The organism is Photobacterium kagoshimensis (genome assembly GCF_050337045.1).
Lineage (GTDB): Bacteria > Pseudomonadota > Gammaproteobacteria > Enterobacterales > Vibrionaceae > Photobacterium > Photobacterium kagoshimensis.
Genome location: NZ_JAKJSO010000012.1, coordinates 57,672 through 114,748, shown reverse-complemented (window position 1 = coordinate 114,748; position 57,077 = coordinate 57,672). Strand labels below are relative to the sequence as shown.

56 protein-coding genes (2 of these 56 cut by a window edge) are annotated in these 57,077 nt (G+C 47.0%); 28 read left to right on the top strand and 28 right to left on the bottom strand.

What is annotated here, in order from left to right; genetic code table 11:
- The 7 genes from nusG to rpoC form a co-directional block, all read left to right on the top strand.
- Positions 1-385: the 3' portion of a transcription termination/antitermination protein NusG gene (nusG, locus tag L4C35_RS09900; RefSeq protein ID WP_048899793.1), read on the top strand. The gene continues 161 nt to the left of window position 1, outside the view; the window shows 385 of its 546 coding nt (coding positions 162-546); its start codon lies off the left edge, out of view; the stop codon is at positions 383-385.
- A gap of 127 nt (positions 386-512) precedes the next feature.
- Positions 513-941, top strand: coding sequence for a 50S ribosomal protein L11 (gene rplK, locus L4C35_RS09895; RefSeq protein ID WP_062690100.1), 429 nt, complete (start codon positions 513-515; stop codon positions 939-941).
- Between the two features lie 4 nt (positions 942-945).
- Positions 946-1,650 (top strand): 50S ribosomal protein L1, encoded by a 705-nt coding sequence (gene rplA / locus L4C35_RS09890; RefSeq protein ID WP_428462713.1) that lies wholly within the window; start codon positions 946-948, stop codon positions 1,648-1,650.
- A gap of 253 nt (positions 1,651-1,903) precedes the next feature.
- Entirely contained in the window at positions 1,904-2,398 is a 495-nt protein-coding gene (gene rplJ / locus L4C35_RS09885; RefSeq protein ID WP_048899796.1) for a 50S ribosomal protein L10, read from the top strand.
- 60 nt (positions 2,399-2,458) lie between these two features.
- The gene (rplL, locus tag L4C35_RS09880; protein ID WP_428462712.1) at positions 2,459-2,824 is read left to right on the top strand and encodes a 50S ribosomal protein L7/L12; all 366 of its coding nucleotides are present in this window, start codon (positions 2,459-2,461) and stop codon (positions 2,822-2,824) included.
- 224 nt (positions 2,825-3,048) lie between these two features.
- Positions 3,049-7,074 carry a DNA-directed RNA polymerase subunit beta gene (gene rpoB, locus L4C35_RS09875; RefSeq protein WP_428462711.1) on the top strand — a complete coding sequence of 1,342 codons (4,026 nt, stop codon included), beginning with the start codon at positions 3,049-3,051 and terminating at the stop codon, positions 7,072-7,074.
- 96 nt (positions 7,075-7,170) lie between these two features.
- Positions 7,171-11,385, top strand: coding sequence for a DNA-directed RNA polymerase subunit beta' (gene rpoC, locus L4C35_RS09870; protein WP_428462710.1), 4,215 nt, complete (start codon positions 7,171-7,173; stop codon positions 11,383-11,385).
- A gap of 214 nt (positions 11,386-11,599) precedes the next feature.
- On the opposite strand, the gene rsd is transcribed toward rpoC, so the two are convergent.
- Entirely contained in the window at positions 11,600-12,082 is a 483-nt protein-coding gene (gene rsd / locus L4C35_RS09865) for a sigma D regulator (RefSeq protein ID WP_428462709.1), read from the bottom strand.
- A 150-nt stretch (positions 12,083-12,232) separates the two neighbouring features.
- Between rsd and nudC the strand changes: the two genes are divergently transcribed.
- Positions 12,233-12,994 carry an NAD(+) diphosphatase gene (gene nudC, locus L4C35_RS09860; RefSeq protein WP_428462708.1) on the top strand — a complete coding sequence of 254 codons (762 nt, stop codon included), beginning with the start codon at positions 12,233-12,235 and terminating at the stop codon, positions 12,992-12,994.
- Positions 12,995-13,249: 255 nt separating this feature from the next.
- Positions 13,250-14,317 carry a uroporphyrinogen decarboxylase gene (gene hemE / locus L4C35_RS09855; RefSeq protein ID WP_428462707.1) on the top strand — a complete coding sequence of 356 codons (1,068 nt, stop codon included), beginning with the start codon at positions 13,250-13,252 and terminating at the stop codon, positions 14,315-14,317.
- A 113-nt stretch (positions 14,318-14,430) separates the two neighbouring features.
- Here hemE and L4C35_RS09850 read toward each other — a convergent pair whose 3' ends face one another.
- Together L4C35_RS09850 and L4C35_RS09845 are read right to left on the bottom strand one after the other, a co-directional pair.
- Entirely contained in the window at positions 14,431-15,015 is a 585-nt protein-coding gene (locus L4C35_RS09850; protein ID WP_428462706.1) for a uracil-DNA glycosylase family protein, read from the bottom strand.
- A 6-nt stretch (positions 15,016-15,021) separates the two neighbouring features.
- A complete protein-coding gene (locus tag L4C35_RS09845; RefSeq protein WP_428462705.1) occupies positions 15,022-15,933 on the bottom strand; it encodes a D-2-hydroxyacid dehydrogenase in 912 nt (303 codons plus the stop codon).
- A 130-nt stretch (positions 15,934-16,063) separates the two neighbouring features.
- Between L4C35_RS09845 and L4C35_RS09840 the strand changes: the two genes are divergently transcribed.
- Together L4C35_RS09840 and brnQ are read left to right on the top strand one after the other, a co-directional pair.
- On the top strand, positions 16,064-16,651 hold the full coding sequence (locus L4C35_RS09840; protein WP_428462893.1) for a YjaG family protein: 588 nt from the start codon (positions 16,064-16,066) through the stop codon (positions 16,649-16,651).
- Between the two features lie 577 nt (positions 16,652-17,228).
- Entirely contained in the window at positions 17,229-18,545 is a 1,317-nt protein-coding gene (brnQ, locus tag L4C35_RS09835; protein WP_428462704.1) for a branched-chain amino acid transport system II carrier protein, read from the top strand.
- A gap of 85 nt (positions 18,546-18,630) precedes the next feature.
- On the opposite strand, the gene L4C35_RS09830 is transcribed toward brnQ, so the two are convergent.
- Positions 18,631-19,686, bottom strand: coding sequence for a CNNM domain-containing protein (locus L4C35_RS09830; RefSeq protein ID WP_428462703.1), 1,056 nt, complete (start codon positions 19,684-19,686; stop codon positions 18,631-18,633).
- A gap of 225 nt (positions 19,687-19,911) precedes the next feature.
- Here L4C35_RS09830 and hupA point away from each other — a divergent pair, with 225 nt between their 5' ends.
- Complete coding sequence (gene hupA, locus L4C35_RS09825; protein WP_062690119.1) at positions 19,912-20,184, top strand: nucleoid-associated protein HU-alpha; 273 nt, start codon at positions 19,912-19,914, stop codon at positions 20,182-20,184.
- A gap of 44 nt (positions 20,185-20,228) precedes the next feature.
- The gene (locus L4C35_RS09820) at positions 20,229-20,927 is read left to right on the top strand and encodes a DUF1481 domain-containing protein (RefSeq protein ID WP_428462702.1); all 699 of its coding nucleotides are present in this window, start codon (positions 20,229-20,231) and stop codon (positions 20,925-20,927) included.
- Between the two features lie 93 nt (positions 20,928-21,020).
- Here the strand turns inward: L4C35_RS09820 and purD are convergent, their stop codons facing one another.
- Positions 21,021-22,307, bottom strand: a complete 1,287-nt coding sequence (purD, locus tag L4C35_RS09815) for a phosphoribosylamine--glycine ligase (RefSeq protein WP_428462701.1) — start codon at positions 22,305-22,307, stop codon at positions 21,021-21,023.
- 211 nt (positions 22,308-22,518) lie between these two features.
- Positions 22,519-24,111, bottom strand: coding sequence for a bifunctional phosphoribosylaminoimidazolecarboxamide formyltransferase/IMP cyclohydrolase (purH, locus tag L4C35_RS09810; RefSeq protein WP_428462700.1), 1,593 nt, complete (start codon positions 24,109-24,111; stop codon positions 22,519-22,521).
- A 223-nt stretch (positions 24,112-24,334) separates the two neighbouring features.
- On the opposite strand from purH, the gene zntR reads away from it, so the two are divergent.
- Entirely contained in the window at positions 24,335-24,799 is a 465-nt protein-coding gene (gene zntR, locus L4C35_RS09805; protein WP_428462699.1) for a Zn(2+)-responsive transcriptional regulator, read from the top strand.
- Between the two features lie 5 nt (positions 24,800-24,804).
- Here zntR and L4C35_RS09800 read toward each other — a convergent pair whose 3' ends face one another.
- Positions 24,805-25,014, bottom strand: a complete 210-nt coding sequence (locus tag L4C35_RS09800; RefSeq protein ID WP_428462698.1) for a hypothetical protein — start codon at positions 25,012-25,014, stop codon at positions 24,805-24,807.
- Positions 25,015-25,175: 161 nt separating this feature from the next.
- On the opposite strand from L4C35_RS09800, the gene ppnP reads away from it, so the two are divergent.
- The gene (ppnP, locus tag L4C35_RS09795) at positions 25,176-25,457 is read left to right on the top strand and encodes a pyrimidine/purine nucleoside phosphorylase (RefSeq protein WP_428462697.1); all 282 of its coding nucleotides are present in this window, start codon (positions 25,176-25,178) and stop codon (positions 25,455-25,457) included.
- A 70-nt stretch (positions 25,458-25,527) separates the two neighbouring features.
- Positions 25,528-25,836, top strand: a complete 309-nt coding sequence (locus tag L4C35_RS09790; RefSeq protein WP_428462696.1) for an antibiotic biosynthesis monooxygenase family protein — start codon at positions 25,528-25,530, stop codon at positions 25,834-25,836.
- Between the two features lie 72 nt (positions 25,837-25,908).
- Here the strand turns inward: L4C35_RS09790 and fis are convergent, their stop codons facing one another.
- The 11 genes from fis to L4C35_RS09735 all read right to left on the bottom strand — a co-directional run bounded on the left by fis (position 25,909) and on the right by L4C35_RS09735 (position 37,876).
- Positions 25,909-26,205 (bottom strand): DNA-binding transcriptional regulator Fis, encoded by a 297-nt coding sequence (gene fis / locus L4C35_RS09785; RefSeq protein ID WP_005372656.1) that lies wholly within the window; start codon positions 26,203-26,205, stop codon positions 25,909-25,911.
- 23 nt (positions 26,206-26,228) lie between these two features.
- The gene (dusB, locus tag L4C35_RS09780) at positions 26,229-27,194 is read right to left on the bottom strand and encodes a tRNA dihydrouridine synthase DusB (protein WP_261857547.1); all 966 of its coding nucleotides are present in this window, start codon (positions 27,192-27,194) and stop codon (positions 26,229-26,231) included.
- Positions 27,195-27,369: 175 nt separating this feature from the next.
- On the bottom strand, positions 27,370-28,254 hold the full coding sequence (gene prmA, locus L4C35_RS09775) for a 50S ribosomal protein L11 methyltransferase (protein WP_428462695.1): 885 nt from the start codon (positions 28,252-28,254) through the stop codon (positions 27,370-27,372).
- 194 nt (positions 28,255-28,448) lie between these two features.
- The gene (gene panF, locus L4C35_RS09770; RefSeq protein ID WP_428462694.1) at positions 28,449-29,909 is read right to left on the bottom strand and encodes a sodium/pantothenate symporter; all 1,461 of its coding nucleotides are present in this window, start codon (positions 29,907-29,909) and stop codon (positions 28,449-28,451) included.
- Positions 29,902-30,183, bottom strand: a complete 282-nt coding sequence (locus L4C35_RS09765; protein WP_428462693.1) for a YhdT family protein — start codon at positions 30,181-30,183, stop codon at positions 29,902-29,904. Before L4C35_RS09765 ends, panF begins: the two co-directional genes overlap by 8 nt.
- Positions 30,184-30,372: 189 nt before the next feature.
- Complete coding sequence (accC, locus tag L4C35_RS09760) at positions 30,373-31,716, bottom strand: acetyl-CoA carboxylase biotin carboxylase subunit (protein WP_428462692.1); 1,344 nt, start codon at positions 31,714-31,716, stop codon at positions 30,373-30,375.
- A 13-nt stretch (positions 31,717-31,729) separates the two neighbouring features.
- Positions 31,730-32,188, bottom strand: a complete 459-nt coding sequence (gene accB / locus L4C35_RS09755; protein ID WP_428462691.1) for an acetyl-CoA carboxylase biotin carboxyl carrier protein — start codon at positions 32,186-32,188, stop codon at positions 31,730-31,732.
- Positions 32,189-32,208: 20 nt separating this feature from the next.
- Positions 32,209-32,664 (bottom strand): type II 3-dehydroquinate dehydratase, encoded by a 456-nt coding sequence (gene aroQ / locus L4C35_RS09750; RefSeq protein WP_428462690.1) that lies wholly within the window; start codon positions 32,662-32,664, stop codon positions 32,209-32,211.
- Between the two features lie 520 nt (positions 32,665-33,184).
- Complete coding sequence (acs, locus tag L4C35_RS09745) at positions 33,185-35,134, bottom strand: acetate--CoA ligase (RefSeq protein WP_428462689.1); 1,950 nt, start codon at positions 35,132-35,134, stop codon at positions 33,185-33,187.
- Positions 35,135-35,392: 258 nt separating this feature from the next.
- Positions 35,393-36,016 carry a 3'-5' exonuclease gene (locus L4C35_RS09740; RefSeq protein WP_428462688.1) on the bottom strand — a complete coding sequence of 208 codons (624 nt, stop codon included), beginning with the start codon at positions 36,014-36,016 and terminating at the stop codon, positions 35,393-35,395.
- A 36-nt stretch (positions 36,017-36,052) separates the two neighbouring features.
- Positions 36,053-37,876 carry a putative nucleotidyltransferase substrate binding domain-containing protein gene (locus L4C35_RS09735; protein ID WP_428462687.1) on the bottom strand — a complete coding sequence of 608 codons (1,824 nt, stop codon included), beginning with the start codon at positions 37,874-37,876 and terminating at the stop codon, positions 36,053-36,055.
- Positions 37,877-38,121: 245 nt separating this feature from the next.
- Here L4C35_RS09735 and L4C35_RS09730 point away from each other — a divergent pair, with 245 nt between their 5' ends.
- Entirely contained in the window at positions 38,122-39,282 is a 1,161-nt protein-coding gene (locus tag L4C35_RS09730) for a 3-phenylpropionate MFS transporter (protein WP_428462686.1), read from the top strand.
- Between the two features lie 91 nt (positions 39,283-39,373).
- Here the strand turns inward: L4C35_RS09730 and flhA are convergent, their stop codons facing one another.
- Genes flhA through L4C35_RS09695 form a run of 7 tightly spaced genes read right to left on the bottom strand, consistent with a single transcriptional unit; the run spans position 39,374 to position 45,695 of the window.
- The gene (gene flhA, locus L4C35_RS09725) at positions 39,374-41,473 is read right to left on the bottom strand and encodes a flagellar biosynthesis protein FlhA (RefSeq protein ID WP_428462685.1); all 2,100 of its coding nucleotides are present in this window, start codon (positions 41,471-41,473) and stop codon (positions 39,374-39,376) included.
- A gap of 15 nt (positions 41,474-41,488) precedes the next feature.
- The gene (gene flhB / locus L4C35_RS09720; protein WP_428462684.1) at positions 41,489-42,616 is read right to left on the bottom strand and encodes a flagellar biosynthesis protein FlhB; all 1,128 of its coding nucleotides are present in this window, start codon (positions 42,614-42,616) and stop codon (positions 41,489-41,491) included.
- Positions 42,613-43,389: a flagellar biosynthetic protein FliR gene (gene fliR / locus L4C35_RS09715; RefSeq protein WP_428462683.1), complete on the bottom strand. Its 777-nt coding sequence runs from the start codon at positions 43,387-43,389 to the stop codon at positions 42,613-42,615. The genes flhB and fliR overlap by 4 nt, the downstream gene beginning before the upstream one ends.
- A 6-nt stretch (positions 43,390-43,395) precedes the next feature.
- Positions 43,396-43,665: a flagellar biosynthetic protein FliQ gene (locus tag L4C35_RS09710; protein ID WP_048899827.1), complete on the bottom strand. Its 270-nt coding sequence runs from the start codon at positions 43,663-43,665 to the stop codon at positions 43,396-43,398.
- 41 nt (positions 43,666-43,706) lie between these two features.
- Complete coding sequence (fliP, locus tag L4C35_RS09705; protein ID WP_428462682.1) at positions 43,707-44,435, bottom strand: flagellar type III secretion system pore protein FliP; 729 nt, start codon at positions 44,433-44,435, stop codon at positions 43,707-43,709.
- Complete coding sequence (fliN, locus tag L4C35_RS09700) at positions 44,435-44,794, bottom strand: flagellar motor switch protein FliN (protein WP_428462681.1); 360 nt, start codon at positions 44,792-44,794, stop codon at positions 44,435-44,437. The genes fliP and fliN overlap by 1 nt, the downstream gene beginning before the upstream one ends.
- Positions 44,787-45,695 carry a flagellar motor switch protein FliM gene (locus tag L4C35_RS09695; RefSeq protein WP_428462680.1) on the bottom strand — a complete coding sequence of 303 codons (909 nt, stop codon included), beginning with the start codon at positions 45,693-45,695 and terminating at the stop codon, positions 44,787-44,789. Before L4C35_RS09695 ends, fliN begins: the two co-directional genes overlap by 8 nt.
- 638 nt (positions 45,696-46,333) lie before the next feature.
- Between L4C35_RS09695 and L4C35_RS09690 the strand changes: the two genes are divergently transcribed.
- The 8 genes from L4C35_RS09690 to L4C35_RS09655 are packed head-to-tail and all read left to right on the top strand — an operon-like array spanning position 46,334 to position 54,236.
- Complete coding sequence (locus L4C35_RS09690) at positions 46,334-47,206, top strand: MotY family protein (RefSeq protein ID WP_428462679.1); 873 nt, start codon at positions 46,334-46,336, stop codon at positions 47,204-47,206.
- Positions 47,203-48,687, top strand: coding sequence for a sigma 54-interacting transcriptional regulator (locus tag L4C35_RS09685; RefSeq protein ID WP_428462678.1), 1,485 nt, complete (start codon positions 47,203-47,205; stop codon positions 48,685-48,687). Before L4C35_RS09690 ends, L4C35_RS09685 begins: the two co-directional genes overlap by 4 nt.
- A 20-nt stretch (positions 48,688-48,707) precedes the next feature.
- The gene (gene fliE, locus L4C35_RS09680) at positions 48,708-49,052 is read left to right on the top strand and encodes a flagellar hook-basal body complex protein FliE (protein ID WP_428462677.1); all 345 of its coding nucleotides are present in this window, start codon (positions 48,708-48,710) and stop codon (positions 49,050-49,052) included.
- Between the two features lie 25 nt (positions 49,053-49,077).
- A complete protein-coding gene (gene fliF, locus L4C35_RS09675; protein ID WP_428462676.1) occupies positions 49,078-50,757 on the top strand; it encodes a flagellar basal-body MS-ring/collar protein FliF in 1,680 nt (559 codons plus the stop codon).
- A complete protein-coding gene (locus tag L4C35_RS09670) occupies positions 50,744-51,751 on the top strand; it encodes a FliG C-terminal domain-containing protein (RefSeq protein ID WP_428462675.1) in 1,008 nt (335 codons plus the stop codon). Before fliF ends, L4C35_RS09670 begins: the two co-directional genes overlap by 14 nt.
- Before the next feature lie 8 nt (positions 51,752-51,759).
- Complete coding sequence (fliH, locus tag L4C35_RS09665) at positions 51,760-52,467, top strand: flagellar assembly protein FliH (RefSeq protein WP_428462674.1); 708 nt, start codon at positions 51,760-51,762, stop codon at positions 52,465-52,467.
- On the top strand, positions 52,460-53,791 hold the full coding sequence (fliI, locus tag L4C35_RS09660; protein ID WP_428462673.1) for a flagellar protein export ATPase FliI: 1,332 nt from the start codon (positions 52,460-52,462) through the stop codon (positions 53,789-53,791). The genes fliH and fliI overlap by 8 nt, the downstream gene beginning before the upstream one ends.
- Before the next feature lie 10 nt (positions 53,792-53,801).
- Positions 53,802-54,236: a flagellar FliJ family protein gene (locus L4C35_RS09655; protein WP_428462672.1), complete on the top strand. Its 435-nt coding sequence runs from the start codon at positions 53,802-53,804 to the stop codon at positions 54,234-54,236.
- Positions 54,237-54,262: 26 nt separating this feature from the next.
- Here L4C35_RS09655 and L4C35_RS09650 read toward each other — a convergent pair whose 3' ends face one another.
- The 3 genes from L4C35_RS09650 to flgA all read right to left on the bottom strand — a co-directional run bounded on the left by L4C35_RS09650 (position 54,263) and on the right by flgA (position 55,849).
- Positions 54,263-54,697, bottom strand: a complete 435-nt coding sequence (locus L4C35_RS09650; protein WP_428462671.1) for a flagellar protein FlgN — start codon at positions 54,695-54,697, stop codon at positions 54,263-54,265.
- Positions 54,697-54,972, bottom strand: a complete 276-nt coding sequence (gene flgM, locus L4C35_RS09645; RefSeq protein WP_428462670.1) for a flagellar biosynthesis anti-sigma factor FlgM — start codon at positions 54,970-54,972, stop codon at positions 54,697-54,699. Before flgM ends, L4C35_RS09650 begins: the two co-directional genes overlap by 1 nt.
- A 106-nt stretch (positions 54,973-55,078) precedes the next feature.
- Positions 55,079-55,849: a flagellar basal body P-ring formation chaperone FlgA gene (gene flgA / locus L4C35_RS09640; protein ID WP_428462669.1), complete on the bottom strand. Its 771-nt coding sequence runs from the start codon at positions 55,847-55,849 to the stop codon at positions 55,079-55,081.
- 73 nt (positions 55,850-55,922) lie between these two features.
- Here flgA and flgB point away from each other — a divergent pair, with 73 nt between their 5' ends.
- The 3 genes in view from flgB to L4C35_RS09625 are tightly spaced (at most 11 nt apart) and all read left to right on the top strand, a layout consistent with a single transcriptional unit that may run on beyond the window.
- Entirely contained in the window at positions 55,923-56,297 is a 375-nt protein-coding gene (gene flgB / locus L4C35_RS09635) for a flagellar basal body rod protein FlgB (RefSeq protein ID WP_428462668.1), read from the top strand.
- A 5-nt stretch (positions 56,298-56,302) separates the two neighbouring features.
- Positions 56,303-56,722 carry a flagellar basal body rod protein FlgC gene (gene flgC, locus L4C35_RS09630; protein ID WP_428462667.1) on the top strand — a complete coding sequence of 140 codons (420 nt, stop codon included), beginning with the start codon at positions 56,303-56,305 and terminating at the stop codon, positions 56,720-56,722.
- Between the two features lie 11 nt (positions 56,723-56,733).
- Positions 56,734-57,077, top strand: the 5' portion of a protein-coding gene (locus L4C35_RS09625; protein WP_428462666.1) for a flagellar hook assembly protein FlgD. 343 nt of this gene lie beyond the right edge of the window; only the first 344 of its 687 coding nucleotides appear in the window; it begins with the start codon at positions 56,734-56,736; its stop codon lies beyond the right edge, outside the window.

The following is a 57,077-nucleotide window of genomic DNA, read 5'->3' as shown; positions in this document are numbered from 1 at the left end:
AGGCCAACGCCGTAAAAGCGAGCGCAAGTTCTTCCCGGGCTATGTACTTGTACAAATGGTGATGAATGATGAAAGCTGGCACTTGGTGCGTAGTATTCCTCGTGTAATGGGCTTCATCGGCGGAACGTCTGACCGTCCAGCTCCTATCTCTGATAAAGAGGCAGCAGCAATTCTTAATCGCCTTGAGAAGGCGAGTGAGTCACCAATTCACAAAACGGTCTTTGAACCAGGTGAAGTGGTACGTGTTACTGATGGTCCATTTGCAGACTTCAACGGTACCGTTGAAGAAGTGGATTACGATAAGAGCCGTATTAAGGTTTCTGTATCGATCTTCGGTCGCGCAACGCCAGTTGAACTAGAATTCGGTCAAGTGGAAAAAAGCTGATCAAAAAACAATCAGCGCGATATTGTCAGGGGCGTGAAATTACATTATAATTTCGCGCCCTTTCGTTAGACGGGGAGTCTATTTATTTAAGAAATAGACGTTTGAACCCAAATTTAGGTATATAGCAATGGCTAAAAAAGTAGAAGCGTACATCAAGCTGCAAGTTGCAGCTGGTGCAGCAAACCCAAGTCCACCGGTTGGTCCAGCTCTTGGTCAACACGGTGTTAACATCATGGAATTCTGTAAAGCGTTCAACGCTAAGACTGACTCTCTAGAGAAAGGTCTACCGACTCCAGTTGTTATCACAGTATACAATGACCGTTCTTTCACGTTCATCACTAAGACTCCACCGGCAGCAGTTCTTCTTAAGAAAGCTGCAGGCGTTAAGTCTGGTTCTGGCCGTCCGAACACTGAGAAAGTTGGTACTGTTACTGACGCTCAGATCCAAGAGATCGCAGAAACTAAAGCTGCGGACATGACTGGTGCTGACATCGAAGCTATGAAGCGTTCGATTGCTGGTACTGCTCGTTCAATGGGTCTAGTGGTAGAGGGTTAAGACAATGGCAAAACTTACTAAACGTATGCGCGTAATCCGCGAGAAAGTTGATATCACACGTGAGTATGACATCAACGAAGCTGTTGCTCTTCTTAAAGAACTAGCTACTGCTAAATTTACTGAATCTGTAGACGTTGCTGTTAACCTAGGCATCGATGCACGTAAATCAGACCAAAACGTACGTGGCGCAACTGTGCTACCACACGGTACTGGTCGTGAGATCCGTGTTGCTGTATTCACTCAAGGTGCAAACGCTGAAGCTGCGAAAGAAGCTGGCGCTGACCTAGTGGGTATGGAAGAGCTTGCTGATCAAGTTAAGAAAGGCGTAATGGACTTTGACGTTGTTATCGCATCTCCAGATGCAATGCGCGTTGTTGGTCAATTAGGTACTATCCTTGGTCCACGCGGTCTAATGCCAAACCCTAAAGTTGGTACTGTAACTCCTAACGTTGCTCAAGCAGTTAAAAATGCTAAAGCTGGTCAGGTTCGTTACCGTAACGACAAAAACGGCATCATCCACACTACTATCGGTAAAGTGGACTTCGATGCTGCACAACTAAAAGAGAACCTAGAAGCTCTTCTAGTTGCACTGAAGAAAGCTAAGCCTTCTTCAGCTAAAGGTACTTTCCTTAAGAAAGTAAGCATCTCTACCACTATGGGTGCAGGTGTAGCGCTAGACCAGAACACTCTGGACACTAACGCACAATAATTTGCAGAAACGCCAAATTGATGTATAATTTGGCGTTCACAAATTCATGGCTGAGGTTAATTAGTTAATAATTAGCCTTCGTCAAAGACCGTAGGCGTTCTTTTTGAACTTAATGTTTACCTACGTAGACGGTGCCAGAACATGATTGATGTAAATCTATCTTGGATCTGCGCCGTAAAGACTCTCCTGTCATTCTGACAGTGAGTGGTGTAATGACTGGGGTAACCCAGCAAAAAATCCAGGAGCTATTCCAATGGCATTAAATCTTCAAGACAAAAAAGCAATTGTTGCTGAAGTCAACGAAGCTGCCAATGGTGCCCTGTCTGCAGTTGTTGCTGACTCTCGTGGCGTTGCGGTTGGTGCGATGACTTCTCTACGTAAACAAGCTCGTGAAAACGGCGTTTACCTGAAAGTTGTTCGTAACACACTAGCACGTCGTGCAGTTGAAGGTACTGATTTTGAATGTCTTAAAGACGTTTTTGTTGGTCCATCACTAATCGGCTTCTCTAACGAGCACCCAGGTGCTGCAGCGCGTCTTTTTAAAGACTTCGCTAAAGAGAATAAAGATTTCGAGATCAAAGCAGCCGCATTCGAAGGCGCTGTTGCTGACGCAGAAATTCTTGCGACACTACCAACTTACGACGAAGCTATTGCACGCCTAATGATGTGCATGAAAGAAGCTTCAGCTGGCAAGCTGGTACGTACTATCGCAGCTGTACGCGATCAGAAAGAAGAAGCAGCGGCTTAATTGTCCCTGTTTTATCTGAACGCTATATTAAATTAATTGTTGATTTCAAAGAGAATTGTTATGTCTATCACTAACGAGCAAATCCTAGACGCAGTTGCAGAAATGTCTGTAATGCAAGTTGTTGAGCTTATCGAAGCTATGGAAGAAAAATTCGGTGTTACTGCTGCAGCTGCAGTTGTAGCAGGCGGCGCAGCAGCTGAAGCTGCTGAAGAGCAAACTGAGTTTGACGTAATCCTAACAGCTGCTGGTTCACAGAAAGTACAAGTTATCAAAGCTGTACGTGGCGCAACTGGCCTAGGTCTTAAAGAAGCTAAAGCTGTAGTAGACGGCGCGCCAGCACCACTTAAAGAAGGTGTTGACAAAGCTGAAGCTGAAGCTCTTAAAGCTCAACTAGAAGAAGCTGGTGCTTCTGTTGAAATCAAATAATAAATATTTGATTTCTTAGCCTTTTTAGGCTAATGGCTGGTGGCAAAATGCCACCGGCCTTTTTGCGCTGTAGGGTAATGGTAATTTTCACATTGTTTTGTAACCATTATTCACGCAAAAAACAGCTCTATATTCTTTGGGGTTGTTCCTACAATAAACAATGTTACTAGTCACTGTCCCATAGTTGGACAGTTTGGATCACTTATCAGCGATCTGAGGAACCTATGGTTTACTCTTATACCGAGAAAAAGCGTATCCGTAAGGATTTTGGTAAGCGTCCGCAAGTGTTGGACATACCATACTTGCTGTCGATCCAGCTTGAGTCTTTTAAAAAATTCATCGAGCAGGATCCTGAAGGGCATTACGGTCTAGAAGCTGCCTTTCGTTCTGTCTTTCCAATTCAGAGCTACAATGGCAATTCCGAGCTGCAATACGTTAGCTATCGTCTCGGTGAGCCGGTCTTCGATGTTAAAGAATGTCAGATTCGTGGCGTAACATACTCTGCTCCACTACGTGTGAAGCTTCGCCTTGTTATGTACGATAAAGACGCGCCTGCTGGCACCGTAAAAGACATCAAAGAACAAGAAGTTTACATGGGCGAAATTCCGCTCATGACAGATAACGGTACATTCGTTATTAACGGTACCGAGAGGGTTATCGTATCCCAGCTGCACCGTAGCCCGGGTGTCTTCTTCGACAGCGATAAGGGTAAGACCCACTCCTCAGGTAAAGTGCTATATAACGCACGCGTAATCCCATACCGTGGTTCATGGTTGGATTTCGAATTTGATCCTAAGGATAACGTATTCGTACGTATCGACCGTCGTCGTAAGCTTCCAGCTTCAATCATTCTTCGTGCACTAGGTAAAACTACTGAAGAAATCCTTGACCTATTCTTCGAAAAAGTAAACTTCGAAGTTCAAGGCACTGCTTTAGTAATGGAACTAGTCCCTGATCGTCTACGTGGCGAAACTGCAAGCTTTGATATCGAAGCGAACGGTAAGGTGTACGTTGAAACTGGTCGTCGTATCACTGCCCGTCATATTCGCCAATTAGGCAAAGACGGCGTAGATCATATCGAAGTACCTGTTGAATACATTGTAGGCAAAATTTCTTCTCGCGATTACGTGAATGAAGAAACGGGTGAGTTGATTGTTTCAGCTAACCAAGAATTGAGCCTAGAATCACTAGCGCTGCTATCTCAGGCTGGTCACAAGTCTATCCAGACGTTATTTACTAACGATCTAGACTTTGGTCCGTACATGTCTGAAACGCTACGCGTTGACAGCACCACAGATCGTCTAAGTGCGCTTGTAGAAATCTACCGCATGATGCGCCCTGGTGAGCCGCCAACACGTGAAGCAGCTGAGCAACTGTTTGAAAGTCTGTTCTTCTCTGAAGATCGTTACGACCTATCTGCTGTAGGCCGTATGAAGTTCAACAGCTCAATGCTACGTGACGAAACAACAGGTTCAGGCACACTAGACGAGCACGACATCATTGATGTTATGCGTAAATTGATCGACATCCGTAACGGTCGTGGTGAAGTTGATGATATCGACCACCTTGGTAACCGTCGTATTCGTTCAGTTGGCGAAATGGCTGAAAACCAATTCCGCGTTGGTCTAGTACGTGTTGAGCGTGCAGTTAAAGAGCGTCTAAGCCTAGGCGATCTTGATGCAATCATGCCTCAAGACCTAATTAACGCTAAGCCAATTTCTGCGGCAGTAAAAGAGTTCTTTGGCTCTTCGCAACTGTCTCAGTTTATGGACCAGAACAACCCGTTGTCAGAAGTTACTCACAAACGTCGTATCTCGGCGCTTGGTCCAGGTGGTCTGACTCGTGAACGTGCTGGCTTTGAGGTTCGAGATGTACACGCGACTCACTACGGTCGTCTATGTCCAATCGAAACCCCTGAAGGTCCAAACATCGGTCTTATCAACTCACTTTCAGCGTTTGCTCAATGTAACCCTTACGGTTTCCTTGAAACGCCTTACCGTAAAGTAGTTGATGGTAAAGTTTCCGAAGAAATTGAATACCTGTCTGCAATCGAAGAAGGCCAATACGTTATCGCACAGGCGAATGCCGCGCTTAACGAAGATGGTTCTTTTGCTGACGAACTGATCACTGCACGTCAGAAAGGTGATTCAGGTCTGCACCCACGTGACCATGTTCAATACATGGACGTTGCAACCAACCAGGTTGTATCTGTGGCGGCATCCCTAATCCCGTTCCTTGAACACGATGATGCTAACCGTGCCCTTATGGGTGCGAACATGCAACGTCAGGCAGTTCCAACACTACGCGCTGATAAGCCGTTAGTTGGTACTGGTATCGAGCGTAACGTAGCGGTTGACTCAGGTGTAACAGCTGTTGCTAAACGTGGCGGTATGGTTCAGTCAGTAGATGCTTCTCGTATCGTTGTTAAAGTTAACGAAAGCGAGCTAGTACCTGGCGAAGCTGGTATCGACATTTACAACCTGACGAAGTACACCCGTTCTAACCAGAACACATGTATTAACCAGCGTCCAACTGTACTACCTGGCGAGCCAGTAGCACGTGGTGATGTTCTTGCTGATGGTCCTTCAACAGACCTTGGTGAGCTAGCGCTTGGTCAAAACATGCGTATCGCATTCATGCCTTGGAACGGTTACAACTTCGAGGATTCCATCTTAGTATCTGAGCGTGTTGTACAGGAAGATCGCCTGACAACTATCCACATTCAAGAACTATCTTGTGTGGCTCGTGATACTAAACTTGGCTCAGAAGAAATCACTGCCGATATCCCTAACGTGGGTGAAGCAGCGCTATCTAAGCTGGATGAATCAGGTATCGTTTACATCGGTGCGGAAGTTAAAGGCGGCGACATTCTGGTAGGTAAAGTGACACCTAAAGGTGAAACTCAACTGACTCCAGAAGAGAAGCTACTTCGTGCAATCTTCGGTGAGAAAGCGTCTGATGTTAAAGACTCTTCTCTACGTGTACCTAACTCAGTGTCTGGTACCATCATCGACGTTCAAGTCTTTACTCGCGATGGCGTAGAAAAAGACAAGCGTGCGCTTGAAATCGAAGAAATGCAGCTGAAAGAAGCGAAGAAAGACATCACAGAAGAATTCCAGATCCTTGAGGGTGGTCTTCTTGCTCGTGTTCGTACACTGCTTCTTTCTGCGGGTTACAGCGAAGATAAAATGTCTTCAATGAACCGTGAAACGCTGTTTGCACAAACGCTTGACGATGAAAACCTGCAAAACCAACTAGAGCAGTTGGCTGAGCAGTACGATGAGCTTAAAGCTGAATTCGATAAGAAGTTTGAAACCAAGCGTCGTAAGATCACACAGGGCGATGACCTAGCACCAGGCGTACTTAAGATTGTTAAAGTATACCTAGCTGTTAAACGTCGTATCCAACCTGGTGATAAGATGGCGGGTCGTCACGGTAACAAAGGTGTAATCTCTAAGATTAACCCTGTTGAAGATATGCCGTACGATGAAAAAGGTCAGACTGTCGACATCGTTCTGAACCCACTGGGTGTACCATCTCGTATGAACATCGGTCAGATCCTGGAGACTCACTTGGGTCTTGCAGCGAAAGGTATCGGTGACAAACTTAACGAGATGCTGAAGCAGCAACAAGAACTTCACAAGTTCCGTAACTTCCTGCAGAAAGTTTACGATCTAGGCGAAACTCGTCAGAACGTAGATATCGCAGAGTTATCTGACGATGAAGTACGTACGCTGGTTCAGAACCTACGTAAAGGTCTACCAATTGCAACGCCAGTATTTGATGGTGCTCCTGAGAAATCTATCAAAGAACTGTTGAAGCTTGGTGATCTACCAGAGTCTGGTCAGTTGAAACTGTTTGACGGTCGCACCGGTGATGCGTTTGAGCGTCCTGTAACTGTTGGTTACATGTACATGCTTAAACTAAACCACTTGGTTGATGACAAGATGCATGCCCGTTCTACCGGTTCTTACAGCCTTGTTACTCAGCAGCCGCTGGGTGGTAAAGCTCAGTTCGGTGGTCAGCGTTTCGGTGAGATGGAAGTATGGGCGCTAGAAGCATATGGCGCAGCTTACACTCTACAGGAAATGCTAACTGTTAAGTCGGATGACGTTAACGGCCGTACGAAGATGTACAAAAACATCGTCGATGGCGACCATCGTATGGAACCTGGTATGCCGGAATCGTTCAACGTATTGTTGAAAGAAATCCGCTCGTTGGGTATCAACATCGAGCTGGAAGACGAATAAGCAGGCATAAGCCATACTTATTAGTTACTCCGGTATATATATGAAGGCGCCAGCAGACTGGCGCCTTTATGGGTCAACTCCTCACAGGAGCCGAATGTGAAAGACTTACTTAAGTTTCTGAAAGCACAACACAAGACCGAAGAATTTGATGCAATCAAAATCGGTCTTGCTTCACCTGACATGATCCGTTCATGGTCTTTTGGTGAAGTTAAAAAGCCAGAAACCATCAACTACCGTACCTTTAAGCCTGAGCGTGACGGTCTTTTCTGTGCACGTATCTTTGGCCCGGTAAAAGACTACGAATGTCTTTGTGGTAAATACAAACGCCTAAAACACCGCGGTGTTATTTGTGAAAAATGTGGCGTTGAAGTAACTCAGACCAAAGTACGTCGTGAGCGTATGGGTCACATTGAGCTAGCTTCACCTGTAGCCCACATCTGGTTCTTAAAGTCACTTCCATCTCGTATCGGTCTGTTAATGGACATCCCGCTACGTGATATCGAACGTGTTCTTTACTTCGAATCATATGTTGTTATCGAACCAGGCATGACCAATCTTGAGCGTAGCCAACTGCTTTCAGAAGAGCAGTACTTGGATGCACTTGAAGAGTGGGGCGATGAGTTCGACGCTAAGATGGGTGCAGAAGCGGTTAAAGCACTTTTAGGCAACATGGACCTAAATGCTGAAATCGAAAACATGCGCGAAGAGCTAGAAGAAACTAACTCTGAAACTAAGCGTAAGAAACTGACCAAGCGTCTTAAGCTTGTTGAAGCATTCCTACAGTCAGGTAACAACCCAGAGTGGATGATCCTGTCTGTATTGCCAGTACTACCGCCGGATCTTCGTCCGTTGGTACCGCTAGATGGTGGCCGTTTCGCTACTTCAGATCTGAATGATCTGTACCGTCGCGTAATCAACCGTAACAACCGTCTGAAGCGTCTACTGGATCTAGCAGCACCTGATATTATCGTACGTAACGAAAAACGTATGCTTCAGGAGTCTGTAGATGCATTGCTTGATAACGGTCGTCGTGGCCGCGCTATCACAGGTTCAAACAAACGTCCTCTGAAATCTCTTGCTGATATGATCAAGGGTAAACAAGGTCGTTTCCGTCAGAACTTGCTTGGTAAGCGTGTAGACTACTCAGGTCGTTCTGTTATCACAGTAGGTCCATACCTACGCCTGCATCAGTGTGGTCTTCCTAAGAAGATGGCACTTGAGCTATTCAAACCGTTTATCTACGGCAAACTAGAAACTCGTGGCCTAGCGACGACGATCAAAGCTGCTAAGAAAATGGTTGAGCGCGAAGAAGCTGTTGTTTGGGATATCCTAGACGAAGTGATCCGCGAACACCCAGTAATGCTTAACCGTGCGCCAACACTGCACCGTCTAGGTATTCAGGCATTTGAACCAGTACTAATCGAAGGTAAAGCGATTCAGCTTCACCCACTAGTGTGTGCGGCATACAACGCCGACTTCGATGGTGACCAGATGGCGGTACACGTACCTCTAACTCTGGAAGCACAGCTTGAAGCACGTGCACTGATGATGTCTACCAACAACATCCTATCGCCAGCGTCTGGTGATCCGATCATCGTACCTTCTCAGGACGTTGTATTGGGTCTTTACTACATGACGCGTGACAAGATCAACGCGAAGGGTGAAGGCATGTACCTTGAAGGCTCGTCTGAAGCTGAAAAGGCATACCGCACTGGTAACGCAGAACTACACGCTCGCGTGAAAGTTCGCATCACAGAACACCGTTACGACGAGCAAGGCAACCTAGTCGCTGATACTAAGCTTGTTGATACAACGGTTGGTCGTGCAATCCTATGGCAAATTGTTCCTAAAGGTCTTTCTTTCGATCTTGTGAACACTGAAGCACTGGGTAAGAAACAAATTTCTAAGCTGCTTAACACTTGTTACCGTGAATTGGGCATGAAAGACACTGTAGTCTTCGCTGACCAAATCATGTACACAGGTTTTGCATACGCTGCACTATCTGGTGTGTCTGTAGGTATCGACGATATGGTTGTACCTGAAGCGAAATACACCAAGATCGCAGAAGCAGAAGCAGAAGTTGCTGAAATCCAAGAGCAGTTCCAATCTGGTCTTGTAACAGCTGGCGAACGTTACAACAAAGTTATCGATATCTGGGCAACAGCGAATGAGCAAGTTGCTAAAGCGATGATGGATAACTTGTCTTTCGATACTGTTATTAACCGTGACGGTGAAGAAGAACAACAGAAATCGTTCAACAGCGTTTACATGATGGCCGATTCTGGTGCTCGTGGTTCTGCAGCGCAGATTCGTCAGCTTGCTGGTATGCGTGGTCTGATGGCTAAGCCGGATGGCTCAATCATCGAAACGCCGATCACTGCGAACTTCCGTGAAGGTCTGAACGTACTACAGTACTTCATCTCTACGCACGGTGCTCGTAAGGGTCTTGCCGATACAGCACTTAAGACAGCGAACTCCGGTTACCTAACACGTCGTCTAGTAGACGTAGCACAAGACGTAGTAATTACTGCGGATGATTGTGGTACACATGCTGGTATCACTATGATGCCACTTGTTGAAGGCGGTGATGTTAAAGAACAACTAGGTGATCGTGTTCTTGGTCGTGTTGTTGCTGAAGACGTTATCAAACCTGGTACAGATGAAGTTCTTGCTCCACGTAACACGCTTCTTGATGAGAAGTGGTGTGAAATTCTGGAAGAGAACTCAGTTGACCAAGTTAAAGTTCGCTCTGTTGTAACATGTGAAAACGACTTCGGTTGTTGTAAGAACTGTTACGGCCGTGATCTAGCGCGTGGTCACTTGGTGAACACTGGTGAAGCAGTAGGTGTTGTTGCTGCACAATCAATCGGTGAACCAGGTACACAGCTAACGATGCGTACGTTCCACATCGGTGGTGCGGCATCTGCAGCAGCAGCTGAAAACAGCATCCAAGTTAAGAACAAAGGTTCTGTTAAACTACAGAATGCTAAGTTCGTAACGAACAACGAAGGTAAGCTAGTTATTACTTCTCGTGCGTCTCAAATGAGCATCATTGATGAGTTTGGTCGTACTAAAGAGAACTACAAACTACCTTACGGTTCACACCTGTCGAAAGGCGACGGTGAAGAAGTTCTAGCGGGCGACGTAGTTGCTAACTGGGACCCACACACAATGCCAATCATCACTGAAGTGGCAGGTCGTATCCAATTCGTTGATATGATTGATGGTGTGACGATCTCTCGTCAAACTGATGACCTAACGGGTCTGTCTATGATTACCCTACTAGACGCAGCTGAGCGTACTGGTGCAGGTAAAGACATGCGTCCAACGGTTAAATTGGTTGATGAGCAAGGTAACGATGTAATGATCGCCGGCACTGAAATGCCAGCACAGTACTTCCTACCTGGTAAAGCGATCGTACAACTAGAAGACGGTGCTGAAGTTGGCATCGGTGATACGCTAGCGCGTATTCCACAAGCATCTAGTGGTACTAAAGATATCACCGGTGGTCTACCACGAGTTGCTGACCTATTCGAAGCACGTAAGCCGAAAGAGCCTGCAATTCTTGCAGAAATCACGGGTACAGTTTCGTTTGGTAAAGAAACGAAGGGTAAACGTCGCCTAATCATCACGCCTGCTGAAGGCAACGCATACGAAGAAATGATCCCTAAATGGCGTCAGTTGAACGTATTCGAAGGTGAGAAGGTTGAGTGTGGTGATGTTATCGCTGATGGTCCAGAAACTCCGCACGATATTCTACGTCTACGTGGTGTACACGCAGTAGCAGAATACATTGTGAACGAAGTTCAGGAAGTTTACCGTCTACAAGGCGTTAAGATTAACGATAAGCACATCGAGACTATCGTTCGTCAAATGCTGCGTAAGGTAACTATCGTAGTGGCAGGTGACTCTGAGTTCCTACCAGGCGAGCAAGTTGAATTCTCTCGCGTAACAATCGCAAACCGTCAGCTAGAAGCTGAAGGCAAGCTGATTGCGACATACTCTCGTGACCTTCTAGGTATCACGAAAGCATCGCTAGCGACTGAGTCATTCATCTCTGCTGCATCGTTCCAAGAAACGACGCGCGTACTTACTGAAGCTGCGGTTTCTGGTAAGCGTGATGAGCTTCGTGGTCTGAAAGAAAACGTAATCGTTGGTCGTCTGATTCCAGCGGGTACAGGTTTCGCTTACCACCAACGCCGTCAAAACGAGCGTAATGCTGAACTTGAGCCAGTAGCGCCTCAAGTAGATCAAGAGCAAGCGACTCAAGATCTTGCAGCACTGCTTAATGCGGGTCTAAACGACGATTAATCATCGTAGTCATACTTGATTGATATTAAAAAGGCATCCTTCGGGATGCCTTTTTGTTTTCTGCTGTTTATGAATGAGATATAAGGCGCTAGCTGGTGGATAGCTGTGTCGAGGGCGACACTTGCTTTCATCAAGATGTGGCAGATAATGTGATATTACAGACACAACGAGAAGCAGCTTAGCTGCCTCATCGTTACCTGTCGTGCGTTGGCTTTTATGCGCCCGGAGGGCAAGCCAAACTTTCGCTGATTAACTCAATCAGCTTATCTTCAAGCGCAAAACGTTGCTCAATAAGCTCACCTACTGCGGATAAGTGCAGATCAAAATTATCCATTGCTGTGGCTTCATCAGCATCGCAATATCGGTCAGCGAAATTTAATAGAGGATCGGTCGTTTGGGTAATTCTGACATATAGCTGGGAAATATCTTCAGTTGGTGAATAGCCTGTATCGTTCCAGCGAGCCATGACCATGTCATAGATTTTAAAGTGGCCAGCAGAGATATAATCGACGAGTTGTTGCGAGAAGAGTTGTAGTTGAGAGGCTTCAGGTAGTTGATTTTTACTGCTTTCAAAGGGTGGTAGCCCCGCAAGTTTACAGTAATCAATCAGCAACTGTTGACGTGACATTAACCAGTGGTCAATGACGTCGCTGGTGCCGCCCCATTGTTGTTGTACTTGCTCAAATTTACTCAACATGATCATGCCCTCATGATCTAGCAGTATCCTAACAAGATACTATACCTATGAAACTCTTAATAAAGAGAACCTTGTATGCGGATTCATATTCCGTTATCAAGTTTAGATTGCCAGTAAAAACGGTACCCTGCAAGGATGGATGTAACATTGATGTTAAATAAACAAGAAATAGCGTATTGGTGTGTAGTGCAAGATCGTAAGCTTTACCTTCCACAGGGCAATCTTCCACTGCTCAGCAAATCAGAACTAGTGTTTAGTACTGATGCTGCAAGAAAAATTGGTGAGTATGACAATCACGCTGTCTATTGGCTAGAAGCTCCCGAAGAGGTTGATTGCGCAGATTTTCACAGCCAACGTGAATTATTGAATGTACCGCCAGCCTTATTTGATTTAGCTGGCCGTGCAACGCAGCTGTCTCACATGCTACATAATCAGCAGTATTGTTCGTCATGCGGTGGTCAGTGCCAGCTTGGTCAGCGTGAAATCGCCATGGTGTGCCAGCAATGCGATAGCCACCATTATCCGAGAGTATCGCCATGTGTGATTGTTGCAGTACGTCGTGGTGATGAGTTGTTGTTAGCACAGCACCCGCGCCATAAGACAGGTATGTACACCGTAATTGCTGGTTTTGTTGAAGCGGGAGAAACGTTAGAGCAATGTGTCGCCCGTGAAGTGTTAGAAGAAACGGGGATCACTGTCAGTAATATCCGTTATGTCGGCAGTCAGCCTTGGGCATTTCCATCTAATTTAATGATGGGCTTTTTAGCAGATTATCAAAGTGGTGAATTAAAACCAGATTATACCGAGTTGAGTGATGCGGTGTGGGCGACTAAAGATACACTGCCTGACGTTGCTCCTAAGGGAACAATCGCTCGTTACCTTATCGAATTATCACTTGAGCAAATGAAATAACCCTAAAGGAGTAGGAGGGGGATCATAGATAAAAAAACCCTCCGAAGGGAGGGATAAGGTGTGATTCGTTACTCTTTAATGAGTAAGTAGTTGTTATTATTGCTAGCACGCCAGTTTTGTATCATGTCTCATGGCTCTCTCACAAATAGAGTAATCAGAATGTTGCAGTAAACTTGATCTGCTTAACAATTGCCCTCTTTTGTTGCCGCTCGGGAGTGATACAATACGCGGCAGAATTTACCCATGGAGTTTCAAATGAGCGAATTAAAGAATGACCGTTACCTACGTGCGTTGCTGAAGCAACCTGTAGATTGCACCCCTGTGTGGATGATGCGTCAAGCTGGCCGTTATCTTCCAGAATACCGTGCAACACGTAGCGTTGCTGGTGATTTCATGTCGCTATGTAAGAATGCTGAGTTGGCCAGTGAGGTAACGCTTCAGCCATTGCGTCGTTTCCCGCTTGATGCGGCGATCCTATTCTCAGACATTCTGACCATTCCAGATGCGATGGGTCTTGGTCTTTACTTTGAAGCGGGTGAAGGCCCTAAATTTGAGCGCCCAATTACCTGTAAAGCAGACGTCGACAAGATTGGCTTACCAGATCCAGAAGGTGAACTGCAGTACGTTATGAATGCAGTGCGCCAGATCCGAAAAGATCTTCAAGGTGAAGTGCCGTTAATCGGTTTCTCTGGTAGCCCATGGACGCTAGCGACCTACATGGTTGAAGGTGGTAGTTCAAAAGCCTTCACCAAGATCAAGAAGATGATGTATGCAGAGCCACAAACCCTGCACCTACTGCTTGATAAGCTAGCGGATAGCGTTATTGAATACTTGAACGCCCAAATCAAAGCGGGTGCGCAATCTGTGATGGTATTTGATACATGGGGCGGTGTATTAACCCCACGTGATTACAACGAGTTCTCACTGCGTTACATGCACAAGATTGTCGATGGTCTGATCCGTGAAAACGAAGGCCGTCGTGTACCTGTGACCCTATTCACCAAAAATGGTGGCATGTGGTTAGAGCAAATCGCAGCAACAGGCTGTGACGCGGTTGGTCTAGATTGGACGATTAACATTGCGGATGCCAAAGCACGCATTGGCGATAAAGTTGCACTGCAAGGCAACATGGATCCTTCTATGCTTTACGCCCAACCTGAGCGTATTCGTCAAGAAGTGGCGACGATTCTTGAAGGTTACGGTGATGAAGGTACAGGCCATGTCTTTAACCTAGGCCACGGCATTCACCTTGATGTGCCGCCTGAAAATGCAGGTGTATTTGTGGAGGCAGTACACGAGCTGTCTAAGCCGTACCACAAATAATACGTTAATGCTTTGCGCTTAACCTTCGCTGTTTTGAGGCGACGCGTGATATAAAGACGACGAAATAGCCCACTCCTTCTACGGTGTGGGCTTTTTTGTACCAAGAGAGAGCGTTACAGCTTCAGATGCTGGTGGACGTAGTCACGGATATAAGGCACTACGTCTTCTTCAAACCACGGGTTACGTTTAAGCCACAGCGTATTGCGAGGTGACGGATGCGGTAAGGGCAAATAATGTGGCGCCCATGTTTGCCACTGCTTAACCGTTTCTGTCAGTGTTTTCGGTTTATTCGTCAGATAGTGGTTTTGTGCGTATTGGCCAATGAGCAACGTCATTCCTATATTGGGAAGCGCAGGCAATAATTGAGGATGCCAGTGAGGTGCACATTCGGGGCGCGGTGGTAAATCGCCCGATTTTCCTTTGCCTGGGTAGCAGAGTCCCATTGGCATAATCGCAATTTGACTCGCATCGTAGAATTGTTCCGGTGGGAGATCGAGCCAAGTACGCAACCGCTCACCGCTGGGGTCATTCCATGGTATCCCAGTTTCATGCACGCGAGTGCCAGGCGCTTGCCCAATGATCAGTAACTTTGCTTGTGGGTTTGCTTGAACAATAGGGCGAGGACCCAATGGGAGATGATCGTGGCAGATCGTGCACGCGCGCACACGATCTAGCAGGTTGCTAAAATGTTGCGTCATCTTGTGTTAGTAGCCTTGTTGGAAGTCTACTGAGTATTGTAGCGCTTGTTGCTGACGGAAACGGTGGTAGTTTTCGCTAAAGATAGTCATAACTTGCTCGGGAAAACTTTCCGCTGCGATGTGTGGCGTAATCGTGATGTGTTCACTTGCCCAGAATGGATGTGCGGGTGGTAAAGGCTCTTGTTTAAAGACATCCAAGTACGCGTGGGTAATGTGGCCCTGTTTGATGGCGGTTAACAACCCATGCTCGCAGATGGCATTGCCGCGCCCTACATTAAATAGCAGTGCCTGCTTACACGCTTGTAGGCTGGTGGCATTGAGCAAATCATCGGTCTCTGTGGTCGCTGGTAAGGTTGAGACGATGACATCAGCCTGAGCCAAAGCATCACTGAGTGCATCATGAGAATAGCAGTGAGTAAAGGCAGGGTTATCATGATGACCTCGGCGGTTAACCCCAATAACGGTTAAACCGAATGCTTGGCTTGCTTGGGCTAAGTGCGCCCCAATCGAACCTGTTCCTAAGATAACCATTTTCAGATCAGTGAGTGAACGATAAGGCTGGGGTTGCCATATCTGTTGTTGGTCGAGCTGCTGATAATGACTGATATGGCGAAAACGGTCGATCAGAAAACCCAGCACATATTCACTGATCAGCTGACCAAAGTAGCCACGAACATTGGTTAAGCGATAATCTTGGCGCAACTGAGGTGCTGTTAGCGCATCAACCCCTGCAAAGGTGGATTGGAGCCATTGTAACTTTGGATAGTTATTAAGTTGATCCGCAATCCGTGGTGGATCCGCTAAAATGATAGTGGCTTGTTGAGGATCGTCGGTCACCGTTAAGTTTGGTAAGGCTGCATGATTGAGTAAATCGCGGTAAACCCGATGTTGACGTGAGACGATCATTACCTTGTGCATGCCATTTTCCTTTTGGGCTGATGATATATGGTGGGATTCTTATCGATCTTGCTGTTGAAGCCCGTAGTTAATTGTTCAGCTTGGTATTATCAAGTAGAATCCGTTGCAAACCACTATCGCAGATTATTCCATGCTAAAAAATCCAGTTCAGCTTCGTTTAGAGAAATTAGAACCGTGGCAACACCTTACTTTTATGGTGTCGTTATGTGAACGTATGTACCCCAATTATGTGCTGTTCTGTGAGGAAACGGAGTTTGCCGATGCTTATACCTACCGTATTATCCTTGATAGTATTTGGGAGATCCTAACGGTTAAATCAGCGAAGATTAATTTCGAGAAGCAGCTAGAAAAGCTTGAAGATATGGTGCCAAGCGCTGATGATTTCGATCTTTATGCGGTTAACCCAGCGATTGATGCCTGTGTTGCACTGGCCGATTTACTCCATGCGATGCTGGATCGTGATCTTATGCTGGAGACGATCAATAAGATCAGCTCGCTGTCGGCAGAAACTGTAGCTGATTTAGAAATGGCGCGTTCGGGTGAAGAGATCACCAACGAGAACCAAAAAGAAAATGAAGCGGTATGTGAAGAGTGGGATGTACAGTGGGCTATCTTCCGTGCGCTAAAAGATGCGGAAAAACGCGATATTGAATTAATCCGCAGCCTTCGCGAAGAATTACGTGATGAACCAGTAAGCAACATTGGTATCGCGCTATAGGCTTTATAAAAGCGCATCAATCCATTAAGGAGCCAAATGGCTCCTTTTTTGTGCGTATTGTTTGTCGTTTGTCCTATATATGAAGCTGCGACGTTTGTTGTTAACTTGTTAAGTTAATAGTTCTGGTTTTTAAATGAAAAAGCAGCTGAATATGCTAGTTAGTGGTTGTGGTGTAACCCAAACCACTTATTTAATTTTGGTGCTTGTTTGTCACCGCTGAGACGTTTATAACATTAGCCATCGAACGAAAAGAGGATGCACCTCTTTTTATGATTATGGATAGTCCCTGTTTAGGGTAGGAGTTACTGTGAATACATTTGTACGCACAATTTGTCAGAATATCGCACTGGTTGCGATGCCTGCGCTACTCCTCCTCTCTCTGAACCTGATTCGGAGCTGACAGGCTATACGCAATTTCTGTCAGCTTGAGAAAGTTGGCAGGAATAAGATCAATAATATCCCTCCTTACTAACTTTCCTCCAAGCTGATTTCATCTACACCTATATACCAATGCAAACACAGCCAATTAGGTCATCTTATTGATCAGGGCTTTGGTAATGAAACGCCGAGGATAACTATGTTAAGTGCACGCAATATCGCCGCTTTAGGCTTTATGACTTTCGCCATGTATTTGGGCGCAGGTAATCTAATCTTTCCTCCCTTCTTGGGCTATCAAGCGGGTGATCAGTTTCTAAGTGGCATGGTTGGCTTTTTGCTAACGGGCGTTGGTTTACCAGCATTGGCGCTAGTGATGGTCGCTGTAGTGAATGGTTCTGACAACCTAACTGCAGCTCTGCCTCGCCGTGTTGCAACTAGCTTCTGGGTGATGGTCTTTATTGTTATAGGACCTGCATTCATTATTCCTCGTGCTATTACGGTTGCTTATCAATTTACTTTTGCCCCTTTTGTCGGTGATGCCGCCCTTCCTTTTTTCTCTGCAGCTTTTTGTTTAGCGGCTATTTTATTTTCTTTGTACCCAGGCAAGCTGGTGGACTCGTTAGGTAAGTGGTTAACACCTGTCTTAATTGTGATGCTAACGACCTTGGGAGTTTTCGCCGTCGCTTTCCCTGGTGGTGATGTGACGACAACGGCGGAGGTGTACCAGCAGAACGCCTTAGCTGAGGGGTTAACCCAAGGCTACATGACCATGGATGCACTGGGCTCTATTGGTTTTGGTTGGGTTATTTTCCGTGCAATTCAAGGTATGGGAGTAACAGCACCAAAAGCGATTGCGAAATACACCTTTTACGCAGCAGCGATGTATGCCGTCGCGATGGCCTTGGTTTACATTGCATTAGCTTACATTGGGAGCACCAGCGCGGATTTAGGCGCAGACTTCTCAAATGGCGGTGAAATCTTAACGGCATTTACGACCTTACACTTTGGTGTCTACGGCACTTTGTTATTAGGCTCTGTAATGGTACTAGCGTGCCTAACGACCGCCATTGGTGTAACGACAGCGGGCAGTGAGTTTTACAGCCGTACATTCACCTCTGTATCGTATAAGGCGAGCGTATGGGCAACCATGATTGCGTCTGGCTTGGTAGCCAACGTTGGTTTGGATCAACTGTTAGCGATTACCTTACCTGTCGTTGTCGCCTTACACCCAATTGCCATTGTGTTGTTATTTATTGCGCCAGTGCGTAAGCGTTTAACCCAGGGTGCGGTGATGGCGACTGTGATCACAACAACGGCGTTTGGTTGCGTTGATGCACTGCATATTCTAGGCAAGATGCCTACGGGCTTAAATGACGTGTTAGAGCAATCCTTACCGCTTTATAACTTTTATGCCAGCTGGATCATGCCTGCTGTTGTGATGCTAGCGATGAGCTTGGTGTATTCGGTATCTAAAGTGAAAATGCGTTCTGCTGAGATGGTATCTGCTAACTCGTAAGTACCACTTATACGAAGCGCATAAAAAAGGGACCTTATGGTCCCTTTTACTATTAACTGAGAGGATTGCTGCTTATACGCGGCGTTTACTCATCATCTTTACTTTCAATCACTCCGTGCAGTTTTTTCCAGCGTTCCCAACGTTGAAAAGCCAGTTGCTGCATGTCGGTGTTGGTGTCGGCTTCATCGACAATCTCTTCACCCACTAAGCTTTCAAAGACGTCCTCAAGCGTTACCAGCCCTTGTACTGTGCCATATTCATCAACCACTAGCGCCAGCTGGGAGCGATCTTTCATTAAACGCTCAAATGCAATCGGTACGCTAGCGGTATTTAATACCACAGGGATTGGGCGCATTAATGCTCCGAGTTCTTGGCCACCACGGCCTGCTTGGCTTTCGGCAAACAGCTCTAGTCGGTGAACAAAGCCCAGAATATTATCTTTTTGCTCGCTATAAACCAGCGGACGAGAGAACGGGCTGTCTTTGTGTTCACTTAAGAAAGTATTAATAGTTTGCTCTGCTTCAACTCGAAACAGCACGGGACGCGGTGTCATTATTTTTGTGATACTGACATTACGAAACTCAAGTAAGTTTGCCAGTATTTTGGATTCACCTTCCGCTAGCTCGCCAGATTCACGAGCAAGCATTGCCATTGCCGATAACTCATCACGCAGCTTTGGTTGCTCATGACCGTGCGCTAAACGACGAGTGATTTGCTCTGATACCCATACAAATGGGGTTAATGCCCATACCATCCAACGTAATAACGTGGCAGACATAGGTGCCAGCTGACGCCAATACGTTGCACCGATGGTTTTCGGAATAATTTCTGAAAAAAGTAAAATAGCGAAGGTTAGGAAGGCTGAAAAAGCCCCTAGCCATTGGCTACCAAATACAATCGCAGCTTGTGCACCCGCAGTGGCTGCACCGACAGTATGCGCAATGGTATTCAAGGTTAAGATTGATGCGAGCGGGCGATCAATGTTGTCTTTTAAGGCGGCTAAACGAGGAGCTACCGGGTGGTTTTGTTGACGCAATGTGCCAATGTAACTTGGCGATATACTCAAAAGAACGGCTTCTAACACCGAACATATAAACGAAACACCAATCGCAACAGCGATGTAAATCGTAAGGAGTAACATGGTTACCTGCATTTTATTAATAGACTACGTTTATATTATTCGCCCTTGCGAGAAGTAGATACAATTATTTCACTTGTTAAATGCGTAACATTTTGTGAACTTGCGCTCAGTTTATGGTTAAAGAGTCTGCATCTAAGCAAATGATGGCTGACAAACCTTTGCCACAAAGGCTTCTTTTGAATTAGAGTTGTTGCGTCTGAAGAAAAACCTTAGAAGGGACACCAAATGAACAAGACCCAACTGATTGACCTGATCGCAGAAAAAGCGGATCTTTCTAAAGCTCAAGCTAAAGCTGCACTAGAGTCAACACTTGAGGGCATTACTGACGCGCTTAAAGATGGCGACCAAGTTCAACTTATTGGCTTTGGTACGTTCAAAGTGAACCACCGTGCAGCTCGCACTGGTCGTAACCCACAAACGGGTCAAGAGATTCAAATTGCAGCAGCAAATGTTCCTGCATTCGTTTCTGGTAAAGCACTGAAAGACGCAGTGAAATAATCTATACTCCGCCAGTATCCTTATTCTGGCGGAGTTTTTCTTTTATGAAGCGATCTTTTCTTTTTCTCCTCTCATCGTTTCTGCTTGCCGGTTGTGAATCAACCAATATTCCTGATAATCCCGTCACGCAAATTGAAACGCAGGTTGGTGGTCAAACACTTGGCGACACGACATCTGTCTATTGGTACACCCACCGCCAAAACCGCCCGATCGATCTCTCTGAACAAGTGTGGATGGGGGATTATGGTGATTACCAATCGGTTTATCGTTGGCGCGCGGGCAAACTGCGTGAAGTAAAGCGCGCAGGGCAGCAACTGCAAGGCGATACGGTTAAGCCTTTCTCATTGCATGTTCGCTATGACACCCAAGGCAAAGCAGTCTTCCAGCGTTATTTGGTTGACGATATTGTGTTGCCGTTATCTGATACCCAGCTCTATCGCTATACCGAACAAGCGGCGCGTGCCCTGAATACAATGAAAGCGCAAGACAAAGACGGTCAGCGGTTAATTCAAGGGCAGTGGCGCGATGGCACCTTAGTACGCTGTGACGATGGCAAGGCGCTGACAGTGACCTTTACGCCCGCATTGCCTGAACACTTGCAAAAACAGTTAGCTGAGCCTCTGGGAGGGCATTTTGTTGCTGTGGTAGGGAAAGTCCGTCGCAGCGAAGTCACGGCATCTGAATTGTTGTTGCTACAAAAAGGTGGCCGTTGTTTAGTGTCGCCTGCGATTGCAGATGAATAGCGAGCGATCGCCTCTACATTGAAGATAATAAAAAACGCGCTCTAGGCGCGTTTTTTGATGTTAAGCCAATCGCTCATTAAGCAATGCGAACCATTAGCTATTTTCGCGCTCAATCGCACGGTAACCGATGTCGTTACGATGGAACATGCCGTTCCAGCTTACTTGTTTGGTGAGTGCGTAAGCACGCTCCTGAGCCTCAGAAACGCTGTTACCGAGTGCAGTAGCACAAAGCACACGACCACCGTTAGTCACCACATCTCCTGCTGCGTTATTAGTTGTGCCTGCATGGAAGACTTTTTGGCCTTCAGCTTCTGCTGTTGGCAACGAAATCACATCACCCTTGGCGTAATCAGCAGGGTAACCACCGGCTGCGAGTACCACACCAATCGATGCACGTGGATCCCACTTAGATTCTGCTTGGTCTAGCTTCTCATCGATCGCCATTAGGCAAAGCTCAACAAGATCCGATTCCATACGCATCATGATAGGTTGGGTTTCTGGATCGCCGAAGCGGCAGTTGTATTCGATAACCTTAGGTGTGCCGTCAGCATCGATCATTAGACCGGCATAAAGGAAACCCGTGTATGGTGCACCTTCTGCATCCATACCACGTACTGTGGGGTAGATAACTTCCTCAAGAATACGGTTGTGGATTTCTGGTGTCACCACAGGTGCTGGTGAATAAGCTCCCATCCCGCCAGTGTTTGGGCCTGTATCTTTGTCGCCAACACGTTTGTGATCTTGGCTGGTGGCCATCGGTAGCACGCTCGCGCCATCAACCATCACGATGAAGCTTGCTTCTTCGCCTTCTAGGAATTCTTCGATAACCACGCGGCTACCGGCTTCCCCAAAGGCATTACCCGCAAGCATGTCTTTGATTGCATCTTCTGCTTCAGTTAGGGTCATCGCAACGATAACACCTTTACCTGCGGCAAGGCCGTCAGCTTTAACTACAATCGGGGCGCCTTGTTCACGCACGTACGCCAACGCTGGTTCAATTTCGGTGAAATTCGCGTAAGAGCCCGTAGGGATTTTGTGGCGGGCAAGGAAATCTTTGGTGAATGCTTTAGATCCTTCAAGCTGAGCCGCTGCTTGAGTTGGGCCAAAAATTGGCAGACCCGCTTCACGGAAGGCATCAACCACACCAATTACTAAAGGTGCTTCAGGACCAACAATCGTGAGTTCAATGGCTTTTTCTTTGGCAAATGTAACCAATGCCTCAATGTCTTCAACACCAATCGCCACATTTTCTAGCTTAGGTTCAAGCGCTGTACCTGCATTGCCTGGTGCAACAAATACGGTCTCAACATTTGGGTTTTGAGCGGCTTTCCAGCCTAAAGCGTGTTCACGACCGCCAGCACCAATAATCAATACATTCATCATTTTACCTTTGATAGCTTCGCCACAAAGCCAATTTCAGTGTCACGCATGCTCACTTATGTCCATAAGCTCCGCGTGCGTTCCTTGAACTAGGCTCTATGGCTTTGCTCTAAAATTAAAAATTTTTAAGCTTTGTTATAGAGCTGACTCTACAACAGTCTGGGTTCTTAAAATCGAATAAGGCTCCGGGTTTCCCCAGAGCCTGTACTGATTAGTGGCGGAAGTGGCGCATACCTGTAAACACCATCGCCATGCCGTGTTCGTCGGCAGCGGCAATCACTTCGTCATCACGCATTGAGCCACCAGGCTGAATTACACAAGTGATCCCTGCTTCTGCGGCTGCATCAATACCATCGCGGAATGGGAAGAAAGCATCGGATGCCATCACGCTACCTGCAACTTCTAGGTTTTCATCGGCAGCTTTGATGCCTGCGATTTTCGCAGAGTAAACACGGCTCATTTGGCCTGCACCGACACCGATAGTCATGTTGCCTTTTGCGTACACAATCGCGTTTGATTTCACGTATTTTGCGACTTTCCAACAAAACAGTGCATCACGCAGCTCGTCAGCACTTGGGGTACGCTTAGAGACTACTTTAAGGTCATCTTCATTAACCATGCCTTGATCACGGTCTTGTACCAGCAAGCCGCCATTCACGCGCTTAACATCGAAGCCGGTTGTTTTTGTAGACCACTCGCCACACTCAAGTAGGCGTAGGTTTTTCTTGGCTGCAATAATGTCAATTGCTTCAGTAGACACAGAAGGGGCAATGATGACTTCAACGAATTGACGCTCAGTGATAGCGGTTGCTGTTGCCGCGTCTAGTTCACGGTTGAATGCGATAATGCCGCCAAATGCTGACGTAGGGTCAGTTTTGTACGCGCGGTCGTACGCTTCAAGAATGTTATCACCCAGTGCCACACCACAAGGGTTAGCATGTTTTACAATCACACAAGCTGGCAGGTCGAATTCTTTCACACACTCAAGTGCCGCATCAGTATCGGCGATATTGTTGTATGAAAGCGCTTTACCTTGGATTTGACGTGCAGTTGAAACTGATGCTTCTTCTGGGTTCGCTTCAACATAGAAAGCCGCTGCTTGGTGACTGTTTTCACCGTAGCGCATGTCTTGTTTTTTCTCGAACTGTTGGTTGAAGGTGCGAGGGAATTTTGATGCCTCGTCACCTTCTTTATTGTCGCCGTACGATGGCACCATAGTACCGAAGTAGTTAGCGATCATACCGTCGTAAGCTGCAGTGTGCTCGAATGCCGCGATAGCCAGATCAAAGCGTGTAGTTAGCGTTAACGACTTCTCGTGTGCGTCCATTTCAGTGATCACTCGCTCATAGTCGTGGGCATTCACCACGATCGCCACATCTTTGTGGTTTTTCGCCGCTGAGCGAACCATCGTTGGGCCACCGATATCGATGTTCTCAACCGCATCTGCTAGCGTACAGCCTGCTTTTGCAACGGTTTCTGCGAATGGGTACAGGTTTACCACTACCATATCGATAGGGTTGATACCGTGTTGTGCCATCACGGCATCATCTTGGCCACGACGGCCTAAAACGCCACCATGTACTTTAGGGTGAAGGGTTTTAACACGGCCATCCATCATTTCAGGGAAACCTGTGTAATCAGAAACTTCAGTAACTTTGATACCTTGTTCAGCAAGTAGGCGAGCAGTACCGCCAGTTGATAAGATATCAACACCACGGTTGGCTAGCGCTTGTGCGAATTCTACAATACCAGTTTTGTCTGATACGCTAATTAGCGCACGGCGGATAGGACGAGCGTTTTCCATTGCAAGCATCTCTTTCAATACACGGGGATAGGATATTTTCCAAAACTAAGCTGAATAAAGACATAGTTTGGTTTTGGGAAATATCCTCGGCTAAAATCGCGTAGTGCCGAGTCATTTAATGGCGTGATAGGTTGATGGCGCATATTTTACATGATTTTACCTGTTGCGCAAACGTTTGCCTTGCGGTGCCATGGATACTTTAGTGTAGAGAAGGAGAAGAGAGATGTATTTAATTGGTCAGCTGGCGAAGCGTTCAGGGGTAAGTAGCGATACCTTAAGGTTTTATGAAAAGAATGGCTTGCTTCAGCCTGCTGGGCGCAGTGACAGTGGTTATCGGCTTTATAGCGAAGAAAATTTATCGCGGGTCAAGTTTATTATGCGTTCTAAAGCTGTTGGGCTCAGCCTAGATGAGATTCGCGAACTGCTCGATATTCGGTTAGAAGCCAGTCAGCATAGCTGTGCTGAAGTCAAAGCGATCACCCAAGCCAAGCTGGACGAGGTCGATACAAAAATCGCTGAGCTGAATCGTATTCGAGTAGCGTTGAAGAAAATTAATGATGCCTGTTGTGGCCATGATGATGACAATGCGAGCCACTGCTCTATCTTAGAGGCATTAGGCGATCATCAAGAGCGAGCAACAAAAGCCCCGACAGACGTTTGCTGTGCAGGGCAGTGTCGCAAGAAATAGGTGGATTAGCCTTCTTCAGAGGACGTGGCTTCTTTTGCGTTGTCGATAGCATCTTTAGTGGTATCACGGAAAAAATGCCCCGTAGCCTTGGTTGCATCACGGGTGGCATGGCCAATATCGCGGAAGCCTTCTTTAATGCCTTGTTTTTCTTGTGCAGAACAACCCATTAAAACTAGGCTGCTGAGGGCGGCAGCCATCAGGATTGCTTTTTTCATAGTCGTTTATCCAATTCACGAGTGACAAGTGCTCATAGTGTATCGAAATATTGCGATTAAAAAACCCTTAGATTGTTGACTGCTTTCCTGCACTCTTGCTAGTGAAAGCCAAATAACTGTGGTAATTTCAAGGGAATGAATTGCTGTGAATAGGGATTATCATGCTAAAAAATAACGAATATTTTGATGGTCAGGTGAAATCGATTGGGTTCGAAACCCAAGGCGATCATTGCAGTGTTGGTGTGATGGTAGCGGGTGAATATAAGTTTGGCACCGCCGCACCAGAAAAAATGACCGTGGTGAAAGGTGCGCTCACCGTAAAGTTGCCCGGCCATGTTGAATGGGAAACATACCATGCGGGCGATAGCTTTGAAGTGCCGGGTGATTCGGCCTTCGAGGTCAAGGTGGCTGAACCCACCGCCTATTTATGTGATTATTTATAAATGAAGAGCTTCGCGTTGGCGGAGCTTTTTTTTGCCTGAAATTTGAGACAACGACACTTAGGAGTAAACAATGATATTGGACGTCGCGTTATTGGACGTAAAGCAGGGACAGCAAGCCGCGTTTGAAATGGCCTTTGCTGAGGCTCAGGACATCATCAGTGAAATGAGTGGTTACCTTTCGCACCAACTGCAAAAGTGTATCGAGAAAGACAATCGTTACGTGTTGTTAGTGAATTGGGAAACATTGGCGGATCACCAAGTGGGATTCCGTCAATCGGCTGAATATCAACAATGGCGTGATTTACTTCATCATTTCTACTTAAATTTCCCCGAGGTTGAACACTTTACTGCCTTGTATCCAAATGACGCTGGATCGTAACGTTAGTAGCTAAAATGCAAAAAGCCCCGCTCGTTGAGCAGGGCCTTTTGAAAAAACAGCAAAACTATTGGATTAGTTCATGCCATATTTTTTTAGCTTCTTGCGAAGAGTACCACGGTTGATACCCATCATGGTTGCTGCACGCGTTTGGTTACCGCGCGTGTACTGCATGATAGTGTCTAGTAGTGGTTGCTCAACTTCAGCAAGTACTAGCTCGTACAGATCATCGACTTCTTGACCATTTAGTTGAGCAAGGTAGTTTTTAAGTGATGCTTTCACAGAGTCACGTAGTGGTTTCTGTGTGATTTGGTCTTGTGAAGTTACAGTTGTTACTGTTAGTGCTTCGGAAGTCAGATTTTGTTCGAACATAATTCTGTAAGCTCTTCTAATATTTATGCAACGTTTTCGAAGTAGCCTTGCAGCGCATCGATTTGCTGTTGGGCATCCTCGATAGCGTTGAAGGTCCGGCGAAAATCGCCTGCTGGTGCATGCTCTTTTAAGTACCAAGACACGTGTTTACGTGCAATGCGCAACCCTAAGTACTCACCGTAGAAACGGTGGAGTTCTTGAACATGGCCCAACATGATTTCACTTACTTCTGCCATTGCTGGGGAAGGTAAGTGTTCACCGGTTGTTAAGTAATGATGGATCTCGCGAAAAATCCACGGACGCCCTTGTGCAGGACGGCCAATCATCAAAGCATCGGCACCCGTATAGTCGAGTACAAAGCGAGCTTTTTCTGGTGAATCGATATCACCGTTAGCGATCACGGGAATAGACACCGCTTGTTTCGCTGCTCTGATGTATTCATATTCTGCCTCGCCTTTGTACATGCAGGTTTTTGTCCGACCGTGAAGGGCCAGTGCCTGAATGCCGCATTGCTCAGCCATTTTTGCGATATCGACACAGTTACGGTTTTCCAGATCCCAACCTGTACGCGTTTTCAGCGTGACAGGGACATCGACGGCATCGACCACGGTACGAAGAATATCTTCGATAATCGCGGGGTACTGTAACAGGGCAGAGCCTGCCAGCTTCTTGTTGACCTTTTTTGCTGGGCAACCCATGTTGATATCGATGATTTGCGCACCGTTTTCAACACTGAACTGCGCAGCTTCGGCCATCAATTTTGGATCAGCGCCAGCGATTTGCACTGAACGGATCCCCGATTCGCCTTCGTGAACCATACGGTTCTGGGATTTAGCCGTTTTCCAGAGATCTGGATTGGATGACATCATTTCACTGACTGCCATTCCCGCACCGTAACGGAGACATAGCTCACGAAACGGACGATCGGTCACACCCGCCATTGGCGCGACAATTAACTGGTTTTTAAGTTGATAAGGACCGATCTGCAAAACGTCTACACCTGACTGTGCCAGTAAGGGCGCGCATTTTACGCATTTTTTCGCTGTCTGAAAAGACCAATAATTGAGCATTTAAGTTTTGATTTTCAAAACTGTATGATTTTCAATCGATTGGCTGTTTTTCAGGCAAGCACGCCCAACATTTAATTTTATCGAATGGCGTAAATTACGCTTTTCGACCTGAAATACGACACCAATCTTCACGCACTGCCAGAGGGTCTAGTGCGATTTCATCGCTGTAGTAGGTTGCAACATCTTCCGCTTGGGTCTCTAGGACACCTGAAATGGCCAAGTCACCGCCGTCTTTCACTAGGCTCTTAATCACTGGCGATAGCTCGCGTAATGGCCCTGCAAGGATGTTAGCAACCACGACATCAGCTTGAATGCCTTCAGGTTGGTCTTGAGGAAGGAATAGCTCTAATTGCGCTGATACGCCGTTACGTTCAGCGTTATCGCGCGAGGCTAAAATGGCTTGTGGATCGATGTCGATACCGATCACTTTCTTAGCACCTAGCTTGATGGCAGCAATCGCAAGGATACCTGAACCACAACCAAAATCGATCACCGTTTTATCTGTTAGGTCTTGGCCATCTAACCACTCAAGACACAGTGATGTGGTTGGGTGAGTACCAGTACCGAAGGCTAAACCTGGGTCAAGTAGTACGTTGACGGCTTCAGGTTCTGGCGCTTCACGCCAGCTTGGGCAAATCCATAGGCGGCGACCGAAACGCATTGGGTGGAAGTTTTCCATCCACTCACGCTCCCAGTCTTTGTCTTCTAACTGCTCGATCTTATGGGCAAAATCGTCTGCAATCAGTGGGCTGTTGCTCAACATTGTCAGCACGAATTCCATGTCGGCTTCAGCATCGTATAAACCGATTACATCCGTATCACCCCAAAGGCGTGTTTCGCCCGGTAGTGGCTCGAATACTGGCGTATCTTGTGCATCAAGAAAGGTAACAGACAGAGCGCCAGTTTCTTCCATTAGCATATCGCCAATCGCTTCAGCATTTTCAGCAGTTGCGTTCAGTTTGATTTGAATCCAAGGCATGGTGTATCCGCTTTTGTGTTGACTAAAATTGAGGGAGCGAAGTCTAGCATGATTTTTCGACAATCCACACTGGTTGCGTGGTGAATAATTATTATCAAGGCGTCATAACAACGGGGACTCGCGGTTGTTAGGGATATTATAGATAAAAAAATAGCACCCCAAGGTGCTATTTAACAAAGGCAAACCCCGCATGTTTATGCGGTCTGCGCTGGCTCAGTTGCCATCACAGGTTTTGCTAGGCTACCGATAACAAATGCCACTAACCCTATTGCAAGTGTCGGCACAATCGCGTGGACACCGCCCATATCAGGCTTCATTATCGCTAAGCTGGCGTAGGTGGTTAGGCCCGTTAGCATCGAAGCTAATGCACCAACTGCCGAGGCTTTTTTCCAATACAGTCCTAGTACTAATGGCCATAAGAACACGGCTTGCATGCCACCGAAAGCCAATAGATTTAGCCAAATCAGCATATCGGGTGGGTTCATTGCAGCAACAAACACCAAGGCTGAAAAAATGCCAGTTACCCATAATGATAACTTGGGTAAACGCTGCTCGGCATCCGCACGTTCTGCGGCTTGTGGGTTGATGTAGTTCAGGTACAAATCTTTAAGCAGGGTCGCCGATGCCTGGATTAACTGAGAATCGATAGTTGACATAATGGCCGCCATTGGCCCAGCTAAAAACACCCCCGCAACCACAGGGGGTAACACTGTCATCATCAGGGTTGGCATGATTTGGTCTGGGCTGGCGATATCTGGCACGATAGCGCGGCCTAAGGCGCCAGCAAGGTGCATACCAAGCATTAGGAAGGCAACCATGGCCGTGCTGATCACCATGCCTTTGTGGAGTGAGTCACTGTCTTTATACGACATACAGCGTACCGCAGCATGCGGTAAACCAATCACACCGAAGCAGACCAAAATCCAAAAGCTGAGCATAAAAGGCTGGCTCAGAAAGTTATCTGGGCCAAACGGGGTGATGAGCGCAGGATCGATTTGATGCAGTTCATGCATTAATTCGCCCACGCTGCCACCGGCATGAACAATTCCGACCAGTAGCGCAATGGTGCCGATGATCATCATGATACCTTGGATGGTGTCCGTCATTACCACTGCTCTAAATCCACCTATGGTGGTGTAGAGGCCGACAGTGATTGCAAACATCATCAGGCCTTGCTGATAGCTTAACCCTGTCATGGTTTGCAGTAAGCGTGCACCACCGACAAATTGCACTACCATGGTGCCAAAAAAGGCCAATAACAGCGCTAAGGAAGCGAAAATAACCACGGTGCGACTGCGATAACGTGCGTATAAAATGTCGTTGAGAGTGAGGGCGTTATGGCGTCGGGCTTCGATGGCAAATTTCTTACCCAATACGCCAAGGGTTAACCAAGCGGCGGGTAGTTGGATCATGGCGAGTAACACCCAGCCCAATCCCATTTTATAGGCTGCGCCTGGGCCACCAATGAAGGTACTGGCACTGGCATAGGTGGCAGCGAGGGTCATGGCAAGCACAAAGCCCCCCATGCTGCGGTTACCCAGCAGGTATTCGCTCAGGAAGTTGGAACTTTGGGTGCGTTTTTGTCGCGCAAAGAGAGCGACGGCAAAGACGGCCAGTAAATAGATCACTAAGGGGATCAGTAGTTGGCTATTCATGGTGCGACTCTTTTTCTATGTCTAACGACATGTCTTGATAAATGTATTTAACCATTAGCCCACATAGTGCGGTGAAAATGATGGGCCCAAGGATACAAGCTAATAAAAACCAAAGCGGAAAGCCGAAATACAGTTCAGGTACGGCTGTATCCGTGATTGCTGGAGCAAACGCATAAGCGGAAACGTACCACCAAAGGAAATAGGCTAGCGCTAAACCCACCGCCCACTTGGCTTCGCGGTGTGCTTGGCGATAGCGGTCTGATAGCGTTTTCATGGGGGATCTCCCGTTGTTCAATCGGTCATTCATCGGCTAAGTGTCAGTCTTGGCCGATAAAGGGTCGTTATTGTGGCAAAAGTTATTCGGGATGCAAAGGTGGAGTTACTAGAGACTACGTTTTCACTGCGCTGAAATAACAAAAAGGCTGCCCAAGGCAGCCTTTTTCAATGCAAAGTGCGGTAATGCTTATTGCAGACCGAGCTTCTTCTCTAGGTAGTGAATGTTTGCACCACCGTGTTGGAAGTTTTCATCCAGCATAATTTCTTGCTGTAGCGGGATGTTGGTCTTGATACCGTCGATAACGGTTTCAGCTAGAGCATTGCGCATACGCGAGATCGCGACGTCACGGTTTTCACCGTAAGTGATCAGCTTACCGATCATTGAATCGTAATGCGGTGGTACTGTGTAACCTGCATAGATGTGCGATTCCCAACGAACACCCATACCGCCAGCGGAATGGAAACGTTCGATTTTACCCGGACAAGGTAGGAAGCGCTCAGGATCTTCAGCATTGATACGACACTCAATGGCATGGCCACGGATTTGAATTTCGTTTTGACTGAATGACAACGGTTGACCTGCAGCGATACGCAGTTGCTCTTTGATCAAGTCTACGCCTGTAACCATTTCGGTTACTGGGTGCTCAACCTGAATACGGGTGTTCATTTCAATGAAGTAGAACTCACCGTTTTCGTAGAGGAATTCAAACGTACCCGCACCGCGGTAGTTGATCTCAACACAAGCACGACAACAACGTTCACCGATGTACTTACGCATTTCTTCGGTGATGCCAGGTGCTGGCGCTTCTTCCACTACTTTTTGGTGGCGACGTTGCATTGAACAGTCACGCTCGCCAAGGTGGATTGCACCGCCTTGACCATCAGCAAGTACTTGTACTTCGATATGACGAGGGTTTTCTAGGTATTTCTCCATGTAAACCATGTCATTGTTGAAACACGCTTTTGCTTCAGCACGTGTCATTGCGATCGCTTCGCTTAGTTCGCCTTCAGAGCGAACAACACGCATACCACGACCACCACCGCCACCAGAGGCTTTGATGATCACTGGGTAACCGATGCGTTTTGCGAACGATTTGTTACGCGCTTCATCGTCATCCAATGGGCCGTCAGAACCTGGTACACAAGGCACACCCGCTTTTTTCATTGCATTGATAGCTGAAACTTTATCACCCATGATACGGATGGTTTCGGCTTTCGGGCCAACAAAAATGAAGCCTGAGCGTTCAACTTGTTCCGCAAAATCAGCGTTTTCAGATAGGAAGCCGTAACCCGGGTGGATCGCAACAGCGCCCGTGATTTCAGCCGCACTGATAATACGCGGAATGTTAAGGTAGCTTTCAGTACCCTTTGCTGGACCAATACAAATGGTTTCGTCAGCCAGTAATACGTGTTTTAGATCGCGGTCAGCGGTTGAGTGTACGGCAACAGTTTTGATGCCTAACTCTTTACATGCACGCAAAATACGTAGTGCAATTTCACCACGGTTAGCGATAACTAATTTATCTAACATAATGTCCCCGTGGTTACTCGATGATAACTAGAGCCTGATCAAACTCTACAGCATCGCCGTCTTCAGCCAGAATAGCGACAACCGTACCTGCTTTATCTGATTGAATTTGGTTCATCATTTTCATTGCTTCAACGATACATAGGGTATCGCCCACATTGACTGTTTGACCAACTTCAACGAATGCTTTTGCTTCAGGGCTTGGTGCACGGTAGAAAGAACCAACCATTGGAGAAAGGACTTTGTGACCCGCTGGTTCTGCTGGTGCTACTGGCGCAGCGGCTTCTGCAACAGGTGCTGCCGCTGGTGCAGCTACTGGTGCAGCAGGTGCTGCCATGAACTGTTGAGCAGGAATGGCACTGGCTGGTACGTTACGGCTGATGCGTACTGATTCTTCACCTTCAGAGATTTCTAGTTCCGCAATGCCTGATTCTTCAACTAGTTCAATCAGCTTTTTGATCTTACGAATATCCATTTATCTTTCTCTTATATTGTTCATTTAGCGTTCTGATGCAGGCGGCGAGCCGCAGCATTCAGGGCGAATTCATAACCGTCGGCACCTAAACCACAAATCACGCCTACCGCTTTATCTGATAGATAGGAGTGATGGCGGAAAGGTTCCCGTGCATGCACATTGGATAAGTGCACTTCTATAAACGGGATCGCAACCCCCAATAACGCATCACGAATGGCAACGCTGGTATGGGTGAAAGCGGCTGGGTTGATGATGATGAAATCCACGTTGCCATGGGCTTGATGGATGGCATCGATCAGTTCGTGTTCGGCATTCGATTGGATGTGCTCTAGGCGAATATCCAATGTGTCCGCTTTGGCTGTTAAATCCGTTACGATGTGGGCCAATGTTTGTTGACCATAATGACCAGGCTCTCTGAGACCTAACAAATTCAGGTTAGGTCCATTAATCAGTAAAATGCGCTTAACGGTCGACATCTTGGGGTTAACTCACTTCTTTTTGATGTTTAACTCTAACAACGTGCAAAAAGTTGCATCGCTGCTTCCCTGTGCTCAAAAATAAACAGCCAAATCGTGTTTGTGGAGCAATTATAGAGAATTCACCGCAATTAGCAGCAAAATACTGGTCTAATCACTGCTAAATTTAAATAGTGGGTCATCTGGTTGTAAAAAATAGCTTGTACGCAAATGTTTCGCGCATTGGCTGATTTTCAATAACAGAGTGGTAGATCTATGATAGTGCATAGTTTTTAGACTATCAGTAAGCCTTTCCACCCGTTCAGCGATCTTATTTGAGAGAAAGGCTTTGGCAGGATAGTGCTTTTGGCGTTTATTTACTGCGCACTAGAGCACGAATTGATGGAAAATGATGGGGCGTATGTTGCCCGTTATATTCGCAGTCGGACAGCTGATGTGATGATGATGCGGGTTTATTGCCGTCAAAAAAAGACCAAACGGAATGTTTGGCCTTTTGGGGGAACACTTGCTATGGAGGGGATTACATGATTTTTTGCTTTTCTTCGATTAGCTTATCGACCACGCTTGGGTCAGCCAGTGTGGAGGTATCCCCGAGTGTACCTGTGTCACCTGTGGCGATCTTACGGAGGATACGACGCATGATTTTTCCTGATCGTGTTTTTGGTAACGCATCGGTCCAGTGAAGGAAATCGGGGGTAGCAATTGGCCCAATTTCTTTGCGGACCCAATCTTTCACTTCTTTATGCAGTTCGGCGCTTGGGATCTCACCATCGTTCAGGGTGATATAGGCATAAATGGCTTGGCCTTTAATGTCGTGAGGCACGCCCACGATAGCGGCTTCGGCAATTTTATCAAAGGCAACCAGTGCCGATTCGATTTCTGCGGTTCCCATACGGTGACCTGATATATTCAGCACATCATCGACACGGCCGGTGATCCAGTAGTAACCATCTTCATCACGGCGCGCGCCATCACCGGTAAAGTACATGCCTTGGAATGTTGAAAAGTAGGTTTGTTCGAAGCGTTCATGATCACCCCATAAGGTGCGCATTTGCCCTGGCCATGAATCGATCATCACCAAGTTACCTTCGGTTGCCCCTTCAAGAATATTACCCATGTTATCGACAATCGCGGGTTGTACCCCAAAGAATGGACGTGTTGCTGAGCCAGGTTTGAGTGCTGTTGCACCTGGTAGTGGGGTGATCAAAATCCCGCCAGTTTCTGTTTGCCACCAAGTATCCACTATTGGGCAGCGGCTATCACCTATCGTGCGGTGATACCATTCCCAGGCTTCTGGGTTAATGGGTTCGCCAACTGAGCCCATGATACGCAGACTTGAGCGTGAGGTGCCTTTCACCGCTTCGTTCCCTTTTGCCATCAGGGCGCGAATGGCCGTTGGGGCGGTATAAAGAATGCTAACGTTATGTTTATCAACCACTTCACTCATGCGGCTGGTGTTGGGGTAGTTCGGGACACCTTCAAATAAGAGGGTGGTCGCGCCGTTGGCTAATGGCCCGTATACCAAGTAGCTGTGACCTGTGATCCAGCCAACATCGGCCGTACACCAGTAGATATCCCCTTCTTGGTAGTCGAACACATATTTAAAGGTCATGGTGGCATACACGAGGTAGCCGCCTGTGGTGTGTAACACGCCCTTAGGTTTACCCGTTGAGCCTGAAGTATAAAGAATGAAAAGGGGATCTTCGGCATTCATTGCTTCGGGTTCGCAGTTAGCAGAAGCCACGGCTGTTGCGTCATGCCACCACACATCCCGTTCACTGTCCCATTCAACGTTGCCACCTGTTCGTTTTAGGACGAGCACTTTTTCAACGCTGGTGACCTCATCATTGGCCAGCGCATCATCGACATTTTTCTTGAGTGGAACTGCGCGACCCGCGCGGACGCCTTCATCGGCAGTAACAACCACCTTGGCGTTGGAATCAACAATACGTCCTGCAAGTGCTTCAGGTGAGAAGCCACCAAAGACGATGGTATGAACTGCGCCGATACGGGTGCAAGCCAGCATGGCAATGGCTGCCTCGGCGACCATCGGCATGTAAAGACAGACCACATCGCCTTTGCGAACCCCTTGGCTTTTGAGTGCGTTGGCGAATTTACACACTTCTTCATGTAATTCGTTGTAGGTGAGGGTAGCGTCATCGGTGGGATCGTCGCCTTCCCAGATAATAGCAGGTTGATCACCGCGAGTGGCAAGGTGGCGATCTAGGCAGTTAGCCGACACATTCAGGGTGCCGTCTTCGAACCAGTTCACACTGACGTGACCGGTATCAAAAGAGGTGTTTTTTACTTTAGAGAAAGGTTTTATCCAATCAAGGATTTGACCGTGCTCGCGCCAGAAGCCTTCAGGGTTAATGACCGACTGTTGGTACATCTCACGGTATTTATCATCAGTAATGTGTGCATTGTCTGCAATCGCTTGATTGACAGGGTAAACATGAACCTCACTCATCCTATTCTCCTTGTGTTCCCATCGGTAGCCGCTATCTGGACTGGGATATTCTTGTCTGTATTTAGGCTGTTGTTTCGTTATTGTCTTTACTGGTTATTAACTTGATTCAGATTCTGATTTGTCACAATTAGACTTTAGGATGAGAGAGATAGAACAATTGTTATTTCAGCAGTTTACATGGCTGTTTCATTACAAAAGGTGAGCAAGCCATGATCTGATTGTTGCTGGTGTTGTGTTTTGGTTGGGCGGCAGAGTGGATTATGACGATGTCAGCATTGGCATGTCACCATGCTTTAAGCGCACATAAATTAAAGCGGCGGCGATGGCATCTTCGAGTGCATCGTGGCGCTCTGGTACTGGTAACCCGAGGTGATGACTGATCGCTTCAAGGCTTAAATCGTAATATGCATTGGGCAGTAAGCGCTCTAGCCGCTCGTGATATAGGTGGCTAACTTCGACTAAAGAGTTGGGGAGTGGAAAGCCAAAGTATTGCTGGTAATAGCGATCGAGGATCGTTTTATCGTAACGGATATGATAGCCAACGAGTGGGCGATTACCGATAAAGTCGAGTAATTGGGTAAGTGCTTGCTCATTGTCGAGGCCATGCTGTAAGTCTTGGTGGCGGATCTGATGAATGGCAACGGAGGTTCCATCAAGACTGGATGGAGCTTGCAGTGAAAGATGGATGGATTGACTGGTGAGTATCCTATTCGCTTTTATGCGGGTGGCGGCAATGGTGACCAACTCTGCGCTGTGTGGATCTAAGCTGGTGGTTTCACAATCAAGCGAAACTAACTCATCACCTTGGTAGCGTTGAAACAGCGCGGCGTACTGACTGTGTTTGTTTTTATGCTGATACCAAGCGCGGCGAAGACGATTCATAGGGCTGCCTCTTATTTTTCGCTCTTGTTTAGAGGGTTAATCACGGATCTGGTAGTGATAACCCAGCCATTCTTTGAATTTTTTGACGACATGTAGACTGTGACGAAGGACATCGCGTTCGGCGCGGCTTAAGGTACTGATATCGAGATGGTGTTGTTGGCCATCTTTTTGCTGACTCAACTGTTGATGCAGGCGTAATTTAATAAATAATTTTAGCGCTTCAGTTAAATTGTCGGCGGTACGTTGTTCGAGTACGTGTAGTGCGGTTAATGCTGCAATGCGCTCAAACGTATTGTTGGGGCTGATGTTGTGTTCAAGTGCGAGGGCCCGTATGCCATGTACGATAGGAAAGATCCCGCCTTGCTTGATATTCAGTCCGTGTTTTCCTGCTTTCAAGTTGCCAAAAATAGTCAGCGGTATAGAAAATTGTAACGCTGGACGCGTGAAGGTGGTGAGTAAACGCTCTTGATCGGCAAGCTGTTGATGCAGGCATGCCTGTAGTGGTGTTAGTAATGCGGGGTTGCCTGCAACAGCATGGCTGTCAGCTAAAATAGCTAATTCCATCATGCTGTCAGGATCGCCACGTCGGCATAATTGGGGGATGTGTTGGAGCCAGACTTGCTGCGATTTTACCCAGTGGGGATTACTGACCATGACATTGCCAGGGCAAAGTGGGTAGCCAAGTTGCTGCAGAGTGTGGGTTAGTTGCGCCATAACGCCATGGCAATCAGGCCAGTCGATATCGTCTTCGATGATCAAGGCATTATCTTGATCAGTTTTGAGTATTTGTTCGCCACGCCCTTCTGAGCCCATCACCACCAAACAACAGTGTGGTTGATAGTGAGTGGGTACTATCAGCTTGAAGGCTTTCTCTATGATTTGTTCATTAACGGCCGCAATTAGCTCCATCACAAATAAGGTGCGAATGCCGTTATTGAATAAGGTCTCTACTAAGGTTTGCTGGCTGTTGGCTGCTAGCGCGAGTTCTTCTATTGTTTCTGCCCGCGCGATGCGCAGTGTGAGTACGTGAGAGTGGGTAGAGAATAAGCTGAGCACTTGGGTGAGGTCGAGCATACCGACCACGGCATTGTTATCACAGACTTGCACCCGCTTTACTTTTTGGCGGGTCATCGCCAGCATGGCATTGAAGAGGTAATCCCCTTTATTGACGCTAACGACTGGAGTGGAGGCGATGCTACTCACTGCGCTGTCAGGCGCGTAGCCATCTAATAAGGTGGCATGCAGTAAATCAGTTCGGGTCACTATGCCGTATTGCGGCAAACTATTGAGGGTCACAAAGGCGGCATCCAGCTCGTTGTTTTTCATCTGTTGAGTCACGGCTAATAAGCTGGTGTCGTGGGGGACCACTAAACAGGGCTGAATATTATCGTCGTCGATTTTTGTGAGTATGAATTCTGCTAGGTTTTGCTGGTGGTGTGCTTCGTCGAGTAAAGCTTGGCGTTTGGAGAGATCGGTATCGAAATACGCGGCAAACTGATGATTATCTTGGTAGCACTGAACGAATAATTCACGCGGCAAGGCATAGCAAATGGTGTCCTCGCTGGCTTTAAATGCGTGACGGCTTTGCCCTTTAAGTTGCGCGCTGACATCGAACAAATCATCGTTGGCATAATGAGCGAAAGTCTCTTTATGGGGCTGATTATTATGGGTGGTTTGGGTACTGTACTCTTCGATATTGCCTTTAATAATGATGTAGAGCTGGTGGCAGTTATCACCTGCAGTAATCACCGTTTCGCCAGCACGAAAATAAACCACATCTAAGGCCTTACGCAAAGTCTGTTGTTCTGTTGTGGTCAAGCGATCGAATGGCGGTAGCGAGGTATCAAATTTGTCTGTCATCGTAACTCCAAGCACGCACCATAGAAAAAGGACACTTTTATTGTCGGTGGTAAACTAGCGTGAAACCAGACGACTTTAGTCTAGCGCTTGCGTTAACCTTCTCTCATTGCGGTCTCCTATCATCCAGCTTGCCCCCACGCGCTGGCTGTTGGTGTCTTTCGAATAAATTATTGCAGCCATTGCTATGGGCGCGTATTGAAACTTTAGGCATAATACCGCCATATTTTCGTGCATTAGGATGTCGCATGTTTCGTAGTAGTCCGTATGGCTGGACCTCGCAGTACCTGTTCGGTTTTTTCTTTAGTTATGGTGTTTATCTACCGTTTTGGGGATTGTGGTTTGCGCACTTAGGTGTGAGTGCGTCAAATATTGGTTTATTGATCGGCATGGGCTTAGCTGTACGTTGTGTCGCTAATTTAGTACTAACACCGCGTATTCATAAAGTTGAACACCTTATCCCAGCGCTACGTTGGCTTGCCTTGGCAGCGTTATTAAGCTGTGTTATTTACATTTTTTGTGGTGGTAGTTTATGGGCGCTCACAGCAGTGACAGTACTGTTTAATTTGGCGGCTGGCCCTGTGATCCCACTCTCCGACGCCCTAGCGAATCACTACGCCAAAGATGGCCACTTAGACTATGGTCGAACACGGCTATGGGGCTCGATTGCCTTTATTGGTGGTTCAACATTAGTCGGTTTATTAGCGGCTGAATACGGCGCGAATGTGATCCCCTGGGTGGCGATTGCGGGTTTAGCTGCGGCATTGGTGTTCTCGATGCGAAATCCAACCATAGCCCCGAGTGCACACGATGAGCACGCCCAAGCACGTCCAGTGTTGAGTGAAATGCTGCGTGATAGCTTAGTGATCCGCTTATTGGTGATTGCCGCTTTGCTACAGGGGAGCCATGCGGCGTATTACAGCTTTAGTGCCATTTACTGGAAAGAGATCGGTTACAGCGAAGCCATTATCGGTTACTTGTGGAGCTTCAGTGTAGTGGCTGAAATCTTTGTATTTGCCACCAGTAAGCGTTTATTTGTCAACTGGAGTGTGGCGGGGATGTTCCGTTTAGCCGCCTTTGGTGTCTTACTGCGCTGGGGGCTGACGGCTTCGATGACAGCACTGCCGATGCTGATTATGGCACAAGCCTTACATGGGGTAACCTTTGCCGCAGCGCATTTAGCCGCCATTCGCTATATTCAGCAGGCGCCAAGCAGTCAAATGGTTGCGCTACAAGCCCTGTATAATGCCTTACCGTTGGGGGCGTTTATGGCCCTAATGACGGCATTAAGTGGCTGGTTATACGGTTTATGGGGCGCGAATTTATTCTGGTTAATGGCTGCAATGGCAGTGCCTGTGTTGTTTATTCCTGTCGAGAAGAAAACCACCGCTCATGCTGTTTCATCGTAATGATATAATGGCTTGAACAAAAAACGGGGCGCTGAATAAGCGCCCCGTTTTTTTTATGGTGGGAATGTTCGTTTTGTCATTAACACGATGGTTAGCCCATGTTGCCAACCACCGAAATATTGCGGTCATCGGGAATTTCATTGAACGACAATACATATAAACCTCGGGCACAAATCCGAGAATAACGGGCGAGTAATGGGCGCAGTTGTGGCATTACCAACAAGATTGGCGTGTGATTATTTAAACGCATGTTATCCAACACTTCGGGTAAGCTACGTTGCAGTTTTTCAATGACCGTTGGCTCAAGCGCGAAGCCATCGAGCTGAACGTGCCCCCCAGCTTGTGCTTGGCTTAGCGCATTGACCAGCATGTTTTCGAGTTCTGCTGACAGTGTGATAGCTGGAATATCGGCTTTGGTGCCGACCAAGTTACCCAAGATTACGCGACGTAACATGCAGCGCACATCAGCGGCTAACAAGATAGGGTCTTTGGATAATTCTGCTGATTCCACCAGTGAGTTGGCAATGGTCACAATATCCGACAGTGAAACGCCATCGACAGTCAGTTGGCGGAAAACCCGCAATAGTTGTTGTTGAGTTAGTTTCTGCTGCAAGTCATCGGCTAATTTACCGTTTAGCGCGGCTAAGCGATCCATGATGCCTGTGACTTCTTCTGGGCTTAATACCTCTTCAATACAGTCGTTGATCACTTTACTAATGTGAGTCGAAATAATGGTTGCATGATCCACCACGGTATAGCCCAAGTTTACCGCTTTATCTTTATCGTGGGGTTTAATCCAAATCGCTTCCATGTTGTATGCCGGGTCGCGGGTCATAATGCCATCGACACTGCCGTAAACTTGGCCGGGGTTGATCGCCAATAGGCAATCCATTTCAACTTCCGTTTCAACAATATTGGCACCGCGTACCGCAATTTTGTAATGGTTGGCATCAAGTGCTAAGTCATCGCGGACATGAATTTGCGGCACTACAAAACCCCGGTGTTCGGTCAGGGTTTTACGTACCCCCAGTAAGCGACTCAGCAGCTCTGCACCTTGCTTTCGGTCGATTAAATTCACCAAGCGATAACCCACGTTGAGGCTAATCGCATGAACGATAGGAATGTCTTTTGAAGCAATTTCGCGTTGGTCGGGTTGATCGTGTTGCTCAACAATTTCTTCGGCGCGGGCTAAATCATCATCGTTGATGGCTGGCGCTTCTTCGCGCATTTTCCAGCCTGCAAACGCGACCACAGCGGCAAAACACAAGAACGCCATGTGTGGCATGCCAGGGATCAAGCCCAGTACCAGCATGATGCCAGCTACCACATACAGAGCGCGTGGGGACGCCAGCATTTGACTGGTGATTTGATTGGCTAAGTCATTGCTATCGGTAACACGAGTAACCACAATTGCAGCAGAGGTTGCCAATAATAGCGATGGGATTTGGGCAACTAAACCGTCACCTATGGTTAAGAGTACGAAGGTTTGAAACGCTTCTGAAAAGCCTAAACCATGCTGGAATACACCAATGCTGACACCCCCGATAATGTTGATAAATAAGATCAACATCCCGGCGATAGCATCACCCCGTACGAATTTAGAGGCACCATCCATCGAACCAAAGAAGTCGGCTTCTTGAGCGACATCTTCGCGGCGTTTTTTGGCTTGGTTGTGGTCGATAATGCCAGCATTTAAATCAGCATCGATCGCCATTTGTTTGCCGGGCATTGCATCCAAGGTAAAGCGGGCACTGACTTCTGAAATTCGCTCGCCACCTTTGGTCACAACCACAAAGTTGATGATCATTAAGATAACGAATACCACCATACCGACCACATAGTTACCACCGATAACCACGTCACCAAAGGCTTGGATCACTTTACCCGCGGCATCGCCACCTTCATGACCATGCAGTAATACCACTCGCGTTGATGCGACGTTCAGCGCCAAACGCAGTAGGGTGGCAATCAGCAAGATACTTGGGAAAACCGAGAAATCGAGTGAGCGTTTACTATACACACTGACCAGCATCACCAATAAAGCCAACACAATATTGAAGGTGAACAGCATATCCAGAACGACTGGTGGCACAGGCAAAATGACCATCGCAAGAATGGTCATCAGGAGCAATGGGATCCCTATCTGCCCTTTGCTGAGCACGGAGATGAGGGGAGCGAGTTTCTGTTTCATAGCAGATTGTTCTCGTTAGCGGCGAAGTTCACGGGGAATCGAGACCCGTGGAAATTCAGGTTTACTTGGCTGACGCCCTTTTTGATATTCCTTCATTTGGAAGACAAATGTCAGAATATGAGCAACAGCGACATATAAAGGAGCAGGCACTTCCTGCCATTCATTGGTGGAGTAATACACCGCACGCGTTAGCGGCGGGATCTCTACCACAGGGCAGTCATGGCGACGTGCTACTTGTTGAATTTGGAGTGCCATTTGATCAACGCCCTTGGCAATAACAAACGGGGCGCCGGCTTTATCTAAATCGTATTTTAACGCCACGGCATAGTGAGTCGGGTTAGTGATCACGACGTCGGCTTGCGGGACTGTTTGGGTTAAACTACGTTGCGACATCTGGCGTTGTAGTTGGCGGATACGCGCCTTCACTTCTGGACGACCTTCGCTATTTTTACTTTCTTCTTTTACTTCTTGCTTGGTCATTTTGAGCTGCTTTGTGTACTCCCAGCCCGAATATGGCAGTTCTAAAATCGCAATAAATAATAGTGCGATGCCAAAACTAAATAGTCCTAGCCACAAAAAATCCACGGTTTGCAGCATGGCTTCAGGCAATGGCAAGCGCTGTAAATTAACAATATCAGTCAAAGTATTGCGAATGAGCAGCACCAAGGTGGCGATAATTAACGTGACTTTAAGAATGCTTTTAATGAGCTCGGCCAGTGATTTGGTCGAGAACATTCGTTTAATGCCAGAAATAGGATTCAATTTTGAAAATTTAGGCTGTGCCGATTTGGCCGACAGGTTCCAACCACCGCGGAGCAGATTGGCTAAAATGGTGATCAACACCAATAGCCCTAACATAGGGCCGATGGCCATGACCATCAGCCACAAGCTTTCGCTCAGGTGTTGGAGCATGATTTTGGTATCGAAAGCGGCTTCTTTGGATAGCCGCATATTCAGTTGAGTGACTTGGCGAAACATTTCCGCCAAGGTGCCACCAAATGCGGTTAGCAGTAGCGCGCTACCGAGTGTCATTAGCGCGGTCACTAACTCTTTCGAGCGTGGTAGATTACCGTCTTCTCTGGCTTTACGTAGTTTCTGCTGACTGGGCTGTTCCGTTTTATCCTGACTACTGTCCTCACTCACGGGCGTGCCTCCTCTAAGGTCAGCATCAAGGAGAGGGTTTCACTGCTTAAGCGCGTGAAGTTCTCTGGGATCCCCGTGGTGGTAATTAGCAGGCAAATTAGCCCTAATAACATGGTCATTGGAAAGCCCAATGCAAACACGTTAAGTTGCGGTGCGGCGCGGTTCATCATACCGAATGAACCGTTGACCAAGAGCATGGCGCATACGGCGGGCAGTGAAAGCAACAACGCTGCAGCCATCATCCAGCCAAAACGCATAATGATTGTATTCAGCGCCATCTGACTCATCATTTCGCCAACAGGCCAAATATTGAAGCTTTGTACCATTACATCCAAGGCAACTAAATGGCCATCTAATGCCAAGAACAGCATCAAAGCATAGAGTTGATAGTATTTGCCCAGAGCAGGAATGCTGACCCCATTGATAGGGTCATTCATCATTGCCATACCAAGGCCCATCTGCATTGATAAGATTTGGCCCATAGTGGTAAAAATGGCAAACAGTAGATCGAGTAATAAGGCCAGCATCGCGCCGATGATCACTTGTTGGCCGGCCAAAATTAAGGCCTCAACAGACAGGGGATCGACGGCGGGCATCGCAGGCATTAATGGTGCGGCAAGCACGCTGATAATGAGCGCGAGGGCGATGCGTACCTGTACGGGGATTTGGCTACCACCAAAAATCGGCATCAACATTAGCGTGGTACTGATACGAAAAAACGGCCACCATACTTGGCCGATTAATGCGGTAAACTGTGCTGCTGTTAACTCCATCGTGGGTTAACCGATTAAGTGCGGGATATCGAGAAACAAGCGGGTAAACAAATCCCCCAAGGTGCGCAGTAACCAAGGACCTGCAAACCCTAGCATCGCCAAAGTGACGAGTAAGCGAGGAAGAAAGCTCAGGGTTTGCTCATTGATTTGGGTTGCGGCTTGAAAAATACTGACCACCAAGCCAACTAATAGGCTCGGGACAATTAAGACGCATACCATACTGATGATGATAACGAGTGCGTCACCAAAAAACGCAGCAACAAATTCTGAACCCATACTTTACCCCATTATCCCCAACTATGAATGGCTGATGTTAGTTAGCCAAAGCTGGCAGTTAATGTACCCACTGTCATCGACCAACCATCGACCATGACAAAAATCATCAGCTTAAATGGCAGTGAAATGATCAGTGGTGATAGCATCATCATACCCATGGCCATTAAGACACTGGCAACCACGATGTCGATAATCAAAAAAGGAATAAACAGCATAAAGCCAATTTGAAAGGCGGTTTTTAGTTCGCTTAAGACGAATGCTGGCATCACAATCAGAAAATCGAGATCATCAAGATTGGCCGGAGCGGGTTCGTTAGCGATACGGAGAATTTGCTCTAAATCGGTTTCTCGTGTTTGTTGCAACATAAACTGGCGCAGGGGCTTGGCTGCGGTTTGTGCCGCATCTTGCAACGTCATCTGGTTTTCTTGGTAGGGAATAACAGCGTTGTCATAAATGTTATAGAGCACAGGTCGCATGATGAACAAGGTCATGGTCATCGCGATGCCGATTAAGATACGGTTAGGTGGGCTCTGCTGTAAACCCATGGCTTGGCGCAAAATACCCAACACAATAATAATGCGAGTAAAGCTGGTTACCATCAGCAACATCGCGGGCAAAAAAGCCAGCGCTGTCATCAGCAAGAAGACTTGCAGCTTTACGCTGTATTCTTCTTGTCCTGCCGGGCCGTTAATGGTCAGTAATGACAAATCTTGCGCCCATGCTGGCGTACAAGTAAAGAGCCACAAGCCCACTAAAGCCAAGTAACGCATTATTTTGTTAGCCCTTTTAGCATGTCGTTGTCATCAACCACATCCACTAAACGAAGACCATATTTATTGTTTACGATAACCACTTCGGCATGGCCAAGTAAGGTACCGTTGACTTTAACGTCCATGGCTTCACCGCTTAGTTTATCTAGCTCAATCACAGTGCCTAAACCGACGTTCATTAAGTCGCCCACCATCAGTTCGGTGCTCGCGACTTCCAGCGTTAAATTAACCGGAATATTGCGAATGAAGCTCATGTCTTGTGCGGGGGTATTCATCGCGGTTGGCATTGGGTCTTGCCCTAGGCTACCAAGATCAAGGTCATCAAGATCGATATTTAAATCAGAGGCTTGTTCAGACATTTTTATTCCTATTTTGCTTAATCACGCTTTGAACTTGAAGAACGAGGCTGGCATTGTTTTCGGCAACACGAGCGGTAAACAGGGCGGTATTACCCGCTTTTACCGTGACTTCACTCGGTAGTTCTACCGGGATAACGTCACCCGCTTTCAGATCCATCACATTACCCAAGGGTAAGCGACGCTCTGCTAAAGTTGTCGTTAGGCGCATGGGTGCCTGACAGATTTTATTTTGAATTCGGGCCTGAAGTTCAGGGTCGGTATCAATATCAATGGGTTTTTGCTGATCTCGCAAGAAGTCTAATCCAGCAAAAGGCAGGGAGATCGCCAGCCAACCTTTGTGTCCTGCTACTTCCATAGTGAAATGGCAGACCTGATAGAGTTGGTTGGTTTGCATCATGTTACCGAGGCGGAGCGTATTTTTTTCGGTGAGTGTGCTTTGCCAATTGGTGATGCTGTGCCAGCCGTTAGAGAAGTGCTCAAGGGCCACACAGAAAAAACGTTCAACCAAGCGCAATTCAGTATCACTCATTTCTGTTCGTTTGCGCTGATTACTTCCCAGGCCACCAAAGAACAGATCCACCATAAAGAAAAGCAGTTCGCCATCAATTGCAATGGTGCCGTGCAAGTCATGTGGTGACACAATAAACTCACGGTACAGCGAGGGTTTAGGCATTTGCTGCAAGTAATCTTGAAGCTTTAGCGTGTCTTGCTGTTCAAGGCTAAACGATACCGGGTGACGAAGTAGATGGTGATATGACTGCCGAGCCGTTCGTTCAAATTGTTTGCAGACATTATCAATGATCGCTTGAAGCGCACCGATACGATGTTCTGGGCTGGCAAGATCAAAATCGCGAACTTCGACCAGATCAGTATTGGATATGATTTTACTCTTTTTAGTCATAATCACTTGCAAATAATAAGACTGACAGTCGATGGATAGTGGTCATTATCAAGTTAAACAAAAATACAGATAGTCTTGATAAATTATATTAAACAATAATAAATGAGTAATAAAAGTTAACGGTTTGTTTTAAATAATTAAAATGAGAAAAGTTAATTTCTATCGGTTAACATCGGTGTTTTAGTTGTTTTTATTACTGCATCATTTTGGCGAGAGAGACTACCTTTATATAGGTTATCTTGTCAAACCAATACACTTTCAGCGCCAAAGTAAAATACGGTCTCCTGTACGGTTTAGTGGCTATTGTTGGATGGATTATTAATTGACCATTTTATTGACTTTTTAATGTTCATTTTATTGACAGTTGACATGCCAGAGCGAATGCATTCTTATTAGCGCGTATAATAAAAACGAAATAATAAATCCCCAAGTTATTTGAGATGATATGTAGCCCTATGAGCTATTGTCGTCTTTATTTTTGTTTGTTGTGGTTAAGTTATTGAAATTTTAAAGTTAATTTGTTTTTCATGTTTTTGATAAATAAAATTTAAGCTTTCCTGGAAGCTGGTCGCTTTAGTGTTTCTTATGCTTTCAAATAACTTTGATGGTGTTTAAGAGTTGTTCTGGAGTTCTTTATAATGGTTTGTCGTGGAATCATTGTCGCTTTAATGGTGATTATTTCCTGCGCAGTTAATGCACGAGAAAATAAATGGATGGCAGCATTAGATGACAGTGGCTGGGATTTTTATGGGAGTAAAACTTCTTGTGTTCTTTCTCATCACATCCGAGATTTTGGTTCAGTGAAACTTATTTCTGAAGCCGGTGAAAAAACACGGTTAATGATAAAATCTACTAAAATTAAGCCATTTAATAATATTGTTGATGTGGAATCAGTGTCACCATTTTGGGCATCAGCTCCAGATATTAATCTATATTTTAAAACGCCAGCGCAACGTTCTAGATCTACTGATGAATTAATAATAAATAATGCTGAAAATGTTATTAATGAGTTAATTCATGGTCGTTGGGTGAAAGTTATCTTGACGGATGAGCGTCAAAAAAATAGCGCTGTGGTGGTGCAAAATATAAACCTCAGTGAACCTATGGCTGAGTTTCAGCAATGTAAAAATCAATTAATAGCATTTAACTATCAACAGATTAGAGATTCAGAGTTTTATTTTGACGCAGCCTCTTCGCGTTTAAATAAGCAAGACATTCAGACATTGAAAGGGATTGCTGAATATATTCGTGTTGATGCAGATGTGCAGAAAGTGTTAGTCGATGGTCATTCCGATCAGCTCGGGCAATTTAGCAGTAAGATGCGCGTTTCTCGCCAGCGAGCAGAAGAGGTTGCCGCCATGCTGATTGAACTGGGTGTACCTCGTAAATTATTGCAGATCCGTTCTCATGGTGATCGCTATTTAGTCAGCACCGAGAGTAATGCTCAGGCATTGCAATTAAATCGTCGCGCTACGGTTCGGCTGGTCAGAAAATCAGGAGCAGGTTCATGACAAAGAAAATTTGGCAAGTGCTGATGTTTCATCCCCAGCATACGGTACTTGATAACGTATTAGCGAACGGTGAAGCGGAAGGCTATAAACTTAGCCGCGTTACTAATGTCATGGGCTGCCTCAATACGTTAGATAAGCAAGCGTGGGATCTATTATTAGTACCAGCTTGTCTTGATGATGGTAGCGAAGCGGCTGATATTATTGCGCTAGTGCGTCGCCAAGGCTATGACGGTCCCATTGCTGTGTTATCTGAACTGCCGCATGTCACTCAGGTTAGCCAAGCATTGCAAGTGGGGGCGACCGATTATCTCTTGATCCCATTTGGCCATACGCACTTAAGCCAATTGGTACTGCGTATCATGCAAACCAACCAGTCATGTTCATCGGTGGTGGCGGAAGCACCTCAAAGTAAGCAACTGTTACAGCTTGCTCAGCGTGTAGCCCAAACCGATGCCTCTGTATTGATCAATGGCGAAAGTGGTACGGGCAAAGAAATTTTGGCGCGTTTTATCCATAATGCTTCGCCTCGTGCACAGTCACCGTTTGTTGCCATCAACTGCGCAGCCATCCCTGAAACCATGATTGAGTCGATCTTATTTGGCCATGCCAAAGGGGCTTTTACGGGCGCATCATCGGCACAGCCGGGCAAGCTTGAAATTGCCAATGGCGGGACATTGTTACTGGACGAAATTGCAGAGCTGCCATTGGCATTGCAAACCAAGTTACTGCGTGTGCTGCAAGAAAAAGAAGTTGAACGTTTAGGCAGCCACCAGAAAATTAACCTCGATATTCGCGTGCTCGCGGCGACCAACCAAAACCTTGAGAAAGCGGTGGCGGAAGGCCGTTTTCGTGCCGATCTGTATTATCGCCTCAATGTCTTCCCATTGTGCTGTGCGGCATTACGTGATCGTACCGAAGACATTATTCCGCTGGCTAAGCATTTGCTCAAGCGTCATATGGCGCTGGGACAAGCAGCAACACACTTCACTGATTCGGCCAAACGCGCATTAAAAGCGTATGCGTGGCCGGGGAATGTCCGTGAGCTGGAAAATATTATTCAACGTGCCTTGGTGATGAGCCACGGTTGCTTGATCCGCGCCCAAGATTTGATGTTACCAGGCCAGCCTTTGCATGCTGAGCCAGAGGTAACTATGCCTCAAGAATTACTTTCTATGAATGCAACTACGACCACCGCAATGCCGATTGAGCATGAGCCTTTGAGTGTCGTGGCGGAGCCTGAGAAAACCAGCAGCAAGCGACCAAGCTTACAAAAAAGCCGCAAGCTAGCAGAATTTAACACCATCATTGAGACCTTGCGTCGCTTTAATGGTCATCGAAGTAAAACAGCAGAAGAGCTTGGCGTATCAACACGCGCTTTGCGGTACAAGCTGCAGACAATGCGTGAGCAGGGTATGGATGTAGAGCAAATCCTTACGAATCAAAGTGCTGATTTTTCAGCTAATAACTATAACTTTTCTTAAGCATTTTTAGAGACCTTGTTATGTCAGATAACGTGTTAGCCATGCAACAACCTTTAAGCCAACTTGCTGAAGTTCAAGCACAAATTCAATCGTTTGATGCAATTCAAATTGCACCGAACCCAATTACAACACCGCACACGCAAGCGGTGGATTTCACCAGTGTGATCACTGAAACCCTTAATAGTGTGGATCAGCAAGGTCGTGATGCATCGGCAAAAATGACCGCGGTTGATACGGGTCAGAGTGATGATTTGGTCGGCGCTATGGTTGCTAGCCAAAAGGCGAGCCTCGCCTTCTCTGCTATGGTGCAGGTGCGCAATAAGCTCCTGACTGCGTACGACGATGTTATGAAAATGCCTGTGTAGTGAGAATGCTTAAGTGACTGAAGTAATGAAGCAAAAATTGGTAAATATGGCAGGCCCGACAGGAATGGGCCGCTTATTTTCAGGTATGCGGTTAGCAGGCTTATTGGCTGCTATTGCCGCCTTAGTGACTGTCGCTGTGGTATTGGGCTTATGGCAGGGCAGTAGTCAGTATCGTCCGCTGTATGGTGAAGCAGAGCAGTTTGACCGCAGCCAAGTGATCGCGGTATTAGAAGAAAAAGGATTGGATTATTACGTTGAGCCGCAAAAGGGCAGCGTGATGGTTGATCGTAACAGTTTGGGGAAAGCGCGTTTAGCGCTTGCGGCTGCGGGTGTGGAAGCGCAGCTACCAGCGGGACTTGAAATTCTAAGCCAAGATTCAAGCTTAGGTACCAGTCAATTTGTTGAAAATGCGCGTTACCGTCATGGTCTTGAAGGTGAGCTCGCACGCAGTATTATGGCGTTAGACGCGGTACGCAATGTACGCGTTCATTTGGCGATGCCAAAGCAAACCTTGTTTGTTCGTCGCGATAAAGAACAAGCTTCTGCCTCGGTGATTATCTCGTTGCAACCTGGTCAAACGCTGGATGCTGAGCAGGTCACTGCCATTGTTAACCTAGTGGCGGGCAGTGTACCAGAACTGGAAGCTGATCAGGTTAACGTGATTGATCAACAAGGTAACCTGTTATCCGCGTTAGTGGGCGAAGGTCGCCATGGTAAAAACAGTAGTGCTTACCTTGATTATGTCCAAAAGCTTGAAACAACCTATATAAACCGTGCATCTCGCATGTTACGTCCTATGGTCGGTAGCGATAACTTCCAAGTTGAAGTCGCCGCCGCAGTGAATTTTGATCGCACTGAAGCGACAGAAGAGCTCTATTCGCCTGAAGGTACCGTGCGTTCAGAATTCTCATCTTACGACCGTCGTGTAGGTAAAGCGGCTCAAGGGGTACCAGGTGCTTTGAGTAACCGTCCCCCCGAAGATGGCGATGAAGAAAAAGATCCAAATGCAGGCAATGAACGGGGTGAAAACTCACGTGATTACGTGATGGATCGCACCATGAAACATACTTACTACCAGCAAGGTCAGATCGAGCGTTTGAGTGTATCTGTGTTGCTAAACGGTGATCCAGCGACTTTCCCACCGGCTAAAATCGACAGTATTCGTCAGATGCTAAGTGATGCAATGGGTATTGAAGCCACCCGTGGTGATAGCTTTAGCGTCCATGTTTATCCGTTCAATAAAGCGGAAGCTCAGCTTTTGGCTGAAGAGCCGGTGTGGTGGATGCAAAACGTATGGTTAGATTATCTTCGTTATATCCTATCGGCGATTGTTGCTTTAGTGATCTTATTGGTGGTTGTCCGCCCTGCAATTCGTCAATTAGCGGGTGAACGTCAACGCAGTAAAGATCCGGTGCTCGACAGTGTGCTACCTGAAAGCAAAAGTGGTAGCGAAGTGGCGACACTTAACAGCAATACCGCTATGGCGCCGACAGATAGTGAATTAGAAGCACCTTCAACAGCAGCGATGGCTGAAGCGGCATTAAGCTCGGCGGTCGTGCCTGAAGAGAGCATGCCTGAGCTACCAAGCCCTGAAACGGGACTCGAAGTTCAAACCTCTTACTTACAAGCGTTATCGGAGAAAGAACCGGAACGTGTTGCTCATGTCGTTAAACAATGGATAACCCCGAAAGATGCAGATAAATGATAACAACCAAGGCATCGAACAGGCCGCAATTTTATTGCTAAGCATGGGGGAGGAGGCTGCAGCGAATGTCTTGCAGCAACTCGATCGTGAGCAAGTGCGCCAATTGTCGATTGCTATGGCCAGCATTCCAGCCGTGAAAAAAGATCAAGCCGAAGGCGTATTTCAACGTTTCTTCCAAGACTTTAAACGTGAATCTGGGATCTCGGGAGCATCGCGTAGTTACCTAGAGCGAACCTTGAATAAAGCGTTGGGGCAGTCATTGTCCCAGCCACTGTTAGATGCGATTTACGGTGATTCACTCAAGCATAACTTGCAGCGTTTACAGTGGTTAGAGCCCGCGAAGTTAGCCGAGCTGATCTCGGGCGAGCACCCACAGATGCAAGCGGTGTTCTTAGCCTACCTTGAACCTGATGTTGCGACAGGACTGTTGGCTAAATTGCCTCAAGACAACCTGGATGAATTGCTTTATCGCTTAGCGAATTTAAAAGAAATTCACCCCGACATGATGCAAGAAGTGCACGTGTTGTTGGAGAAATTCCTGGCCCAAGTTGGTCAGCAAAATAGCACCTTGATCGATGGTACCCAAAAAGCGGGTGATATCATCAATCGTTTACAAGGCGAGCAGAGTCAGAAAGTGATGACAGGGTTGAAAGAGATCGACCCTGAATTAGTGGCTCAGCTGGAATCGCAAATGTACAACTTCAGTATTTTGGTGCGCCAAACCGAAGAGACGCTGGAACGCTTGGTGGAAGAAGTCGATCAAAACGTACTGGCGACAGCGCTGAAAGGTGCCGACGAAGAGCTGCTTGCGAAAGTGTTCGCGACCATGCCTAAACGTGCAGCCCAATACTTGCGTGAAGCGATGGAAGGCAAAGGTCGAGTACGATTGAGCGCCGTTGAAGATGCCCGCAACCAATTAGTCTCAACGCTACGTGAATTGGCCGATGCCGGTGAGATTGAGTTGCAGCTCTTTAGTGAGCCAGTAGTGGAATAGGAGCAATGATGAAAAAGAATCAGCCGAGTAATGTCTTGCATCCTCAGCTTGGCCAGTATCGCCCTTATCACTTTCCACCGCTGATGCAGCCTGAAGAAGATGATTTGTTTGGTGATGAAACCACAGGTTCATACCAAGATGAATTTCATAATGGCTTCCAAGACGGTCAACAAAAAGGGCATGAGCAAGGCTATCAAGAAGGTGTTGCTCAAGGATTACAAGCAGGCCAAGAGCAAGGACTAGAGCAAGGTCGTCAGCAAGGTGTTCGCGAAGGTGTGGCTCAAGTTCAGCAACAAATGGGCAGTACCGCGGCGTCGGTTGATCACTTGATGCAGCAAATTCAGCAAGTGTTTCAACAACATGTTCGTCAGCAAAGCGAAATGATTTGTGATCTTGTGCAGAAAGTGGCGCGCCAAGTTATCCGTGCTGAGCTCACGCTAAAGCCAGGTCAAATGGTGCACTTGATTGAAGAAACACTCGCACAAATGCCAGAGCAAAAACCGGACTTAGTGATTTACCTCAATCCGCAAGATTGCCAGCGTTTGGTGGAGTTAGTGCCTGAGCAAGTCGCGACATGGACCCTACAACCTGACGACAGTTTAGCGATTGGTAGCTGTCGTGTAACCAGTAGTGAATCAGAAGCTTTTGCTGATAGTGAAGAGCGGTTAGAAACCTGCATGGATTCGATTCGAGATAGTTTACTCAGCGATGCGTGATTTATTCCAAGAGCTCAATGCCCGTCTTAGCTCTGCGGTGGAGCAGGTACCTGAAGTACCTGTTGCTCGCACTTGGGGACGGTTGACCCGAATGGCGGGTTTGACCCTTGAAGCCGTGGGTTGCCGATTATGCACGGGCCAACGTTGCATGATAGAAACCGATCACGGCACCTTAGTGGAAGCCGAAGTGGTCGGTTTTGACCGTCAAGCATCCGTCTTGATGCCGATCCGTCATACCACAGGGTTACGCCCTGGTAGTCGCGTTCTACCCTTGCACGGTGATAGCAAAATTGATGTGGGTTACAGCATGTTGGGCCGTGTGCTTAACGGGCTGGGTGAGCCTTTGGACGGCAAAGGCGCTATCCATGGTGAGCAACGCATTAACCTGCAAGGTGAAAGTATTAACCCCTTGCAGCGCCTACCTATTTCCACTCAGCTAGATGTTGGTGTCCGGGCAATTAACGGCATGTTAAGTGTGGGTAAAGGCCAGCGCATGGGTTTATTTGCGGGCAGTGGTGTGGGTAAGAGTGTGCTGTTAGGCATGATGACCCGTAACACCACCGCAGAGATCACCGTGGTGGGTTTGATTGGTGAACGTGGCCGTGAGGTCCGTGAATTTATTGAGCACTCCCTTGGCCCAGAAGGGATGAAAAATGCGGTGGTGATTGCATCGCCAGCTGACGATCCTCCCTTGATGCGACTACGTGCTTCAGTATTGTGTCACCGTATTGCCGAGTTTTTCCGCGACCAAGGCCACGATGTTTTACTACTGATGGATTCACTGACGCGCTATGCGCAAGCACAACGTGAGATTGCCTTAGCCGTTGGCGAGCCGCCCGCGACCAAAGGTTATCCGCCTTCGGTGTTTAGTTTGTTACCACAGCTGGTGGAGCGTGCAGGTAATGGCGCGACCGAGCGAGGTTCAATTACCGCCTTCTACACTGTTTTATCAGAAGGGGATGATCAGCAAGATCCGATCGCCGATGCGGCCCGCGCTATTTTAGATGGTCACATTGTCTTGAACCGTGAACTGGCAGAACAAGGCCACTATCCCGCGATTGATATCGAACAGTCGATCAGCCGTGCGATGCCACAAGTGGTAAGCCCTGAGCAGCTCAAACAAGCGCAGCAAATTAAGCAGCGTTATGCGCGTTATCGCCAAATTCAAGACTTGATTGCACTGGGTGGTTACCAACCAGGGCAAGATCCAAACCTTGATATCGCGGTTCAGCAATATCCTGCGATTTGTCAGTTTCTTCAACAAGGTATGCAAGAGCGGGTGACCCTAGATCAAACGCAGCATGCCATGATGCAGTTAACGTAAGAGAATCATCATGCGACGAGTGAAAATGTTGCAACATTGGCGTGAACAACAACAGCGTCAGTTTGATAGCATCCAGCAAGAGTTCGGTCAGATAAATAGCCAGCACCAAGCGCACCAACAGCGATTGGAGTTGCTTGAAAGTCTATCGGGACAGTATTGCATTGAAGGGGGGCAGCAAGCGTCAGCCTTGATGCTAAAGGGGATTGGACGTTTTCGCTATCAGTTGGATAATTTAACCAATTTACAGCGCCATGAATTGGCGATGTCCGAAGTTGAATTGCGTACCACCAATGAGCGCTTAGTGCAGCAGCATTGCCAAGTACGAATGGGCGAGAAAATCATTGAAAAACGTCAGAATCAAATTGCGCTTAAGCAAGAGCGCCAGCAACAAAAAATCCTTGATGAGTTGTCAGCGAATAAGTTTTATCGTCAACGGATAACCTGATGTAACGGCTCGCGAGTAACGTAAAATTACTCGCCAGGGCCGTAGCAATATTGTTGTTCAGGCTTGAGTAAGCGATCAATCAGCTGCTTTTGTTGGGCTAACAAACGGCCATTAGTGTTATTAAGCTCTTGGCAGTTTAAGGTGAGCTCATACAGCTTTTGCCATAGCATCATGCCTTTTTGCTGCACTTGTTGCGGCAGCTTACTTAACAGCTTTTGCATGCCTTCATTGTTCGCCGTCACACCGAGTCGGGTGAGAATGGCGTGGCGATTGGTGGCGTGTTGATTTAACAGTGCCATCAAAGATTGTAGCTGCTGGTTGTGGCCAATCAGAGCTTGGTTATCACGATTCACCAGTAAAACATGTTGTTGCTTCAGCTGAGCAACCAACTGTTGATAGTGGGCGACGTCTTGATTCAGTTCATTGAGCAAGGTTTTCACCATGCTGCTGTTGTCGCTCATTATTGATTACCTTGGTAATAATCAACCATAGTGCCTGCCAACTTATCAAGATCGACCGATGCTTGACCAGATTGCAGCAGTTGCTTCATTTTTGTCACTTTATCCATATCAACATCGCTCGTATGTTGCAGGTCAGCTTTCGCACTTTGTAGTGACTGCACTTCACGGCTTAACTCGACGTGCTTGGTCGTCGCTGTCTGTGCGGTTTTACTCGCTTGTGGGCGGTTTTCAGCATTCACAGCGAGTGATATTGAGTTGTGAATTTTTCCAATCATGAATGTACTCACAGGGTAGTAGGGTTATTGGTATACAGCGACCAGCTAACACAGAGCTTAACTGCTTTTTTAGCCTTTTGTTATAAAATGCATGGTAAAAAGACGTTTAAAATAGCGTTTGTACCTTTTTAGGCCCTATCACTGTGGCTAAAATGGTCTTATTTGAAGCGCTATTTTTGATTTTAATCTGTTCCCCTTTGCTGCCAGATTCTAGTGCAATCCCTTTCATTCTGGCGGTCATGTTACCCATTTTTGCTTCGATCACCACTTCCTGATGGCGCTCAACCCAGTTAGCAAATTCGACCATGCGCGGACTGATAATCTTCCCCACCGTAATGCGCCTTTTGCTCACTTGATTATCTAATTCTGCAATAGAGGTGAAATATCCCTGACGGACATAAGAAATATCAGTCCGACGGCGTTTGAAATCCTCGGCGGTTAATACTTGGTCGCGTTCTATGGTGTTTTTTGCCACCACTATTTTCTGGTACACCCGCACTTCTGCTTTGACGCGTGATTTCCAATACTTAGGTTTTTGACATTCAACGGTGAGGGTCACTTTGCCTGTCGGCGATCGCCCTTGGTGACGGCTAATGTTTAAGGGGGTATGGCATGGCGGTAAGGCTGCTTTATCTAGGTCGAAGCGAAAGTCGTTACTGCCAATGCTACCTGCAAAACGGGCCACCTCACGATACAAATAACTACGGATCTGCTGATGATCTTTTTCCGCCATGACGGAGTTACCCGCAACCGCAGCATGACTGAATGTGCTTCCGAATATCAGCAGACTAAGCACAAGAGGCAATAGGCGAATTTCCGCTCGGAAGCCATACTTCCGCTTATTGAATATTGGTCGGCAATTATTTGTGTAAGGCATTGATATTTTGGCTTTAAATGCGTGGCATGGAAATTGCTTGTAGTCGATATTCAATCTATAGGTGGTGGGTGAGATGGCAATCAACTTCGAAGATGCATTGGGGGTACACCCTAATACATTGCAGTTCCGAACACAACGCGCAAAGGTGCTGGCGAGTAACTTGGCCAATACCGATACGCCTAACTTTAAAGCGCGTGACATCAGTTTTGAAGATGCAATGAATCAAGTCGCGAGTGAAGCGCGTACCAAGCATCTAGGTCGCCGTCAGACACAGCAATCACACGAGTTATTGTATCGCAACCCACAGCAGCCAGCACAGGATGGTAACACGGTTGAATTGGGTGTTGAGCAAGCCAAGTTTGCGGGTAACGCAATGGATCTTGAAACCAGCCTTACTTTTTTGAACATGAAAATTCGCGGTCTGAAGCAGGCCATTAACGGACAATAATCTCTATGTCTTTTTCATCTATTTATGACATTGCAGGCTCTGCAATGACAGCGCAAAGCGTTCGTTTGAATACGGTCGCCAGTAACCTTGCGAATGCTGATGTGGTATCTGGTTCAGAGCAGGATGGTTACCGAGCTAAGCGCCCAGTGTTTTCTTCTGTGATGGTGGATATGAACGATCCCAATGCAGGCACTCGCGTGCGTATTGATGACGTTATTGAAAGTGATGAACCACTGCGTCGTCGCTATGAACCCAATCACCCTGAAGCCAATAAGCAAGGCTATGTCTTCCATTCAACCGTGAATGTGGTTGAAGAAATGGCCGACATGATGGCTGCATCACGCAGCTTTGAAACTAATGTCGATGTAATGAGTCGAGCGCGTAGCATGCAGCAAAGCATCCTTCGTCTTGGTCAAACGAGCTAAGGAAATAAGTAATGAGCTTACCGCAAATTAATACGGCTGGTCAGTATAACCGTGCTGCTACTCAAGCGAATGCTGAGCCACAAGTGACCAGCAATGGTCAAAAAGACATGACGCCAACCAGCAATGAGTTTTTAACCATGATGGTGGCACAGGTGCAAAACCAGAACCCGCTGAACCCAACAGATGGTACCGAGTACCTGACGCAGTTGGGCATGATGTCTGCCGTTTCCAGCTTGGAAGGGGTGAAGCAAGGCATGATGAACATGAACATCGGCATGACTAACCTTGAAATGTTGCAAGCCACTAACTTGGTCGGCAAAAAAGTGTTAATGGACGTGAAGAACGGCCTCGATAT

What these genes read in the sequence shown, in the direction of transcription:
- rplA (WP_428462713.1), top strand. Translation starts at nt 946, where the DNA reads ATGGCAAAACTTACTAAACGTATGCGCGTAATCCGCGAGAAAGTTGAT.
- L4C35_RS09655 (WP_428462672.1), top strand. Translation starts at nt 53,802, where the DNA reads ATGCGACGAGTGAAAATGTTGCAACATTGGCGTGAACAACAACAGCGT.
- L4C35_RS09730 (WP_428462686.1), top strand. Translation starts at nt 38,122, where the DNA reads ATGTTTCGTAGTAGTCCGTATGGCTGGACCTCGCAGTACCTGTTCGGT.
- L4C35_RS09840 (WP_428462893.1), top strand. Translation starts at nt 16,064, where the DNA reads ATGCTAAAAAATCCAGTTCAGCTTCGTTTAGAGAAATTAGAACCGTGG.
- ppnP (WP_428462697.1), top strand. Translation starts at nt 25,176, where the DNA reads ATGCTAAAAAATAACGAATATTTTGATGGTCAGGTGAAATCGATTGGG.
- fliE (WP_428462677.1), top strand. Translation starts at nt 48,708, where the DNA reads ATGTCAGATAACGTGTTAGCCATGCAACAACCTTTAAGCCAACTTGCT.
- fis (WP_005372656.1), bottom strand. Translation starts at nt 26,205, where the DNA reads ATGTTCGAACAAAATCTGACTTCCGAAGCACTAACAGTAACAACTGTA.
- nudC (WP_428462708.1), top strand. Translation starts at nt 12,233, where the DNA reads ATGTTAAATAAACAAGAAATAGCGTATTGGTGTGTAGTGCAAGATCGT.
- flgA (WP_428462669.1), bottom strand. Translation starts at nt 55,849, where the DNA reads ATGCCTTACACAAATAATTGCCGACCAATATTCAATAAGCGGAAGTAT.
- flgM (WP_428462670.1), bottom strand. Translation starts at nt 54,972, where the DNA reads ATGATTGGAAAAATTCACAACTCAATATCACTCGCTGTGAATGCTGAA.
- L4C35_RS09765 (WP_428462693.1), bottom strand. Translation starts at nt 30,183, where the DNA reads ATGAAAACGCTATCAGACCGCTATCGCCAAGCACACCGCGAAGCCAAG.
- flgB (WP_428462668.1), top strand. Translation starts at nt 55,923, where the DNA reads ATGGCAATCAACTTCGAAGATGCATTGGGGGTACACCCTAATACATTG.
- L4C35_RS09800 (WP_428462698.1), bottom strand. Translation starts at nt 25,014, where the DNA reads ATGAAAAAAGCAATCCTGATGGCTGCCGCCCTCAGCAGCCTAGTTTTA.
- L4C35_RS09685 (WP_428462678.1), top strand. Translation starts at nt 47,203, where the DNA reads ATGACAAAGAAAATTTGGCAAGTGCTGATGTTTCATCCCCAGCATACG.
- brnQ (WP_428462704.1), top strand. Translation starts at nt 17,229, where the DNA reads ATGTTAAGTGCACGCAATATCGCCGCTTTAGGCTTTATGACTTTCGCC.
- L4C35_RS09830 (WP_428462703.1), bottom strand. Translation starts at nt 19,686, where the DNA reads ATGTTACTCCTTACGATTTACATCGCTGTTGCGATTGGTGTTTCGTTT.
- flgC (WP_428462667.1), top strand. Translation starts at nt 56,303, where the DNA reads ATGTCTTTTTCATCTATTTATGACATTGCAGGCTCTGCAATGACAGCG.
- L4C35_RS09650 (WP_428462671.1), bottom strand. Translation starts at nt 54,697, where the DNA reads ATGAGCGACAACAGCAGCATGGTGAAAACCTTGCTCAATGAACTGAAT.
- L4C35_RS09695 (WP_428462680.1), bottom strand. Translation starts at nt 45,695, where the DNA reads ATGACTAAAAAGAGTAAAATCATATCCAATACTGATCTGGTCGAAGTT.
- purD (WP_428462701.1), bottom strand. Translation starts at nt 22,307, where the DNA reads ATGAATGTATTGATTATTGGTGCTGGCGGTCGTGAACACGCTTTAGGC.
- fliP (WP_428462682.1), bottom strand. Translation starts at nt 44,435, where the DNA reads ATGCGTTACTTGGCTTTAGTGGGCTTGTGGCTCTTTACTTGTACGCCA.
- rplJ (WP_048899796.1), top strand. Translation starts at nt 1,904, where the DNA reads ATGGCATTAAATCTTCAAGACAAAAAAGCAATTGTTGCTGAAGTCAAC.
- L4C35_RS09790 (WP_428462696.1), top strand. Translation starts at nt 25,528, where the DNA reads ATGATATTGGACGTCGCGTTATTGGACGTAAAGCAGGGACAGCAAGCC.
- L4C35_RS09845 (WP_428462705.1), bottom strand. Translation starts at nt 15,933, where the DNA reads ATGCACAAGGTAATGATCGTCTCACGTCAACATCGGGTTTACCGCGAT.
- rpoB (WP_428462711.1), top strand. Translation starts at nt 3,049, where the DNA reads ATGGTTTACTCTTATACCGAGAAAAAGCGTATCCGTAAGGATTTTGGT.
- fliF (WP_428462676.1), top strand. Translation starts at nt 49,078, where the DNA reads ATGAAGCAAAAATTGGTAAATATGGCAGGCCCGACAGGAATGGGCCGC.
- acs (WP_428462689.1), bottom strand. Translation starts at nt 35,134, where the DNA reads ATGAGTGAGGTTCATGTTTACCCTGTCAATCAAGCGATTGCAGACAAT.
- fliH (WP_428462674.1), top strand. Translation starts at nt 51,760, where the DNA reads ATGAAAAAGAATCAGCCGAGTAATGTCTTGCATCCTCAGCTTGGCCAG.
- hemE (WP_428462707.1), top strand. Translation starts at nt 13,250, where the DNA reads ATGAGCGAATTAAAGAATGACCGTTACCTACGTGCGTTGCTGAAGCAA.
- L4C35_RS09820 (WP_428462702.1), top strand. Translation starts at nt 20,229, where the DNA reads ATGAAGCGATCTTTTCTTTTTCTCCTCTCATCGTTTCTGCTTGCCGGT.
- accC (WP_428462692.1), bottom strand. Translation starts at nt 31,716, where the DNA reads ATGTTAGATAAATTAGTTATCGCTAACCGTGGTGAAATTGCACTACGT.
- panF (WP_428462694.1), bottom strand. Translation starts at nt 29,909, where the DNA reads ATGAATAGCCAACTACTGATCCCCTTAGTGATCTATTTACTGGCCGTC.
- L4C35_RS09740 (WP_428462688.1), bottom strand. Translation starts at nt 36,016, where the DNA reads ATGAATCGTCTTCGCCGCGCTTGGTATCAGCATAAAAACAAACACAGT.
- fliN (WP_428462681.1), bottom strand. Translation starts at nt 44,794, where the DNA reads ATGTCTGAACAAGCCTCTGATTTAAATATCGATCTTGATGACCTTGAT.
- rplL (WP_428462712.1), top strand. Translation starts at nt 2,459, where the DNA reads ATGTCTATCACTAACGAGCAAATCCTAGACGCAGTTGCAGAAATGTCT.
- fliR (WP_428462683.1), bottom strand. Translation starts at nt 43,389, where the DNA reads ATGGAGTTAACAGCAGCACAGTTTACCGCATTAATCGGCCAAGTATGG.
- zntR (WP_428462699.1), top strand. Translation starts at nt 24,335, where the DNA reads ATGTATTTAATTGGTCAGCTGGCGAAGCGTTCAGGGGTAAGTAGCGAT.
- aroQ (WP_428462690.1), bottom strand. Translation starts at nt 32,664, where the DNA reads ATGTCGACCGTTAAGCGCATTTTACTGATTAATGGACCTAACCTGAAT.
- prmA (WP_428462695.1), bottom strand. Translation starts at nt 28,254, where the DNA reads ATGCCTTGGATTCAAATCAAACTGAACGCAACTGCTGAAAATGCTGAA.
- L4C35_RS09735 (WP_428462687.1), bottom strand. Translation starts at nt 37,876, where the DNA reads ATGACAGACAAATTTGATACCTCGCTACCGCCATTCGATCGCTTGACC.
- L4C35_RS09710 (WP_048899827.1), bottom strand. Translation starts at nt 43,665, where the DNA reads ATGGGTTCAGAATTTGTTGCTGCGTTTTTTGGTGACGCACTCGTTATC.
- flhA (WP_428462685.1), bottom strand. Translation starts at nt 41,473, where the DNA reads ATGAAACAGAAACTCGCTCCCCTCATCTCCGTGCTCAGCAAAGGGCAG.
- fliI (WP_428462673.1), top strand. Translation starts at nt 52,460, where the DNA reads ATGCGTGATTTATTCCAAGAGCTCAATGCCCGTCTTAGCTCTGCGGTG.
- rplK (WP_062690100.1), top strand. Translation starts at nt 513, where the DNA reads ATGGCTAAAAAAGTAGAAGCGTACATCAAGCTGCAAGTTGCAGCTGGT.
- L4C35_RS09690 (WP_428462679.1), top strand. Translation starts at nt 46,334, where the DNA reads ATGGTTTGTCGTGGAATCATTGTCGCTTTAATGGTGATTATTTCCTGC.
- L4C35_RS09670 (WP_428462675.1), top strand. Translation starts at nt 50,744, where the DNA reads ATGCAGATAAATGATAACAACCAAGGCATCGAACAGGCCGCAATTTTA.
- rsd (WP_428462709.1), bottom strand. Translation starts at nt 12,082, where the DNA reads ATGTTGAGTAAATTTGAGCAAGTACAACAACAATGGGGCGGCACCAGC.
- purH (WP_428462700.1), bottom strand. Translation starts at nt 24,111, where the DNA reads ATGGAAAACGCTCGTCCTATCCGCCGTGCGCTAATTAGCGTATCAGAC.
- L4C35_RS09850 (WP_428462706.1), bottom strand. Translation starts at nt 15,015, where the DNA reads ATGACGCAACATTTTAGCAACCTGCTAGATCGTGTGCGCGCGTGCACG.
- hupA (WP_062690119.1), top strand. Translation starts at nt 19,912, where the DNA reads ATGAACAAGACCCAACTGATTGACCTGATCGCAGAAAAAGCGGATCTT.
- accB (WP_428462691.1), bottom strand. Translation starts at nt 32,188, where the DNA reads ATGGATATTCGTAAGATCAAAAAGCTGATTGAACTAGTTGAAGAATCA.